The sequence below is a fragment of the Desulfotomaculum defluvii genome (assembly GCF_054657375.1).
In genome coordinates this window covers 1,499,462-1,557,132 of record NZ_BAAHYV010000007.1, presented here as the reverse complement: position 1 = coordinate 1,557,132, position 57,671 = coordinate 1,499,462, and the positions used below count along the sequence as shown (strand labels likewise).

46 protein-coding genes and 1 pseudogene (1 of these 47 cut by a window edge) are annotated in these 57,671 nt (G+C 39.9%); 29 read left to right on the top strand and 18 right to left on the bottom strand.

The features are described 5' to 3' along the window. The first annotated feature begins 65 nt into the window (after positions 1–65). The 8 genes from ACYQ03_RS14630 to ACYQ03_RS14595 all read left to right on the top strand — a co-directional run bounded on the left by ACYQ03_RS14630 (position 66) and on the right by ACYQ03_RS14595 (position 7,305). Positions 66–317, top strand: a complete 252-nt coding sequence (locus ACYQ03_RS14630) for a hypothetical protein (RefSeq protein WP_459910659.1) — start codon at positions 66–68, stop codon at positions 315–317. 83 nt (positions 318–400) lie between these two features. After that, positions 401–688 carry a hypothetical protein gene (locus tag ACYQ03_RS14625; RefSeq protein WP_459910658.1) on the top strand — a complete coding sequence of 96 codons (288 nt, stop codon included), beginning with the start codon at positions 401–403 and terminating at the stop codon, positions 686–688. A 227-nt stretch (positions 689–915) separates the two neighbouring features. After that, positions 916–1,476 carry a hypothetical protein gene (locus ACYQ03_RS14620; protein WP_459910657.1) on the top strand — a complete coding sequence of 187 codons (561 nt, stop codon included), beginning with the start codon at positions 916–918 and terminating at the stop codon, positions 1,474–1,476. 15 nt (positions 1,477–1,491) lie between these two features. After that, the gene (locus ACYQ03_RS14615) at positions 1,492–2,310 is read left to right on the top strand and encodes a class I SAM-dependent methyltransferase (RefSeq protein ID WP_459910656.1); all 819 of its coding nucleotides are present in this window, start codon (positions 1,492–1,494) and stop codon (positions 2,308–2,310) included. Positions 2,311–2,408: 98 nt separating this feature from the next. Beyond that, a complete protein-coding gene (gene gmd, locus ACYQ03_RS14610) occupies positions 2,409–3,497 on the top strand; it encodes a GDP-mannose 4,6-dehydratase (RefSeq protein ID WP_459910655.1) in 1,089 nt (362 codons plus the stop codon). Next, the gene (fcl, locus tag ACYQ03_RS14605) at positions 3,490–4,422 is read left to right on the top strand and encodes a GDP-L-fucose synthase (RefSeq protein WP_459910654.1); all 933 of its coding nucleotides are present in this window, start codon (positions 3,490–3,492) and stop codon (positions 4,420–4,422) included. The genes gmd and fcl overlap by 8 nt, the downstream gene beginning before the upstream one ends. A 105-nt stretch (positions 4,423–4,527) precedes the next feature. Beyond that, the gene (locus ACYQ03_RS14600; RefSeq protein ID WP_459910653.1) at positions 4,528–5,916 is read left to right on the top strand and encodes a mannose-1-phosphate guanylyltransferase/mannose-6-phosphate isomerase; all 1,389 of its coding nucleotides are present in this window, start codon (positions 4,528–4,530) and stop codon (positions 5,914–5,916) included. A gap of 12 nt (positions 5,917–5,928) precedes the next feature. After that, on the top strand, positions 5,929–7,305 hold the full coding sequence (locus tag ACYQ03_RS14595) for a phosphomannomutase/phosphoglucomutase (protein ID WP_459910652.1): 1,377 nt from the start codon (positions 5,929–5,931) through the stop codon (positions 7,303–7,305). 152 nt (positions 7,306–7,457) lie between these two features. Here ACYQ03_RS14595 and ACYQ03_RS14590 read toward each other — a convergent pair whose 3' ends face one another. After that, positions 7,458–8,567 (bottom strand): glycosyltransferase, encoded by a 1,110-nt coding sequence (locus ACYQ03_RS14590; protein ID WP_459910651.1) that lies wholly within the window; start codon positions 8,565–8,567, stop codon positions 7,458–7,460. A gap of 219 nt (positions 8,568–8,786) precedes the next feature. Between ACYQ03_RS14590 and galE the strand changes: the two genes are divergently transcribed. The 4 genes from galE to ACYQ03_RS14570 are packed head-to-tail and all read left to right on the top strand — an operon-like array spanning position 8,787 to position 13,654. Continuing rightward, on the top strand, positions 8,787–9,773 hold the full coding sequence (gene galE / locus ACYQ03_RS14585; RefSeq protein ID WP_459910650.1) for a UDP-glucose 4-epimerase GalE: 987 nt from the start codon (positions 8,787–8,789) through the stop codon (positions 9,771–9,773). Positions 9,774–9,805: 32 nt separating this feature from the next. Further along, on the top strand, positions 9,806–11,887 hold the full coding sequence (locus tag ACYQ03_RS14580; RefSeq protein WP_459910649.1) for a glycosyltransferase family 2 protein: 2,082 nt from the start codon (positions 9,806–9,808) through the stop codon (positions 11,885–11,887). Positions 11,888–11,902: 15 nt separating this feature from the next. Next, the gene (locus ACYQ03_RS14575; RefSeq protein WP_459910648.1) at positions 11,903–12,766 is read left to right on the top strand and encodes a hypothetical protein; all 864 of its coding nucleotides are present in this window, start codon (positions 11,903–11,905) and stop codon (positions 12,764–12,766) included. A 24-nt stretch (positions 12,767–12,790) separates the two neighbouring features. Further along, complete coding sequence (locus ACYQ03_RS14570; RefSeq protein WP_459910647.1) at positions 12,791–13,654, top strand: exostosin domain-containing protein; 864 nt, start codon at positions 12,791–12,793, stop codon at positions 13,652–13,654. 49 nt (positions 13,655–13,703) lie between these two features. On the opposite strand, the gene ACYQ03_RS14565 is transcribed toward ACYQ03_RS14570, so the two are convergent. Both ACYQ03_RS14565 and ACYQ03_RS14560 read right to left on the bottom strand, forming a co-directional pair. Then, complete coding sequence (locus tag ACYQ03_RS14565) at positions 13,704–14,642, bottom strand: UDP-glucuronic acid decarboxylase family protein (protein ID WP_459910646.1); 939 nt, start codon at positions 14,640–14,642, stop codon at positions 13,704–13,706. Further along, complete coding sequence (locus ACYQ03_RS14560) at positions 14,632–15,972, bottom strand: UDP-glucose dehydrogenase family protein (RefSeq protein WP_459910645.1); 1,341 nt, start codon at positions 15,970–15,972, stop codon at positions 14,632–14,634. Before ACYQ03_RS14560 ends, ACYQ03_RS14565 begins: the two co-directional genes overlap by 11 nt. Before the next feature lie 143 nt (positions 15,973–16,115). Between ACYQ03_RS14560 and ACYQ03_RS14555 the strand changes: the two genes are divergently transcribed. Then, positions 16,116–16,580, top strand: coding sequence for a glycosyltransferase family protein (locus ACYQ03_RS14555; protein WP_459910644.1), 465 nt, complete (start codon positions 16,116–16,118; stop codon positions 16,578–16,580). A 119-nt stretch (positions 16,581–16,699) separates the two neighbouring features. Here the strand turns inward: ACYQ03_RS14555 and ACYQ03_RS14550 are convergent, their stop codons facing one another. Then, complete coding sequence (locus ACYQ03_RS14550; RefSeq protein WP_459910643.1) at positions 16,700–18,409, bottom strand: glycosyltransferase; 1,710 nt, start codon at positions 18,407–18,409, stop codon at positions 16,700–16,702. A gap of 469 nt (positions 18,410–18,878) precedes the next feature. Between ACYQ03_RS14550 and ACYQ03_RS14545 the strand changes: the two genes are divergently transcribed. Next, positions 18,879–19,946, top strand: a complete 1,068-nt coding sequence (locus ACYQ03_RS14545) for a glucose-1-phosphate thymidylyltransferase (RefSeq protein WP_459910642.1) — start codon at positions 18,879–18,881, stop codon at positions 19,944–19,946. Between the two features lie 178 nt (positions 19,947–20,124). Here the strand turns inward: ACYQ03_RS14545 and ACYQ03_RS14540 are convergent, their stop codons facing one another. The 8 genes from ACYQ03_RS14540 to ACYQ03_RS14505 form a co-directional block, all read right to left on the bottom strand. Then, positions 20,125–21,267 (bottom strand): glycosyltransferase family 2 protein, encoded by a 1,143-nt coding sequence (locus ACYQ03_RS14540; protein ID WP_459910641.1) that lies wholly within the window; start codon positions 21,265–21,267, stop codon positions 20,125–20,127. Next, the gene (locus ACYQ03_RS14535; protein ID WP_459910640.1) at positions 21,268–23,235 is read right to left on the bottom strand and encodes a glycosyltransferase; all 1,968 of its coding nucleotides are present in this window, start codon (positions 23,233–23,235) and stop codon (positions 21,268–21,270) included. It abuts the gene before it with no gap. Between the two features lie 100 nt (positions 23,236–23,335). Further along, positions 23,336–24,637: a hypothetical protein gene (locus ACYQ03_RS14530; protein WP_459910639.1), complete on the bottom strand. Its 1,302-nt coding sequence runs from the start codon at positions 24,635–24,637 to the stop codon at positions 23,336–23,338. Positions 24,638–24,772: 135 nt separating this feature from the next. Next, the gene (locus ACYQ03_RS14525; RefSeq protein WP_459910638.1) at positions 24,773–28,549 is read right to left on the bottom strand and encodes a hypothetical protein; all 3,777 of its coding nucleotides are present in this window, start codon (positions 28,547–28,549) and stop codon (positions 24,773–24,775) included. 113 nt (positions 28,550–28,662) lie between these two features. Further along, positions 28,663–29,433 carry a CsxC family protein gene (locus ACYQ03_RS14520; protein WP_459910637.1) on the bottom strand — a complete coding sequence of 257 codons (771 nt, stop codon included), beginning with the start codon at positions 29,431–29,433 and terminating at the stop codon, positions 28,663–28,665. Between the two features lie 450 nt (positions 29,434–29,883). After that, entirely contained in the window at positions 29,884–30,666 is a 783-nt protein-coding gene (locus ACYQ03_RS14515) for a CsxC family protein (protein ID WP_459910636.1), read from the bottom strand. A gap of 139 nt (positions 30,667–30,805) precedes the next feature. Continuing rightward, positions 30,806–32,344: a CsxC family protein gene (locus tag ACYQ03_RS14510; protein WP_459910635.1), complete on the bottom strand. Its 1,539-nt coding sequence runs from the start codon at positions 32,342–32,344 to the stop codon at positions 30,806–30,808. Positions 32,345–32,534: 190 nt separating this feature from the next. Beyond that, positions 32,535–33,488, bottom strand: coding sequence for a LysM peptidoglycan-binding domain-containing protein (locus ACYQ03_RS14505; protein WP_459910634.1), 954 nt, complete (start codon positions 33,486–33,488; stop codon positions 32,535–32,537). A gap of 435 nt (positions 33,489–33,923) precedes the next feature. On the opposite strand from ACYQ03_RS14505, the gene ACYQ03_RS14500 reads away from it, so the two are divergent. The 6 genes from ACYQ03_RS14500 (at position 33,924) to ACYQ03_RS14475 (ending at position 43,189) form a co-directional block, all read left to right on the top strand. After that, positions 33,924–34,271 carry a hypothetical protein gene (locus ACYQ03_RS14500; protein ID WP_459910633.1) on the top strand — a complete coding sequence of 116 codons (348 nt, stop codon included), beginning with the start codon at positions 33,924–33,926 and terminating at the stop codon, positions 34,269–34,271. Between the two features lie 143 nt (positions 34,272–34,414). Further along, positions 34,415–37,882, top strand: coding sequence for a helicase-exonuclease AddAB subunit AddB (gene addB / locus ACYQ03_RS14495; protein WP_459910632.1), 3,468 nt, complete (start codon positions 34,415–34,417; stop codon positions 37,880–37,882). Beyond that, positions 37,875–41,600, top strand: coding sequence for a helicase-exonuclease AddAB subunit AddA (gene addA / locus ACYQ03_RS14490; protein WP_459910631.1), 3,726 nt, complete (start codon positions 37,875–37,877; stop codon positions 41,598–41,600). Before addB ends, addA begins: the two co-directional genes overlap by 8 nt. 208 nt (positions 41,601–41,808) lie before the next feature. Next, complete coding sequence (locus ACYQ03_RS14485; protein ID WP_459910630.1) at positions 41,809–41,934, top strand: hypothetical protein; 126 nt, start codon at positions 41,809–41,811, stop codon at positions 41,932–41,934. 221 nt (positions 41,935–42,155) lie between these two features. Further along, positions 42,156–42,998 carry an SPFH domain-containing protein gene (locus ACYQ03_RS14480; RefSeq protein WP_459910629.1) on the top strand — a complete coding sequence of 281 codons (843 nt, stop codon included), beginning with the start codon at positions 42,156–42,158 and terminating at the stop codon, positions 42,996–42,998. An 11-nt stretch (positions 42,999–43,009) separates the two neighbouring features. Continuing rightward, positions 43,010–43,189 (top strand): type II toxin-antitoxin system antitoxin, encoded by a 180-nt coding sequence (locus ACYQ03_RS14475; protein WP_459910628.1) that lies wholly within the window; start codon positions 43,010–43,012, stop codon positions 43,187–43,189. A gap of 129 nt (positions 43,190–43,318) precedes the next feature. Here ACYQ03_RS14475 and ACYQ03_RS14470 read toward each other — a convergent pair whose 3' ends face one another. The 4 genes from ACYQ03_RS14470 to ACYQ03_RS14455 all read right to left on the bottom strand — a co-directional run bounded on the left by ACYQ03_RS14470 (position 43,319) and on the right by ACYQ03_RS14455 (position 45,569). Beyond that, complete coding sequence (locus tag ACYQ03_RS14470) at positions 43,319–43,606, bottom strand: hypothetical protein (RefSeq protein WP_459910627.1); 288 nt, start codon at positions 43,604–43,606, stop codon at positions 43,319–43,321. Between the two features lie 66 nt (positions 43,607–43,672). Beyond that, the gene (locus ACYQ03_RS14465) at positions 43,673–44,332 is read right to left on the bottom strand and encodes an ABC-2 transporter permease (RefSeq protein WP_459910626.1); all 660 of its coding nucleotides are present in this window, start codon (positions 44,330–44,332) and stop codon (positions 43,673–43,675) included. Further along, positions 44,325–45,191 (bottom strand): ABC transporter ATP-binding protein, encoded by an 867-nt coding sequence (locus ACYQ03_RS14460; protein WP_459910625.1) that lies wholly within the window; start codon positions 45,189–45,191, stop codon positions 44,325–44,327. The genes ACYQ03_RS14465 and ACYQ03_RS14460 overlap by 8 nt, the downstream gene beginning before the upstream one ends. Beyond that, entirely contained in the window at positions 45,192–45,569 is a 378-nt protein-coding gene (locus ACYQ03_RS14455; protein ID WP_459910624.1) for a GntR family transcriptional regulator, read from the bottom strand. A gap of 135 nt (positions 45,570–45,704) precedes the next feature. On the opposite strand from ACYQ03_RS14455, the gene ACYQ03_RS14450 reads away from it, so the two are divergent. Beyond that, positions 45,705–46,583: a YitT family protein gene (locus ACYQ03_RS14450; protein ID WP_459910623.1), complete on the top strand. Its 879-nt coding sequence runs from the start codon at positions 45,705–45,707 to the stop codon at positions 46,581–46,583. Positions 46,584–46,676: 93 nt separating this feature from the next. Here the strand turns inward: ACYQ03_RS14450 and ACYQ03_RS14445 are convergent, their stop codons facing one another. Together ACYQ03_RS14445 and ACYQ03_RS14440 are read right to left on the bottom strand one after the other, a co-directional pair. Beyond that, positions 46,677–47,123, bottom strand: coding sequence for a hypothetical protein (locus tag ACYQ03_RS14445; protein ID WP_459910622.1), 447 nt, complete (start codon positions 47,121–47,123; stop codon positions 46,677–46,679). Positions 47,124–47,180: 57 nt separating this feature from the next. Beyond that, positions 47,181–47,456, bottom strand: coding sequence for a hypothetical protein (locus tag ACYQ03_RS14440; RefSeq protein WP_459910621.1), 276 nt, complete (start codon positions 47,454–47,456; stop codon positions 47,181–47,183). Positions 47,457–47,609: 153 nt separating this feature from the next. Between ACYQ03_RS14440 and ACYQ03_RS14435 the strand changes: the two genes are divergently transcribed. From ACYQ03_RS14435 to ACYQ03_RS14400, 8 genes and pseudogenes are all read left to right on the top strand, one after another. Further along, on the top strand, positions 47,610–48,446 hold the full coding sequence (locus tag ACYQ03_RS14435; RefSeq protein ID WP_459910620.1) for an AAA family ATPase: 837 nt from the start codon (positions 47,610–47,612) through the stop codon (positions 48,444–48,446). Positions 48,447–48,481: 35 nt separating this feature from the next. Beyond that, entirely contained in the window at positions 48,482–50,281 is a 1,800-nt protein-coding gene (locus ACYQ03_RS14430) for a vWA domain-containing protein (protein WP_459910619.1), read from the top strand. 386 nt (positions 50,282–50,667) lie between these two features. Continuing rightward, positions 50,668–52,035 carry a hypothetical protein gene (locus tag ACYQ03_RS14425; protein ID WP_459910618.1) on the top strand — a complete coding sequence of 456 codons (1,368 nt, stop codon included), beginning with the start codon at positions 50,668–50,670 and terminating at the stop codon, positions 52,033–52,035. A gap of 146 nt (positions 52,036–52,181) precedes the next feature. Next, complete coding sequence (locus ACYQ03_RS14420; RefSeq protein ID WP_459910617.1) at positions 52,182–53,462, top strand: sulfite exporter TauE/SafE family protein; 1,281 nt, start codon at positions 52,182–52,184, stop codon at positions 53,460–53,462. Then, complete coding sequence (locus tag ACYQ03_RS14415; protein WP_459910616.1) at positions 53,462–54,178, top strand: hypothetical protein; 717 nt, start codon at positions 53,462–53,464, stop codon at positions 54,176–54,178. Before ACYQ03_RS14420 ends, ACYQ03_RS14415 begins: the two co-directional genes overlap by 1 nt. Before the next feature lie 442 nt (positions 54,179–54,620). Beyond that, positions 54,621–54,743: pseudogene (locus ACYQ03_RS18405) on the top strand (hypothetical protein); the annotation flags it as partial. A 1,397-nt stretch (positions 54,744–56,140) separates the two neighbouring features. Continuing rightward, positions 56,141–57,436 (top strand): sulfite exporter TauE/SafE family protein, encoded by a 1,296-nt coding sequence (locus ACYQ03_RS14405; RefSeq protein WP_459910615.1) that lies wholly within the window; start codon positions 56,141–56,143, stop codon positions 57,434–57,436. Between the two features lies 1 nt (position 57,437). Further along, on the top strand, positions 57,438–57,671 hold the 5' portion of the coding sequence (locus ACYQ03_RS14400) for a hypothetical protein (protein WP_459910614.1). The gene runs 480 nt beyond the window's last position; only the first 234 of its 714 coding nucleotides appear in the window; the start codon lies at positions 57,438–57,440; its stop codon lies off the right edge, out of view.

Genomic DNA, 57,671 nt, shown 5'->3' with positions numbered 1-57,671 from the left:
TTTTCACATTTTTTATATACATTTAGGGAAAATAACAATAGCAATTTCTGAAAGAGGGTGTTTCAATGGTAGCTCAAAGAAATCAAGAAAAGAAAATTACCAAAGCCTATCGAGATGAGGCTGGCACTATATATGGTTTTGAGATTAATGGGAACACAAGAATAAAGTATAAATATGCTGTAGAAAAAGGGAGGAAAGGGGAACTGGTAGGCATAAACCTATATCCCGAATTGGTTAATGATATTACGAGAGAACATAAAATAACGGGATTTTGGAACAAATTATTGTGGTATGTACGAAAAAGAATTAAAAAATAATTTCTAATCCGATCCATTCTTCTTGTATAATACGTCTATAGTTATAATATTTGTCCATTCAGAATGAGAAGGGAAGATAAAAGTTGATTAGTTTTTTAAAAGCACTCATTGAAAAGATAAAGGCTAAACTACAGAGGCGTTATGAAAAGAGAATGATCAAAGAAATTTCCGAAAATATGACCCCCGTCAGTGGGACTATTGTTTTCATTGAACCCTTTAAGAAGGGTAAGTTTAAGTATAAGATTCTGGTGAAGGCCGGAGCCAATCAGACTGTTATGCTTAAAGTAAAGAACAAGATCAGACTTAAACAGGGTGATCGAGTACACGGATACTACGATAAAGATCGAATTGCACTCATTGAAGTTGCATAGTTATTAATTAATAGCAAAGTGGAGCTATTGCACAAAAACCTAATGGTTCTAGTGCAATAGCTCCATTTTTTTATTCTCTGGGTCTGATAGTGGTGGTACAAAATACCAAGATCCAGGCTCATGCTTGATGGGTCAAATATTGGAAATGTCCTAGCAGTCACCTATTTTCTATCTTTCAATAGAATATAACAGGAGTTCTATTATGCTTTCCCTGGGAGGTGATTATTTTGAGAGGAACAATTGACGATATCTGGGACGCCATTGAAGAGGTTGTGGATGAAAATATTGATATACTCTTGGAAAATGTTAACGATGAAGAACAAGCTGAACCAGTGGAGGAGTTAATGCCCGAGGAAGAAATACAACAGGATGATTTAAATTCAGATGAAATGGATTCAACTAAAGAAAACTTAAGTCGAGAAAACCCTGAACAATTAGACTACTGGATGCAGGAGTTTGAAAACATGTTAAAGGGCTATAGTCCCAGCCCAAAAACAATGGAGAAATTCAGCAAATCCAGCAAAATCGCTATATCTAGTAAGTCTAACAAGGGTATTTCACCCCTGTTACTTGGCTGTGGGGGAATCTTTTTACTGGGTTTGCTAACAAGCGCTGCAGTTTTAGTCAAAATAAAACGTAGCAATCGGAGACTATCTACAATGCCTGTACCTCAGGCTATTGAGGTAGAGAAAATACCCATAGAGGAACCACCACCGGAAGTGAAAAACATTCCTAAAGCAGAAAAGTGGCCATTTATACGATTACCAGGTCTTTTCCCTCAATACTAAACCGGAGGTTTCTTTATGATTAATGGACAAATCATTGCCTTGGACTATCCAGTCAATCCTGTGCCCCGGTATGGATTTGGTAAGGCACCTCATCCGGAATTGACAAAGATTCTTGAGCAAAATAGTGCCCTCTATGAGGAGAATTTATTAAAATTTTTGCAGTTCAGGGAAGATTATATAGAAATTCCCGTAGGTCAAAATACAGAGCATTTGGCTCAACCAGCGTGGTATAACGGGTGGTTGCCGGGTTTGGACTCTGTTGCTCTTTATGGATTTCTGGCCATAAACCAGCCAAAACGTTATTTCGAAATTGGTTCTGGTAACTCTACAAAATTTGCCCGTAGAGCCATAATTGATCACAATCTAATTACTCAAATTACTTCCTTTGACCCTCAGCCTAGGGCAGAAATCGATACTATCTGTGACAGGGTAATTCGACAACCAGTGGAGGAAGTAGAGCTGACAATTTTTCAAGAACTGGAAGCAGGGGATATTCTTTTTGTTGATCATTCACACCGCTCTTTTATGAACTCTGATGCAACAGTTGTTTTTCTTGAGATCCTACCGAGGCTAAAGCCGGGTGTTTTGGTGGAATTTCACGATATTTTACTTCCCTTCGATTATCCACCGGAGTGGGGTAACAGATTTTATAATGAGCAGTATTTACTTGCCTGTTACCTACTGGCTGAAGGTAAAAAATTTGAGATTATCCTGCCCAATTTCTTTATCAGCCGACACTACCATTTAAGTAAGGTGCTTTCTCCGCTATGGAATGCACCGGAAATGAAGGGTGTAGAAACCCACGGTGGGTCTTTTTGGATAAGAATGCAGTAGGGCTGTTGGCCATTAGCTTTTAGTTTTGACCTTAATGGGCTAACAACTAATAGCTAATGGCTAATGGCTATAAATTTGGTTAAAAGAGGAGCTAGAGAATGAACAAGACAGCCTTGATAACTGGCATAACCGGTCAAGATGGAGCGTATCTGGCTGAATTTTTACTAAAAAAGGGTTATGTAGTACACGGGATAAAGAGAAGGTCTTCGCTTTTTAACACCACCAGGGTGGATCACCTTTATAAGGACCCCTACGAGGAAAATGTTAAGTTCTTTATGCACTATGGAGATCTCACGGACTCAACCAATTTAATTAGGATTATTAAAGAAGTGCAACCGGATGAAATATACAACCTAGCTGCCCAGAGCCATGTTAAGGTATCCTTTGAAACTCCGGAATACACCGCAAACGCCGATGCCTTGGGAACACTGCGGTTGCTAGAAGCCCTTCGTATTTTTCAACTTAGCGATAAAACTAGGTTTTATCAAGCATCCACCAGTGAGTTATATGGCAAGGTGCAGGAAATCCCCCAAAGTGAAACCACTCCCTTTTACCCCCGCAGTCCCTATGCAGCTGCCAAATTGTATTCCTACTGGATTACAGTAAATTATCGGGAGGCCTATGGGCTTTTTGCCTGCAATGGCATTTTATTTAATCATGAGTCTCCTATTCGTGGGGAAACCTTTGTTACCAGAAAGATTACCCGGGCCGTGGCCAGAATTAAACTAGGACTACAGGAAAAAATCCATTTAGGAAACTTGAATGCCAAAAGGGATTGGGGACATGCTAGAGACTATGTCAAAGCCATGTGGCTGATACTGCAGCAAGATCAACCAGATGACTATGTTATCGCCACGGGTGAAACCCACTCTGTACGGGAATTTGTAGAGCTGGCCTTCCAGGAAGTAGGGATAAATATCCAGTGGCAGGGTGAGGGCTTATTAGAAAAGGGATTTGACAAAGCCACAGGTAAGATTTTGGTAGAAGTGGAACCTCGCTACTTCCGGCCAACTGAAGTGGATATATTGCTAGGAAATCCGGCTAAGGCAAAAAGTAAACTAGGTTGGCAGCCTTCTGTTAATTTTAACCAGTTAGTGAGAGAGATGGTGGCCTACGATTTAAAAGAAACTGAACGCGACTTATTTTGCCAAAAAGAAGGTTTTAAGGTGAATCAGTATTATGAATAAAGATGCTAAAATCTACATTGCAGGACATAGAGGTTTAGTGGGCTCCGCCATAAAAAGAAAACTAGAACAAAATGGCTACCAAAGGCTTGTATACCGCACCAGCAAGGAATTAGACCTACGTAACCAACAGGCAGTGGAGGATTTCTTTCAGACAGAAAACCCTGAGTATGTTTTTCTGGCTGCGGCCAAAGTAGGAGGTATCCATGCTAATAATAGCTACCCGGCCAATTTTATTTATGACAACCTCATTATGCAAACTAACGTCATTCATGCTGCCTTCCGCCATGGCGTAAAAAAGTTGCTTTTTCTAGGTAGTTCCTGTATTTACCCGAAGTTTGCGCCTCAACCCATGAAGGAAGATGACCTCCTTACAGGGATTTTAGAACCCACCAACGAATCCTATGCCATTGCTAAAATTGCAGGAATAAAAATGTGTCAAGCCTATAATCGGCAGTATGGCACAAATTTTATCTGTGCTATGCCTACAAATTTGTATGGACCCTATGACAATTTTGACTTAGAAAACTCCCATGTAGTACCAGCACTATTACGCAAATTTCACGAAGCTAAGGTGCAGATCAAGGCCACTGTTACAGTTTGGGGGACCGGTAAGCCCAAGAGAGAATTTCTTCACGTTAATGATCTAGCAGATGCTTGTCATTTTCTTATGCAGCACTATCAAGATAATGAAATTATCAATATAGGCACCGGTAAGGAACTTAGTATTAGAGAATTGGCCCAAATGGTTAAAGAAGTTGTGAACTATCAAGGGGAAATTGTTTTTGATACCTCGATGCCGGATGGTACGCCAAGAAAACTGCTGGAAGTTTTCAAGATTAACCGCTTGGGCTGGCAGTCAAAGATATCCCTAAAAGAAGGAATAAAGCAAACCTATCAATGGTACATTTCCCAAATGAATTTCTAAAGCTGTGCGGATTATTCGTACAGCTTTTATTCTTTTCACCCATTGCCATCCCTTTACATAGTTTAAAGAATAGGAATTTAAGCTATTGATATGGAGGCAGGAAATGTGAAGACCATTATTCTAGCCGGTGGAACCGGTACCCGGTTGTGGCCCTTAAGTCGCACCCATTACCCAAAACAATTTCTCAAGCTAAAGGGAATGGGTAAATCTATTTTTCAAATGACCTTTGAAAGATGCCTAAAACTTTCAGCCCCACACCACATTTTCATTGTCACCAATGATGATTATAAATTTTTAGTTTCGGGGCAAATCGAAGAATTGGGTTACCAGGTCAAGGAAGGACAAATACTTATAGAACCAGTGGGAAAGAATACCTTGCCAGCCATCTATTTTGGGGTTAAGGAGATTCAAAAACAGGATGAAGATATTGTTGTTGTGTTACCTTCTGATCATCTGATTGAAGATGAAGAGAGTTTTATCAGGACCATAAAGAAAGGTATGAAGTTAGCTGAGGAATTCATTATTACCTTCGGTGTTTACCCCTCAAAGCCCTATACAGGCTATGGCTATATTAAACCAAAACAACCACTGAGCATTGGCTATCAAGTGGACCAATTTAAGGAAAAACCTGACATAGAAACGGCAAAAAACTATATTGAGATGGGGTACTTTTGGAACAGTGGCATTTTTATGTTTGAAACCAAACTATTTTGCCAGGAAGTATCCCAACACTATCTGGAGATCCATCAAGCCTTTAATAATAAAGACATTGAGGAAATTTACGAGCAAGTTCCAGCCATATCAATTGATCATGGCTTAATGGAAAAATCCCAAAAAGTAGCGGTGATTCCCATGGATGTTCAGTGGAATGATCTAGGTAGCTTTGATAGTTTTTATGATCACTTTCCAACGGATAAGAGGGGTAACCTCTATTTTGAAGATGAAATATTAGTGGATGCCCAAAACAACTTGATTTATACCGATGGAGATAAAGCAGTGGCACTAATAGGGGTAAAAGATTTAATTATTGTTGATCAAAGGGATGCTATGCTGATCTGTCAAAGGGATCAGTCGCAAAGGGTGAAGGAAATTGTAGATATTTTAAAAAGAGAAAATAACCCCACTGCGGATTTTCACCTAACAACTTACAGACCTTGGGGCTCCTACACAATTTTAGAAGAAGGTTTATTTTATAAAATAAAACGCATAACTGTTCTTCCTGGTAAAAAACTTAGCTATCAAATGCATCATCACCGCAGCGAGCACTGGGTAGTGGTAAAGGGTACTGCAAAAGTAACTATAGAAGGTGTAGAAAATATTATTCGCAGCGGTGAAAGTACCTTCGTTCAAACTGGTTACAAACATAGATTAGAAAACCCCGGAAAAGTACTCCTGGAAGTAATCGAGGTGCAGTTGGGGGAATATTTAGCGGAAGATGATATTGTAAGATTAAGAGATGATTTTGGTCGTTTAAATGAGAAATCGGATCAATAGAGGTGTTTTGTAGTGACAAAAATAAAAGTTAATCCCTTTATTTTCCGTGAATATGATATCCGGGGCAAAGCCAATAGTGATTTCCCCGATAAAACAGTAGAATTATTGGGATTAAGCCTAGGAACATATTTCCAACAAAGGGCTGAGAGAGATGTGGTAGTTTGTCATGATAACCGTGCCAGTTCTCCTAGGCTAAATTTAGCTTTAAATAAGGGATTATTAGCATCTGGTTGTAATGTTATTGATATTGGCGAGAACCCTACGCCAGTTAGTTATTTTGCCCTCAAAAACCTAGGGAAGACAGCGGGCGTGATGATTACCGGAAGCCATAATCCACCGGAAGATAACGGCTTTAAGATTTCTTCCGGTGGCAATACCATCTATGGTGAAGAAATTCAAAAGATCAAAGGAATTATGGAGGCAGGCCCGTATACCAAGGGTCTTAGCCAGTTGGTTAGTCAGCGGATAAAGGAATCCTATGTCAGGTATATTGCAGACCAGATCAAGCTAAAGCGTCCCCTTAAGCTAGTAGTGGACGCCGGTAACGGCACCACTGGATCCCTGGCCCTGGATCTTTATCGAAGATTAGGCTGCCAAGTGATTGGCTTGTACTGTGAATCGGACAACACCTTTCCTGTCCATCATCCGGACCCAACTGTGCCTGAGAATTTACGTGATTTACAACAGTTAGTTTTACAAGAAAGATACGATCTGGGTCTGGCCTTTGATGGAGATGGAGACCGGCTGGGTGTGGTGGATGAAAGGGGTAACATTATCTGGGGAGATATTCTACAAATTCTTTTTTGGCGGGAGATTTTGCCTCAAAATCCTGGTACTCCGGTAATTGTAGAGGTCAAATGCAGTCAAGCTTTGGTGGAAGAGGCGAAGCGTTTAGGTGGCAAGCCTTTCTTTTATAAAACCGGACACTCATTAATAAAAGCCAAAATGAAAGAAGTGGGGGCATTATTTACGGGTGAGATGAGTGGTCATTTATTCTTTGCAGATGAATACTTTGGCTATGATGATGCTCTTTATGCGGGGGCAAGACTGCTAAGACTGATCAGTCAGTCGAAACAATCCCTCAGCCAACTACTCAGTGATATTCCTAACTATGTATCAACTCCAGAAATTCGCATGGTATGTCCAGACAATGTAAAAAAGGAATTAATACAACAGGTAAAATTGAAAATGGTTAATGAAGGTTATAAGGTAATTGATGTAGATGGAGTTAGGGTACTCCTGCCAGATGGTTGGGGACTTCTAAGATGTTCCAATACCCAACCGGTGGTGGTAATGCGTGCAGAAGCAAGGGATGAACAATCCCTGGACCACATTGTAAAGTTACTCAAGTCAGCCTTTCATGAAACCCTAGCTAAATTCGTTTGCTAATAAGCCCTCTCAAATTAAACAGTCTAAAGGCTGATGTCGTATATTAAAAGTAGGGAACGACACGGGGGGCGTTCCCTACAACCTATAAGAGAAACTAAGGTTTGCACCAAAGTCTCTTGTGCCCTTTAGGGTAGGTCGCAAGCCAAGTTTTTCTAAGAAAACTTAGTCCAGGAACCATTAATATAGCTTAGTCCTTTGACCCAACCAATGGCCTTTAAGTTATCCAATGGTTCCTCGTACTTTGGGTTCATCTGTAATGCCCTGAGAAAGTTTTCATAGGCCTTATTTAGATTCCCTTGCAAGGCATAGCTTTCTCCCAGGTAATTTATTGTCACTGCATCTTGTACAGGGTAAGACTCTAAATTAGAAATGGCCTCCCCATAGTTTCCGGCAAGCATATGACCGATGGCATAAACAAATTTTTCATTGGTAGAGTTTATTAATTGACCAGCTTCGTAATACCACCTTTGACAATCATGAACCATTCCCCGGCGCAATAAAAAAAGGGCAATAATGGCTTTGGCTCTAGCCTGGTTGTTGGTATTATCACCTTTCTCCCAATTTAATTCTGGAATAAGTTTCTCAAGACTATGACTGTCTAAATACTTTTGTACATGTAAAAATAAAGTGGCATAATCTTTGGTATGTGACAAACTATCTGCATGGCGACGGTAAAGTAACAAAGGTTGAGGGACATGAACAGTGGCCCAACTTGTAGTGGTACGGAAAACCATATCTGTATCGTTGCCCAAGCGCAATGTCGTATCGTATTGGAAGCCTTGTAATACTTCACGCCTTACCATCATGCTGGGATTGTTAAAAGGGGTTCCGTGCTTAAGGAAAAAACGGGGTAAACGTACAGGTTCAATATTTTCAGATGACCAGTAACCTAAGGGCTCATTAAACTCATTTATCAATAGAAAATCTGAATGAACAAACCCAATAGAAGAGATTGTAAAATGACGTTTTAAAACCTCCAAACGCATAGGCAGAGAAATATCATCTGCATCCTGAAAGGTGACATAATCTCCACTAATATGTTTCAGTGCAGTATTTCTTGCCACAGCTTCTCCACCATTGTCTTGTTTTAGATAGATAATTCGAGGGTCTTTGATGGATAAAATAATATTCTCGCTTTTATCGGTGGAACCATCATTTACAATAACTAATTCCAGATCCTTTTCCGTCTGGTTCAATATGCTTTCTATGGATTTTTTTATATACTTCTCTGCATTATAGACTGGCATCATCACACTGATCATTCTTGATTAATCCCCCTTATTAAACATCTTTGTTAAATCCTATGAAAACATGGAAAAAAAATAACCTTTATGTGGTTTTATAACGATAACCGTCAACTAATCACTGAATATCACATATGTTATCTATGAAAAATAATCTTTGCCATCAACTTTAGGAGTCTTGGACGTGCGCTTGTCGCTAGGGGGCTAAGGGCTAATGGCAATTTTAGGGGGGGTAGAATGAACATACTGGTGTGCGGTGGGGCGGGTTACATAGGAAGCCATACTGTTCGGAAACTACAAAGGTCCGGCTATGAAGTGTTAGTACTGGATAATCTTAGTCGAGGTCATAGGCTTTCCATTGGGCAAAGTCCTTTAATTGTGGCCGATATTAATGAACCATTGACTTTGCAGCAAATATTTAATGAGAAAAAGATTGATGCGGTTATGCATTTTGCTGCCCATAGCCAGGTGGGAGAATCAGTTGAACACCCGGATATTTACTATCGGAATAATGTAGCCGGAACACTCAATGTTTTGGATGCAATGCTTCGGGCTGGGGTGGAGACTTTTATTTTTTCTTCTACAGCAGCAGTTTATGGGGAACCTCATTCCATACCCGTTACTGAGGACCACCCTACGATTCCCATAAACCCCTATGGTAACAGCAAATTGGTTGTGGAGGATATGCTGCACTGGTTTAATCGCGCCTTTGGTTTAAAATATGTTTCCCTGCGTTACTTCAATGCTGCCGGTGCTGATTCAATCGGTGATATTGGTGAAGATCATAGCCCGGAAACACACTTAATACCTCTGGTACTGCAGACGGCCCTGGGCCAGTTGCCCATGATGCAAGTGTTTGGCTCGGACTATCCCACACCTGACGGAACTTGTATTCGCGATTATATTCATGTTAACGATTTAGCAAATGCCCACCTATTGGCACTAGAATACCTCATGGACGGCGGTGCTAGCACTGTGTTTAATCTAGGAAACAGCAAAGGGTTTTCTATTTTGGAAGTAATCAAAATGGCGGAGACTGTTACTAACAGTAACATTAAGTACAAGATGGTTCCCCGGCGTCCTGGGGATCCAGCAGTGTTGGTGGCCTCTTCAGAAAAAATTCAAAGAGTACTAGGCTGGCAACCACAACTTAATCAACTGGAGGATATTTTAAAAACAGCATGGTTGTGGCACAAATCCAATCCAAGGGGATATAAACAGTGAACTGACAGTACATGGAAAGGAAGAGTAAGGTTATGAATAAAAGTGTAGAAAATCAGGCAGCAGTAAAACTCTACCTTGATCAGGTTTTGCAAGAAATAAGGGCCTTTGAGGATTCAATGCCAGCGGGAAGTAATCAAGTAGAACTTAATACCCTCTTGTCCATCATGCAAAGTTTAACCAGATTTACTGTAACACTAAGGGAATTAAAGAAAGAGGGACTATTTTCACAATTAACTCGCCAAGAACTTTTTAATCCGGTAGCAGATATAATGGAAAGCCTTAATCAGGGGGATTTCAACCAAGCATCACAAATAGTATTGACCAGAGTAAAGCCTTTACTAATAGCATGGCAGCCAATGTTTATACAAAACAAGATTGTTGGTGTGATTTTTAGCAAAGATAGGGCGATGCAGTTGGATGCCACCCTACGTTCCTTCTATTTGCATTGTCAGGATCTACAAAGGGTGGAACTTAACGTTATCTATCTGACATCAAATGACCAGTACCAAGAACAATATCAAACATTAATACAAGAATACCCAGAGGTTGTATTCATACAGGAGACACACTTTAAAGAACAACTACTAAAATTAGTAAAACCCCAAGATTATATCCTGTTCCTGGTGGATGATAATCTCTTTGTGAGAAATTTTTCTCTTCAGCAATTTATTGATTGTTTAGAAGACTATCCCGATGCTTTAGGTTACTCTCTCCGCTTAGGTTGGAATTCAGTATATTGCTATACCTATAATTGCCCCCAAAGAGTGCCTAATTTTCAGGAAATTCAAGACAAAGTTCTTCTTTATGACTGGATCGCGGCTGACCATGATTTTGCCTATTCCCTGGAGATTTCCAGTTCTCTTTATCGTACTTCAGATTTATTTCCTCTGTTGCAGATGCTCCCCTTTAACAATCCCAATACCTTGGAAGCACTACTGGTTACCCAAAGACAGAAGTTTAGAAATAAAAACAAATTACTATGCTCCCAATATAGTTTGACTTTTTGTAATCCCATCAATAAGGTACAGCAAGTATTTGAAAATAGAGTAGGTAATTTATTTTCCTATTCAGTTGAGGAGTTAAGCAAATTATTTGATGATGGTTACCGTGTGGATGTTGAAAAGTACAAGGGCTATTTGCCTATGGCCTGCCATGAAGAAGTTAAATTATTTTTCACCAGGAATGAAGGGGCTGAGACTACGGAACAGACTTCTGCCACAGTGTCCTCGGTCAAGATAGGCGTAGTAAAGGTAGAAGAAACAACTGCTAAACAAGCTGCCCAAGCAATTAGCTTTTTCATACCAGCCTTCAATTGTGAAAGAACCCTGGAAGAAGCTGTTCAATCCATATTAAACGATAATATATCTTATGGCGATGAGATTATCATTGTCAACGACGGTTCCAGTGATGGCACCGAGGAACTAATAGATCGTTTGGCAGCTCGTTATTCTTATATTCGTAAGATTAATCACCCACGTAATAAAGGTGGTGCAGCAGCCAGAAATACTGCAGTGGAACATGCCAGAAATAATCTTCTTTTTTGCTTGGATGCCGATAATATCTTAGTACCAGACACTATTCCTAAATTAAAGAACTTTATGTTAGAGAACCATGCAGATGTGGCTGTACTTGGGGAAGTTCATTATTTTCAAACTGCGCCGGATCAGGTAACCCATAAATGGATCTTTACCCCTAAAACAACCTTGGCAGATTGTCTAAGCAGCAATATTGTACCTGGATCCAGTGGTAACTATCTATTTACCCGTGAGAGCTGGCTTAAGGCGGGGGGGTATCCAGAGTATGCTGATGCTAATGATACTTGGGGCTTTGCCTTCCGTCAGCTTGCAGCTGGAGCCAACATGCTTTCTATGTCGGATAGCCATTACTATCATCGTTATGGTCATAACTCCTATTGGATTCGGGAATCAAGAAAAGGGAAAATGGCTTTGGTGGTCCTTCAGATTCTGTTGCCTTATCTAGATTTAATAGAAGATGAAGATGTTGATTATATCATGGGCAGGGAAGGGCGTTTGGTTTGGTATTATCATTTGAGCACACGTCCCCTCCGACTGAAATCCGGTGTAGTAGGGAGTGGAGGAAAGGTTATTTATTAAGAAAGGAAGAGTATTTTGGCTGAAAAAAAGGCTATTGTTACCTTAGCACTGGGAGAAAAATACGTTCATATTTGGGATCAATTGTGTAAAGAAAACTGGCAGATTTATGCGGAGAAATATGGATATGATCTAATTTGTCTGAAGCAGCCCCTAGACCAATCACCTAGGGCACAAAAAAGGTCACCTGCCTGGCAAAAGTGTCTAGTATTAAACCAACCCTGGGCCGAAAGCTATGATAGGATTGTTTGGGTAGATGCGGACATATTAATTAACGTGAATGCACCGGATATTACCCAAGGGGTTCCGCTGGAAAAGGTGGGCGTGGTGGATGAGTGGGCTTGGCCTACCCCGGAAATATACAGAAGTACTACCCATAGAAGGGCTTTTCAATATTGGACAGAGATTGGAGCCAACCCCATTATAAACCATACCCCGGAAGAGTGGTATGCCAATTACGGTTTGCCACCGAAATACAGCCAGGTTGTGCAGACTGGTGTAATGGTGATGAGCCCCAAATACCACAATGAAGTTCTTAAAATGGTTTACGACCAATATGAGGATAAACCTTATTTACTATATGAGATGAGACCCCTTTCCTTTGAGTTACTGGAAAATAACTTGGTACATTGGCTAGATATTCGCTTTAATGTGCTCTGGTTCTTTTACAAAACAGTTTACTACCCCTTCTTTTTAGCTAACCCGTTGGTACCATCAATTTTTAATCACCAAGGGCTTAAAGCATTTATGTCTAAAATATGTTTAGAAGCTGCTTATATAAATAGTTATTTTATTCACTTTGCTGGAGACAGACAGGAAATGTCTCTGCTGAATTGGCGAAATTTAGACTTTGATACCTTAAGAGGACGTTTGTATCAATAGGTTTTAATGAAAAGGGGTAAAGTTTTGAAAATTTATCTTTTGCCTGTAAATAACAAATTGCAACCGACATCCCAGCCCTTTATGTATCCACACCATAATGAAGATTACGGCGTGGAACAGGATTTTCATAGGTACTTAGCCCTGCATTCAGATATGATTGTGGAGAATCCGGATTTGGCAGATTGGCACTATCTACCCGTATACTGGACTCGCTGGCACCTTAATCATCATCATGGACGAGTAGGCTTACAGGAATTGAAGGAAGAAGTAAGCAAAGTAATGTTAAATGATGCAAAGACTTTTACCATTTGTCAGTATGATGATGGGCCTATGGTCAATTTAGGCCGTACTACGGTTTTCCTGGCCTCTCGACCGAGTAACCTAGGAGTAGATATTCCTCTGCTATGTTCCTCACATCCAATACCTGCAGAAATGCCTCCAAAACGTTACTTGGCCTCCTTTGTGGGCCTCATGTCTAACCACGTCATTAGAAAACATATGGCTCAAGTATTAAAGGGGAGAAACGATATTTACTTACATGACGGTGATCTAGGTACCCAGTTCTTCATTCATAATTTATTGGAGTCCTATATTTCCCTTTGTCCAAGGGGCTATGGTGGAAGCTCCTTCCGTTTTTTCGAGGCCATGCAACTGGGGGTTGTTCCTTTTCTCATTGGAGATCAGGACACGCGACCTTTTAAAAGATTTATCAAGTGGGAGCAGATCAGTTTATTTACCAATTCCATATCGGATATTGATGTCCTACTCAATGCCTTTGAACCTACTACTTTATTGACAATGGGGGAAAGAGCCAAAGAGGTTTGGCAAAATGATTTAACTTTTCAAAAGTGGTGTCCTTATGTGATTGAAGAACTAAAGTATCGTTAAATTTATAAATATGAAAGAGAAAACCCTGGTGCTCGCCAGGGTTTTTGTCTTAGATCATAGTCTTAAAATATTCAATTGTTTTCTTTAAACCTTCCTCCAGTTGAACTGACGGGTTCCAGTTAAGTTTTTCCGTAGCTATAGAAATATCCGGACGGCGTTGCACTGGGTCATCCTGGGGCAGTGGCCTAAAGGTAATCTTAGACTTGGAACTGGTCATCTCTATAACTTTGTTGGCTAATTCAAGTATGGTAAATTCTCCAGGGTTTCCTAAATTTACTGGTCCAGTAAAATCAGCAGATTGATCCATCATCTGCACCAATCCCATTACCAGGTCATCAACATAACAGAAAGAGCGGGTCTGTAGGCCATTGCCATAGACGGTAATATCTTGCCCGGTCAAGGCCTGCATAATAAAATTACTTACTACACGGCCATCCTGGGGATGCATTCTGGGACCATAGGTATTAAAGATGCGAACCACTTTTATATTTAAAGCATGCTGCCGATGATAATCAAAAAACAAGGTTTCGGCACAACGCTTTCCTTCATCATAACAGGATCGCAACCCGTTGGGGTTAACATTACCCCAATAATCCTCTCGCTGAGGATGGATCAAGGGGTCACCGTAAACTTCACTGGTAGAAGCTTGAAGAATCGTAGCCTTAACCCGTTTAGCCAGTCCCAACATGTTCAGGGCCCCTAAGATACTGGTTTTAGCAGTCTTGATGGAATTATATTGGTAGTGGACAGGGGAGGCGGGGCAGGCCAAATTATAGATTTGATCCACTTCCAAAAGGATTGGTTCCACCACATCATGACGAATCAACTCAAATTTGGGGTGTTTCATTAAATGCTTTACATTGTCTTTACTGCCAGTGAAGAAGTTGTCAAGACAAAGTATTTCCTCACCTTGCTTGAGCAGATACTCACACAGGTGAGAACCAATAAAGCCAGCACCGCCAGTTACCAAAATACGTTTATTTGCCATACCGATTTCTCCCCACACAGAAATATTCAAAGCCTAGTTGCTGTAGTTGCTCAGGATTATATTGATTACGTCCGTCAAAGATGATGGGTTGCCGCATTACTTGCTTCAAATCGGTAAAATTAGGCTGGCGGAATTGATGCCACTCTGTCAGTAACATCAACGAATCAACACCCTGTACGGCATCTAGCATATTACTGGAAAACTGAATCTTATCACCATGACAATAAAAAATTTTTTTAGCTTCTTCAAATGCCTCGGGGTCGAAGGCTTTGATAGTTGCTCCTCGGTTAACTAATTCATTAATAATAATAATCGAAGGTGCTTCGCGCATATCGTCAGTTTGTGGCTTAAAGGCCAAGCCCCAGATGCCAAAGACCTTATCCGAAAGATCTTCCCCCCAACGCTTGTCAATCAGTCCTAGGAGATAGCGTTTTTGACGTTCATTTACATGGTGAGCCATTTCCACCAAATTCATTGGGACTCCATGACGATGTCCACAGGTTACCAATTCCCGGACATCCTTAGGAAAACAGGAACCGCCATACCCGATGCCAGCATAAAGAAAGGGCATACCAATACGGCTGTCGGTACCAATCCCAAGGCGTACCTTTGCTACATCTCCACCCACTGCATCACAGAGGCCTGCTATTTCATTAATAAAACTAATCCGCAGAGCAAGCATAGCATTGGCAGCATATTTGGTGATTTCTGCCGACCGAATATCCATTCCTATAATTGGATTTTGATTACGTACAAAGGGTTCGTAGAGTCGTTTCATCAATTCCAGGGTTCGAACATTATCTGAACCGATGACCACCCTGTCCGGGCGAAGGAAATCTTCAATGGCAGCCCCTTCCTTAAGAAACTCAGGGTTAGAAACCACATCAACCTCCAATGATTCCATGCCCCGTGCTTTTAACTCTTGTCTAATAATACTTTTCACCAGATCCGCAGTGCCGACTGGTACAGTTGATTTATTAACAACAATAAGGTATTGATCTACGATTTTTCCAATGGCCTGGGCTACGGCCTGCACTGCTGAAAGGTCTGCGGCGCCATCCTCTTGGGGGGGAGTACCCACTGCAATAAAACAAAACAATGCATCTGACAGTCCCTCTTTTAGACTGGAGGTAAAGAAAAGGCGACCTTCTTGACTATTGCGTATAACCATTTCCTTAAGACCAGGTTCGTAAATGGGCATTACACCGGCCTTAAGTCCAGCGATTTTTTCCGTGTCTAAATCAACGCACCATACATGATTTCCCATCTCGGCAAAACAAGCTCCGGTTACCAGACCAACGTAACCGGTCCCAACAATACAAATATTCATCCTACACCTCACCCAACTTATAAATCTAGACCACTCTTTTTCATAGTATTGGGCAGGGGTTAATTTGGTTACATGTTTGCTAGTATGCTGGCATTAATGAACGCTTCTGGCAACCAAAGCATCATGCTCCCAAGGGGAAACGTGTGTTAGTGTATTGGAAAACAGAGCCGGAAGAATTTATCTGTGAGATTGAAGACAAATTGAAACAACACGGTTGGCAGCCTATTCGACTGCTTTATGGCCAATACAAGACAGAGGATTATAAAAAACTTCTGACCAGAAGTGCCTTTGGTGTTTTCATCAGTATCAGTGAAAGTCAAGGGCTGGCCCTGGCTGAGGCCTGGTCCATGGATGTACCCACAGTGGTATGGAACCCCCAGAGGCTAAAGAAGCACTATCAGGATGTGGACTATTATTCAACTGTTTCCTCTTGCCCCTACCTAAATCCCTTGGTAGGGGTTGAATGGAAAGAGCTGGAGCAGTTTGAGGCCTTTCTTACACGTGCTCCGGAAATTTTACCTAGCTTTCAACCTAGAAAGTGGATATTAGAAAATATGACTGATAACATTGCTGCCCAAAGGATGGTTAAATTGTTTCTTAGCTATTAGTCGTTGGTCATTAGCCATTAGCAAATAAAATGACATCCCTTACGCAATGTAATGGATGTCATTTTATTGTTGCCTTTTGATAATAGCTAACAGCTAAAGCTAATGAGCAAAGGCTAGTTCTAAAGGAGAGTATAAACATCTTTAATGTACTCAGGAAAACCTACTGCATCTCCAAGGAGTGTTAAGTTATGTCTGATTATTGTTAACTCTTGGTCATTGCCAGATAATTTTACAAGGAGGCCGTATAGATAATATAGATCAGCAAATCCTGGGTGGTTTTTAAATCCTTTATTTAACAGAGATTGCGCTTCGGAATAAAGTTTTGCTTTGATGAGACACCAAATCAACCATCTTAATAAAACAGCTACCTCCTGAGGGTTGTTATTTGTATCTAGATGTTTTTTAAAATATTGAAAGGCTTCTGTGTAATTTTCTGCAACAAAGACAGAGATAGCCTCGTAATAAGGGTGATCCTCCAGGGGGAGCACCTGAAATGACAGGTAAAGATGATCCACCTGACCACTGAGGGCTAATTTTCTTTGAAATATTGGGTGCCAGCGGGTTAGTTTGCAGTGCTCATTTAGCTCATAAACAAAGGGTAGATAGATTAAGTCGGCGGCTGTATGCCCCAAAAACTGAGCAATGGTCCTTTGATCCTCCGGGCTAAATGATATAGGCATTAGCTTTACCCAATCAGTTTCTTGATGGATGGGAATTGCTTGATGTTGAGCTGCTTCTTCGTAAAAAGTTTTAAGTTGGGAAATAATTTCTTGCCATTGAAACCGTGAGGCAGTTTTATAGCCGTTTTGTTGTAAGTGATTGTATAGCCCTTGATCCTCCAAAAGAGTTATGATTTTATTTGCCAGTTGGTCTGTATCACCACATGTAAAATATAAACAGTTTTCTCTATCTACGGCATAGGCTAGCGCACCGTCATTGGCTGTTGTAATGACTGGCGTACCGCAAGCCATTGCTTCCAGGGGAGGCAATGGAAAGGTCTCGTATTCCGAAGCACAAATATAAATTTGGGCCTGGCGGTAGATGTCGCCCAAAATAGGTTGAGGTGGGTTGACAACTACTGTTCCTAGAGGTTTAGTGGGGTTGCTCTGGGTTACCCATTTAAAATGTATGTCATACCCTTTACTCTGGACAATTTGGCAGGCCTGCCAAATGTCAGGGATACGCTTAAATTTCGTGTGCTCACTACCCACACCTAAAATCCATTTTTCCTTAGACAGCTCTTTTTTAGGAAAGAACACCTCGTTATTAAGGGCGTTATGAAAAACCAGCGCATCCCGCTGAAAGACTTCCTTAATTTTTTTTGCTCCGGTATGGGAGCAGGTAATGATATAGGAGGGCAGTTGATAGAGATGATAAATAAGTTTTTGTTTATCTTCACTTACTCTTTCCCAATCCCATAAATGAAAGTCTCCCTGTTCAAAATACACTACGGGGGCCGCACAGGCTTCCACACAGGCGGCTAACTGGTCCCAATATGTGGCAACCACCAAATCACAATCAGCTGGAATGCCCCGGGCAAGTTCAAGGCCAAAGGGAATCTGAATATAATCAGCTTTTATGTCAAACCAATCTGGCCTAGGAAAATGAGACAAAAGACTTACCTGTGCCCCAACCTTAAACAGTTCATTGGCATGCTCCAGAATAACTTTCACACCACCACATACACTTACATGGCCCAATAGATATACCACATGAAGAATATTATTGAATTTATGAGGCTGTTTTTGCAATTGCTGTCTTGTTATATATTTTTGGCGAACTACTCGCAGTTGAAATTCCCGAGCTCTAAAGAAGTTAACTAAAGTCAAAACGTAATACCTCCCTGAATTTATACTGATTATCTATACTGATAATCTATACACGTAAAAATTATGGTTCGGCAAACAGATTAGCCTTCAGCCATCAGCCGTCAGTTTTTTATATAGGGATTTTTAATGGAGTCTATTTGGTCGTGTGCCACGAGCCCTGAGCTTTTTTCCTTGTCTTTGCACATAGCTATCTTTATTCACTATATGTTTATTTAGGAAGAAAAGTGTTTTAGTTAGTTGGACAGTTGGTAAGTTGGTAAGGTTATACAGTCATGAACCTGAATTAACGAAGTGAGATATGAAAAAAGCTTAGGGCCGTGGTCCCAAGCTGATAACTGAAAGCTGAGGACTGAAGGCTAAAAATATTAGCACCTATCTTTCCTATTACATATAATGTACAGATGGAAAAATAGGCCTGTTACAGTTATCTATGAGTGCTAATCAGGCTGAAATAAGTGAGGTCATGTATGTGAAAGCGTTAATACCCTGTGGTGGAAAGGGAACCCGCTTACGCCCTTTGACTCATACCATAGCGAAACCACTGGTTCCTGTGGCTAATAAACCAATATTGCACTATATTTTGGAGCAAATTGTAGAAGCGGGTATTTTTGATATTGGAATTGTTGTTAGCCCAGAAAACATGCATTATTTTAGTGAGGCACTGGAAGACGGAGCCAGGTTTGGTTGCCAGATATCCTACATCTTGCAGAGAGAGCAGAGAGGTCTAGCAGATACGGTTATACAGGCTAGGGACTTTTTGGGGGAAGCTTCTTTTTTAATGTTTTTAGGGGATAATCTCATTCAAAAGGGTATAAAGGAGATTGTAACTGAATTTAAAAATTCCCAAGCAGAGGCTATTATTCAGTTAAAGCAAGTAAGGGATCCCAGTAGATTCGGGGTAGCTGTCATAGATGAAAATAATCTAATTGTTAATTTGGTGGAGAAACCCCAGATACCACCCAGTGACCTAGCTGTTGTAGGAGTTTACCTATTTAAATCTGTCATTCATCAAGCAGTTAACTGTATTAGTCCATCGAAACGTGGGGAACTAGAAATAACTGATGCTATACAAAAACTGATAGATCTGAACTACCGGGTGGAAGCCCGAGTCATGGACGGTTGGTGGCTGGATACAGGCAGAAAAGAGGAGCTATTAGAAGCTAATCGCATTATTCTGGAAGAACAAACGGAGTTAAACATTGAGGGAGAAGTTGATAAAGAGAGTATGCTTAAGGGTCAGGTGGAGTTAGGTAAGGGTTCAAAGGTTAGACAAAGCATAATCTGTGGGCCGGTTAGAATTGGAGAAAATGTTATTATCAATAACTCTTATATCGGTCCCCATACAGCTATCGGTTCTGGTACTAACATTGATCATGTAAGCTTACAGTACTCTGTGGTGATGGAAGACTGCCAGCTGGCCAATATTGATCAACTAAGGGCTAGCATAATTGGTTATAATTGCAAAATTCACCGTTCAAAAAATGTGGCAGAAGCTTTAAACCTGCTAATTGGTGATAACTGTGAAGTTGTTTTATAACTATTTAGGTCTTATTTTTGAAGAGGAAAGTGGGTCGCAACAACGGATTAGCTACCCACTTTCCTCTTTTTTACCTACTTGACATCTATAAACAAAGTCCCAAAATCAGCCAACAGCTAACAGCTAACACAAGAAGAAGGAGCAATCCTGGGGAAACTGCTCCTTCTTCTTGTTTGGTTTATTGGGCACCTGTAAACTTATTTATCATTATTTGTATCATTTTATTATAAGTGTCTTCAAATGGTGTCTCTTTTAACTGAGTAAATACACTATTTAGCACTGTAAATGCTTGGCTGGGTTTCCTCTGATTTACTAGTTCCTGAGCTTCTTGAAGCAGCTTATCCATAAGTTCAGAGATTATCTCTTTAGGTTTTTCATCAGCTATACCCTGTACCGAAAAGAGTTGTATGGGAGGGGCTCCCATAGCTAGACACTGATTCATACAAGTTAGACATTCATATGTTTTGCCAAGATTATAGTAGAGTATCCCTTTTAGGAAAACTAAATCAGTATAATTAGGGTAAATCTTTAAGTATTTATCGGCAAAAACTAGGCCTCCCTGATATTGTCCCAGATTTAAGTAACAGTTTACCATGCTTCGAATCATTGCTGGAGCGTAGGACTCTTTTAAATCGGTTCTTTTTAGAGATATCTCATAATATTCTAGGGCTTTTTGAAAATTGCCTAGCTTTTGCTGCTCAACAGCAATATAAAAAGGAATAAAGCCTGTATTGCCGTAGTCTTTCATGGCCTTTTGCAGGATACGGAGGTTTCGTTCAATTTTGTTTCGATGGGCGGTCTCGTCATTTTCGTAACCATAATGGTAAATTGTTATATTAGACTTTCCTATTTTTTCTGGGGAAGAGTTACGGATGACCGAGGGTAGTACCTGCTCATGGATAGGGCATTCAAAACGATGTAGAGGATTGTTACGAAACAATCGAAAACCCTGAAAAAGTGTGCTTGGCTTGTTATTGAACAGATTTACCATATCCACCCAGTAACCATCATAATTATCACTTTTCACCACTTCTCTCAGAAGAGGTGCGGTCTTTGGATCTAACTCTTCATCGCAGTCTAAAAATAAAATCCACTCTCCGGTGGCTTTTTCCAAGGATTTATTACGGGCTAGGGCAAAGTCATCCTGCCAGAGGTGATGATAAACCTCTGCTCCCATTTCCTCAGCGATTTCTACGGTGAAATCTGTGGAACCAGTATCCACTACCACAATTTGATCCACAAAGGGCTTAGCACTTTTAAGGCAGCGCCCGATGGTGTGTTCTTCATTTTTGGCGATGAGACATAGGCTTATGGTAGGCACTTAATGCACCCCCTTGAGCCGTGTAGTGTGGTTTGCCTGTATTTGAAGTTTAATTAATTGGCCTAAAAATTCTGCATTATCAGGATAATGCTTTAGAGCCTCCTGTACCATGTTAAGGGATTGTTTTATATGAATATCCTGTAATAGATTCTCATAGGCCCCTTGATTAGAAAGCAGAGCCCTAGCTTTGTGGACCATAGCTTGGGCGGACTCATATTCCTGGTGATTATAAAAATATCTACCCAAGGCATAGTACTTTTCTGGACTACGTTGGTTAATTTTTAATTCCTGTATTGCTAGGCGTGCAGCCATCTCAAATCGCCCTTCATAGGGAGGATCTGCAATAAGAAAGTTAATTATATCGGTGGTATCAAAACCACATAAACTCAATATACTTAAAACTACGGTATATGCTTTATGTTCTAATAATTGATTGATAATCTCGTTGAAGTAATAGTTATGGGGATTAAGTTTCATTTCCGGTGTTCGTTTAAATAACAAATCATTGATAGCTTTAAGATATTGAAACAACTCATCCTCCAGGGAGGGATGATTTTCTAAATAGTGTATTAGGTCCATTGGGGGAGACGCGGCCCAAAGTCCTGAAACCAACTCCAGGAATATCTTCTGTCTCTGGCTAGAGTCTTTTATTTCAGGTAATAATGAAAGGGCTTGCTGATAGCGGCCAATCTTTATCAGAGACCTACTCATATAGTAAGTAACTTCAGATTTTATTTCGGGTAATTGCTCAAGGAGCCCGATTGCCAGTTCATATTCTTCAATTTCGTAAAGCATCCGGGACAGCATTAATTTCTCTGTGTTTTTATCTGCATGCTTTACATTTTCATTTAAAATCTTATTAACTTGCTTACCATCCTTAAGAGCGACTTTTAATAGTTTTGCCAGATTAACGAATTGCTGTATATCATTGTTTTTAATTCTTAGACCCTGTAATTGATAATGGAGGGCCCTTTGATAATTCTCCATTTTTTTATATATTTCGGCCAGCTTAAAATGGGCTAAAAAACTGCCTACGCCTGTTCTGGAGGTGTACCTCCCCTGGCACTGTTCACCTAGCTCCAAGCATTTTTCAAAGGAATTGATAGCCCTCTTGATATGACCTAACTGATAAAAAAGCTCCCCGTCTATATAGTGAATATCAACATAGTCTGGATAATTAGCTTTGCATTTTTCAATATACCCTACTGCTTCATCAATTTTACCCAGCTTCAGCAGGCAGGAGATCAAAGAAACAAAGATACTTGAGGCATACATTGCCCTGAGGTTAACATGCTGTAAGGCTTTACGATAATTAGCCACAGCTTCTTCCAAGTTGTTTAGGTTAACACAAGAACCACCCAGACTAAAAAGGTAAAAGGGATTGTTAGGGTCCTGTTCCACCAGTTTCATATTGATTCGGTGGTTGCGTTGGGCTTTGTTTTTAGCAATGAATTCAGAGGCCAGGTAACCATAGTGAAGAATATTAATCCCTGAGTTAATCACAGGGCTACCGTTGGATTGGGAAGAGATGGCGCTGATAATTTGTTCATGCAGTTTACCCTCAAAACGGTATGCAGGTTTATTTCTAAACATACGAACGTTAACATGTTTTAATGGGTCATTGTTGTCGGTTAGATTAATAATTTGAAAGATATAGGCTTCTATATCAGAGCGTTCTGTAAGGGACTTAAGCCGCTCAGAACAATTAGGCTCCAATTCCTCATCGGCGTCTAGATAAAGAATCCAATCACCCTTGGCTTGGTCGAGACTAAAATTACGGGCAGCGGCAAAATCTTCATTCCATTGATAATGGAAGATTTTTGCGCCAAACTGTTGTGCAATGGATACAGTAGTATCCTCGGAACCAGTATCTACAATGATCATCTCATCCACACAATCCTTGGCACTTTTTAAGCATCGGGCTAAATTTTGCTCCTCATTTTTAACGATCATACAAAGTGAAATCATGAGAATCCTCCTAAGACGGTTATATGCCATTATATGTAGGAGGAACAAAGAGGTGAAAATTAAGGACCAGCAACTGAAGTTTGCCGGTCCTTAAGGTGGTTTAAAATACAGGGTCACACACAGTCAGACAGAAGGTGGGAACAGGAACAAAGTCTGAGTGTTTAAAATTAGTTACCTTTCTGCCGGAACAAGTGGTGGTTGCTGCATAAATAAGAACTCCCATATTAGAACGAATGGCCCTAATTTCAACATTTAGTGGTACTTCTGTAAGATCCAGAACCTCTTCTGCAGAGGAGCATGGTTCAAGGTCAAAGGTTACGGTGGCAAAGGGTGGGCAGAGAGGTGGAGCAAAGCCAAGGGGACGTACGACAAAGGTAACAGTTTGTGGTTCAGTGGTATTGTTTAGGGCTTTAACAACGATGTTTTCCTCTTCACACTCTCTCAGGTAAGGACCGCTGGTTAGGAAGAGGGAGGGGCTTTCCATCTGATTAGCGAGAATTTGGCTAACTTCTGATTTGATTTCCAGTAAACCGAAGGTAGCATTAAATACAGCACTTTCAATGGCCGATACTTCTGCTTTTATTTCAGCTAAACCGAAGGTGGGATTAAAAATAGCAGACTCGATGGCAGAAATCTCTGATTTAATATCATTAAGCAGGGTAATAGGGATTTCAATATCCACATTGAGGTTACTTACGATGGAGAGAATTTCGGAAACTTCGGATTTGATTTCTGCTAAGCCAAAGGTTTCACTAAGCACAGCATTTTCGATGGTAGATACTTCTGCTTTTATTTCACTGATACCAAAGACAGGGTTTAATACGATATCAGTAACAATGGCCAGGATTTCAGAAACTTCTGATTTGATTTCAACAAGGCCAAAGGTACCGTTATCAAGCATATCCTGAATGCCGCCCACTATGGTTTCAACCGCGGATACCTCAGATTTAATTTCTAGCAGACCAAAGGTGGGGTTAAATACAGCAGACTCAATATTTGAGACTTCAGCTTTAATATCATTTAACAGAGTAATTGGGAATTCAATATCCAGATCATTAACAATGTCTAAAATTTCAGAGACCTCTGCTTTTATCTCAGGCAAACCAAAAGTAGGACTAAAGACTCCCCGTTCGATATTTCTTACCTCTCGCTTAATTTCCTTTAAACCAAATCTGGGATCACAAAGTATTTTTTCACATTTGTCAATTTCTCTTTTTAAAATACAAATTGCTTTGATGATTTTGTGTAACAGCTCAGGATCGGGCCCACAATCGAAATCGTTGCAGTAATGATCCTGTTCATACTCGTCATCATCAAAGGGATCATGATGGCATTGATCCTTATCATGATGCTGTTTTTTGCCCCATTTGCTCCAGGGATTGCTTTCATCCCAATTCCACATAGAAAGTTCCTCCTTTATATTGGTTCTTTTACATAATATGACAAGGAATGATAAATGTTACTTGACTGGGATTTTGAGAAAGGATTTACATAAAAAAACTAGCCGGTAACCAAGGTTACCGGCATGTTGAATATTCTATACACAGAATGTTCCTAAGGGGAGGAAGTCAGCAGAGAAGAACTCTGTGAACTTGGTACCATCTGATCTCGTTACAGCATATGGGAAAAGACCAAAGGTGGCACTTAATTCTAGATTAACTATAATGTTTCTATCGGTGCCAGCTATATTAAGTTGTGAACTAGCTGCACAACAAGGTGTAATGTTAAAGAAGGCAACAGTATTAATTAATGATACTGGACATAGGTCTACGTTTAGGACATCAAAGGTTGCGCTCTGGAACGTACCCGATGCGTTATAAAGTTTTACTTCAAGTTGGTTTTCTCCGCTGGTTTGTAGGAAAGGACCAGAGGTAAGGTTTTGTGCTGGGCCACGAGATTCCAAGAATCCTTCGAATTCAAATAACAGTGTTGATACTTCAGATTTAATTTCGATCAGACCAAAGGTCTCGTTGAAGACAGCAGATTCAATATTAGAAACTTCCGCTTTAATTTCACTGAGGCCGAAGGTTTCGCTGAAGACCGCAGACTCAATGGCTGAGATTTCAGACTTGATATCGGACAGTAAAGTGGTCGGGAATTCGATATCCAGGTTGCTGACGATGGCAAGGATCTCTGATACTTCAGATTTAATTTCGATCAGACCAAAGGTCTCGTTGAAGACAGCAGACTCAATATTAGAGACTTCTGCTTTAATCTCACTGAGGCCGAAGGTTTCGCTGAAGACTGCAGACTCAATGGCTGAGATTTCAGACTTGATATCGGACAGTAAAGTGGTCGGGAATTCGATATCCAGGTTGCTGACGATGGCAAGGATCTCTGATACTTCAGATTTAATTTCGATCAGACCAAAGGTCTCGTTGAAGACAGCAGATTCAATATTAGAAACTTCCGCTTTAATTTCACTGAGGCCAAAGGTTTCACTGAAGACCGCAGACTCAATGGCTGAGATTTCAGACTTGATATCAGACAGCAGAGTGGTGGGGAATTCGATATCAAGGTTGCTGATGATAGATAGGATTTCAGATACTTCGGACTTAATTTCGATCAGACCAAAGGTCTCGTTGAAGACAGCAGATTCAATATTAGAAACTTCCGCTTTAATTTCACTGAGGCCAAAGGTTTCACTGAAGACCGCAGACTCAATGGCTGAGATTTCAGACTTGATATCAGACAGCAGGGTGGTGGGGAATTCGATATCAAGGTTGCTGATGATAGATAGGATTTCAGATACTTCGGACTTAATTTCAATCAAACCAAAGGTCTCGTTGAAGACAGCAGATTCAATATTAGAAACTTCCGCTTTAATTTCACTGAGGCCAAAGGTTTCACTGAAGACCGCAGACTCAATGGCTGAGATTTCAGACTTGATATCGGACAGTAAAGTGGTCGGGAATTCGATATCCAGGTTGCTGACGATGGCCAGGATTTCGGAAACCTCAGACTTGATTTCGATTAGACCAAAGGTCTCGTTGAAGACAGCAGACTCAATATTAGAGACTTCTGCTTTAATCTCACTGAGGCCGAAGGTTTCGCTGAAGACAGCAGACTCAATGGCTGAGATTTCAGACTTGATATCGGACAGTAAAGTGGTCGGGAATTCGATATCCAGGTTGCTGACGATGGCAAGGATCTCTGATACTTCAGATTTAATTTCGATCAGACCAAAGGTCTCATTGAAGACAGCAGATTCAATATTAGAAACTTCCGCTTTAATTTCACTGAGGCCGAAGGTTTCGCTGAAGACCGCAGACTCAATGGCTGAGATTTCAGACTTGATATCGGACAGTAAAGTGGTCGGGAATTCGATATCCAGGTTGCTGACGATGGCAAGGATCTCTGATACTTCAGACTTGATTTCGATTAGACCAAAGGTCTCGTTGAAGACAGCAGATTCAATATTAGAAACTTCCGCTTTAATTTCACTGAGGCCGAAGGTTTCGCTGAAGACTGCAGACTCAATGGCTGAGATTTCAGACTTGATATCTGAGAGTAAAGTGGTCGGGAATTCGATATCCAGGTTGCTGACGATTGACAGAATTTCAGATACCTCGGACTTAATTTCGATCAAACCAAAGGTCTCGTTGAAGACAGCAGATTCAATATTGGAAACTTCTGCTTTGATCTCACTGAGTCCAAAGGTTTCACTAAATACCGCAGATTGAATGGCCGATACTTCGGACTTAATCTCTGGTAGACCAAAGGTAGGATTATTAATCTCTGTCATGATACCACCGACAATGGTTTCAATCATGGAGATTTCAGATTTAATTTCAATTAGACCGAAGGTTTCATTGAAGACAGCGGATTCGATATTGGAGATTTCAGCTTTGATCTCACTGAGGCCGAAGGTTTCGCTAAATACTGCAGACTCAATGGCTGAGATTTCGGACTTGATATCGGACAGCAAAGTGGTTGGGAATTCGATGTCCAGGTTGCTGATGATGGAAAGGATTTCCGATACTTCAGATTTAATTTCAATCAAACCGAAGGTCTCGTTGAAGACAGCAGATTCAATATTAGAAACTTCAGCTTTGATCTCACTGAGACCGAAGGTTTCACTGAATACAGCAGATTCTATGGCCGATACTTCGGACTTAATTTCTGGTAGACCAAAGGTAGAATTATTAATCTCTGTCATGATACCACCAACAATGGTTTCAATCATGGAGATTTCAGATTTAATTTCAATCAAACCAAAGGTCTCATTGAAGACAGCAGATTCAATATTGGAGACTTCCGATTTAATTTCACTGAGACCAAAGATGGGATTTAGTACAATATCTACTACGATGGCAAGAATTTCGGAAACTTCAGATTTTATTTCTTGAAGACCGAAAGTTTCACTGAATACCGCAGATTGAATAGCCGATACTTCGGACTTAATCTCTGGTAGACCAAAGGTAGGATTATTAATTTCTGTCATAATGCCGCCGACAATGGTTTCAATCATTGAAATTTCTGACTTAATTTCTTGAAGACCGAAGGTCGGGTTGAAGACAGCAGACTCAATGGAAGAAACTTCTGATTTTATATCGATTAGCAATGTAGCAGGGATATCAATGTCCAGATTACTAATAATACTCAAGATTTCTGATACTTCAGATTTTATTTCTGGTAAACCAAAGGTGGGGTTGAAGACACTATTCTCTATGTTTCTTACCTCACGCTTAATTTCTGGTAAACCAAAGGTCGGACTAAATACGCCTCTTTCGATGTTCCGTACTTCTCGTTTTATTTCCTTTAAGCCAAAGGTAGGACTGAAGATAGCCTTTTCAATCAGGGCAATTTCCCTTTTGATTTCTTTCAAACCAAATTTCCTATGCTTCAGCAAGCAGAAAATAAGTTTAAGCTTAATACAAGTAAAAATGAAGCATTTTAATAATTTGTCATCATGACAGTGTGTATTGTGTTGTGGTTTAAATGGCTTATGAGGCTTACAGAGATCGTGTGGGGTACAGGAATCGTTCCAGGAACCATCATTACAGCCGCAGTGTTTGTCAAAATCATCAAAGTCATTAAAATCATCAGATTCAGCCCAATCCAGCACATTTTCCCAGTCATTGGCTTTACCCCAGCTATTCCCAAAGCCTAATGAATTTTCTAAATCACTCAGATTACCCGATAAATCCTCAATGATTTGGTCAGCAATATCATCAGGTAAACCATCCGGGTATGCCTCAAGCAAATCATCAGGAATATCAGATGTTAGATCTGGTTCATAGTAGTTTGGTACTTTATCAAGCATGGATTTAACCATGTTTTTGACGTATTGCTTGAACTCATTTTGGTTCATCTAAAAAGTACCTCCTTTATTTATTTCATGTTAATTTATTCCACTGACCATAAATCCGTTACACAAAAGGGAAAAAAACACCCTGAGTCTGGGTGTTTTTTAAGCATTATTATTTAGCCGCCTAGAAAAGGTGCAATTGGAACCTGTTGATTCTGTAAAATCTTTAATACTATTGTGACCGTCATTTTTTCTTCCACTTCTTTAAAGAACTTCTCCTCGAAGGGGAGATCTATGACGTGGGGACGTTGGCGATTAAGATATTCAGTATAATCTAGAACCCTTGCACTAATCAGTTCGCAAAAAGGAAGTTCATTAAAGAATTCCTGGCTAACTTGGTTATATTCAGAAAGATCGCCGGAAAGTAAATGATCCTTTTCAGCAAAGCCTGGGCCAAATAACTTTTGTTTGCGGAAAAATTCAAATTCTTCTACCGTATTGGTTAGTAAGGTAGCTGGAGGGGTGGTGAAGGATACTGGTGTCATACAACTGAAGGGTACATCCACGGTGCAGTGGCGAATGTCACCACAAACACCTTCACTATTAGAACAAAGACGGGTAGAATAATCAATGTTTTTGCGTACAAATCCTTTAATGGAAAGCATGGTGGTGCCATTGGTCCCGCCATTATCATTAGGATCTTGTAGCAGCAAACATTGGGTAACTTTAACCTTGTGTTTGATAAATTTTACTTCCAGTGCCCTTTCTGGTAATTTTATGAATGAGTTTACTGGAATATTAATTTGTAGTTGGGATAGAACCACAGGGATTTTAACGGTGGCACCTGTTGTAATGCCTGTGATGGGAAGTGTTGTACTGTTACATTCACACTGTACTCCGCCAGAAACAATTTTATTTGGTTTAAAGGGTGGGCAGCATCCTGACATATTATCAATCCTCCTTTATATGTTACTGCATGCTATTCAATTTTGATAATATTTGATACATAAAAATGGAAAATAAGCCAAAAAAACTATCTAAAGGAAGATGATCTCTTTAGTGCCAATATCTATTACGTTAATATCAATTTGCCTTTAGCCTTCAGTCGTCAGCTTTAAAACTTTGGAAAAGCCCATGGGCCTTGGGCTTATTAGGGAACAAACCTTAACAATAGCACCCCCCACTGATGCACTATACGATACATAGGTTCCATGAATCGCTGTATTTTCAGTAGTGGTTTGTGAGGGTTATAGGAGGTTAGTATAAAATAAATTTATAACATTTTTGGTAACATATTCCTTTGTGACTGTATATGATATGGTAACAAATAGAAAAGAAGCAACCAGAGGGATTTCTGATTGCTTCACAAAAAGTATTGATTTAAACTTTTGTATTAGTTAGCCAGCACCGTTGATGGGTACTTGTTGGTTCTGCAGAACTTTAAGGGTAATAAAGAGAACCATCTTTTCTTCTACTTGGGTAAATTCTTTTTCTTCAAAGGGAATAGTGGTATTAGGTCTGGTGCGGTTGAGATATTCATCATACTCAACTATTCTTGCACTAATAAGCTCACAATAGGGTAATTCCGTAAAGAATTCTTCACTTACTTGGTTAAATTCTGAGAAATCACCGGAAAGTAGGCTATCTTTTTCGGCAAAGCCTGCGCCACGGGGTAGTTTTTGTCTACGGAAAAATTCAAATTCTTCCCGCGTGTTTACAATGGGAGCTTGGGGTGGTGTAGCAAAAGGAATTGTTGTTGTGCAACTATAGGGAACATCAACTGTACAATGACGTATATCGCCACAAACTCCTTCAGTATTGGAGCAAGCCCGTGTTGCATAATCAATATTCTTGCGTACAAAACCCTTTAGGAACAAGGTTCCTGTCATGCCATTACTAACCACGTCACCATTTGTGGGTTCCTGAAGGAGCAGGCATTGGGTAACCTTTACCCGTTTTTTGATATTTTTAATTTCCAGTGCAGGTTCCGGTAAAGTAATAATTGAATCCAGATTTACCTGTACAGTTATCTCCGATAGAACCACAGGAATTTTTACGGTAACAGGTAATGTTGCAACTGGTGTAGTTACAGCCGGAAATGTGCTGGAGCAAGTTGGCTGAGAACCTCCACCAGTAACTTTAACACATGCTTGCTTACAAAAAGCATCATTGTTGGACATATCTCTAATCCTCCTTGAATGTTTTATAGTGCATGGTATTCAAATCAACCCAGCGGTGTTACATAATGGGAAAAAAACAAGAAAAATTTGTTCTAATATCTACTTTCTGTTAAGAACCTGTCACATTATAATTATTGATTTAAGAAGATTCAACGTCATCTTTATCTAAAAAATTTTCCATTGATTGCTGTAATTTCGCAATATTAATTAATTCAATATTAATGTCCTCTTCAATGTCCCCCACTTGAACCGAGGTTTCTTCAACTATAGAGATTTTCTCTTTTACAGCCACTTGAGATTCTACTATAACTTTTTCATCTAAAGTTTGGTCAGGTGCTGACTTTGAAAATACCTCAGGAATTTGTGGGGCAGGAGTTATCAAAACCTGCTGATTTTGCAGTAGTTTAAGGGTAAGGTGAAGAACTACTTTTTCCTCAATTTTTCTAAACTTCTTCTCACCAACGGGGAGTTCCTCACTATTTAGATGGCTTCTATCAATAAACTCATCGTATTCCAAAATCTTGGCATTAACCATTTCACAATAGGGTAACTCGTTAAAATATTCCATACTTACTTGATTGAACTCAGTCATATCTCCCGATAACAGTTGATCCTTTTCAGCAAAACCTGGGCCACTCAATCTTTCTTTGCGGCTGAATTGGAATTGGGTAACACTATTTTCCATTATCGGCAAGGGTAAGGTTTGGTAGGTAACGGTAGTTACACAACTGAAAGGGACATCCACGGTACAGTGACGGATATCACCACAAATACCTTCGGAGTTGGTACATTGAGGGGTTGCATAATCAATATTTTTTCGGAGGAAACCTTTAATGAATAGGTTTCCTGGATTGGTAACGGCACCTGGTTCCTGTAAAAGTAAACATTGGGCCAGCTTAACATTTTTCTTGATTTCTTTAATTTCCAAGGCTGGCTCAGGAAGGTTGATGGTAGAATTTAAAAACAATTGTACTTGAAATTCTGCTAGAACCACAGGGATTTTAGCTACAACTGGCTCAACAATTATGGGTAAGAGGTTGGTTGCCTCCTCACTTAGACAACTTTCTAAAACTTTGCTTTTTATTTCAGCACAATTTTTAGAAATAAAGGATCCCTTTTTATGTGAAATAATATCTGTTTTAGTAACCTTAGATTCACCCTGGGGAAGAAAACCTTCCTCATCGCTTATTTCAATGGCGTCCACTTCTTGGATTATTTCTGGAAGTTCTTCCTTATGTTCTTTAAAAGAGTCATCATCTTTAGGCAGAATCTCTTTGATTTTGTCAAAGGCCTCTGTCTTTATCCATTTTGCCTTTACAATATCAGATTCATCAGGTGTATCTTCCAGAATATTGTCAAGGATCTCTTGATCAATTATTTGATAAATATCATCTTCAGGAATAAAGGATTGAGAAACCTGTATATCATGATTTGTATCTTCTGCGATTTCTTCCTCTTCAGTTTCTTCTGCAATGTTTTCTAGGTATTGAGGGTTTTGCTTATTGTGGAATGCTATTTCTTCTTGAACAGTTTCACTTTCCTTTGTGGCAATAGTTAGAGAGGAATTATTTTGTATATTTGGATTTATTTTGGTTAAAAATTTCTCAAATTCCTTTAGTATCTCTTTGTTTGTATATACACCTCTGCCCGGTGGGAAGAAGTTTTTATGTTTAGACATGTCTTTCCTCCTCCTATAATTTTTTTATTACATGCTATTCAAAACACTTTGAACAGGTTATCGAAATCTTTAAAAATTAAGAACATATTCTATTATCTTCTGCATGCTCCTGAATTTATGGTAATTTAAGGCTTCTGAGGTAAAAAATTAAAAAACCTTTAGGGAAAATAAAAAAGCGGCAGGTGCCGCTTTATTTTTCTGTTGCTTTCTCCAGTGCATCATAATGTTGTTGTACATAACTTTGGGATACTCCACTGCCGTGGGGCTTGCTGTTGTGCAAATACATATCAAAATGCCCGGTAACTTCATTATCTTTTATGTTTTCTATGGTTGTATGGGGCATGCCCGAGAGGGAAGCTGCAATATCTTTGCCATCTATATGAATGCAAACTGGCCTTGGGGTCCAAGTCCAAGAGTTAAAAAGGCTTAACATTGTATCAGTGTCCTCTTTAGTCAGGGGCTCCACATCACAGTGGTTGCTCCCTCCTAGCACTTGCAACCTTAATGTTTTACCTGATGCAGTATCGGTGACAGTAAAGCTACGATTGGGTTTTAGTATATTGATTCCTTCATCAAACCAATCAACTGATTGGCCATAACGGGTTGAGGAGTTGTCTAATAAGGAATCGGAACGGTTAACATCCCCACCCCGGGAAACGCTATCTCTTAACATTATCGTTTGCCCTGCATAGATAAGATCTCCCTCCAGGTTATTCAACTGACGCAGGTTTTCAATGCTAAGACCATGTATTTGTGCGATAGTGCCTAAGGTATCACCTGGCTGTACCTTATATATGGTGTTATTAGGCCGATATGCTGTAGTAGAGGGAAGTTTTTCCTGGCTAACCACCGTAGATGCTGTAGATTCTGTAGGAAGCCAGCTAATAGTTTGGGTTGTTTTTAGATTCTGGGTGGGTTGTTGCTGAATGTTTGAAGTTTCACCGATACTAAGGACTTGTCCCACTGAAAGGAGGTCATTGTTTAAATTGTTTATAGATTTTATTTTCTCTACACTTATATTATATTTCTTAGATATTTGCCAAAGGGAATCCCCTTCTTTTACGGTATAATCAGATGCAAAGGCAGGGCCGGCACTTAACAATAGGGAAATTAATAATCCTGGCAATAGATGTTTTCTTGACATTTTTGCGATCTCCTTAAGCTAATAATTCTACATAAACAATCCAATTTTATCAATTACTACCATTTTACCTGTAATAACTTGTTAGTTCAATAAGAAAAAAGTATGATTCTGCATTATTATTAGTAAAAGGATATATTGCTCTTAACAGGATTTTCTTTGCCGGGGTTAGAAATATTATTGATAAGCAAAAAGGGGCTAAAGCTCTGCCATCAGCTTTGGGAGCCTGACAGAGGGTCATAGTATAGGTTTTTAGTGCAAGTTTTGCTTAGGGGTTTATAACTTACCTAGGCCTTGATCTTTTTTGAAAAACTAAACCCACCGAATTAGCACCCTTCGCTGATGCAATATCCCCTACACACACCTTGTGTTTCATCACTGGTTTGTGACGTAGGTTATGCGTTTAATACAAAAAATTAATAAGACAGGTGATTAACAATGAGTAAAAATAAAATTCGTAAAAACCTCACGGATGAGGAGATGTTTGCTGGTTACAAGGAAGAAGTTACTTTTGAAAATACCTGGGAGGATACGGTTGTTCATAGGCCCAAAATCAAATCAGTTAAGAAAGAATCCGAAAATGAAGGCTTTTGTTCATTTTTTACGCCTGAACTTCAGGAACAGATAGGCAAAGCCCTGTTGGAACTTAAGGTTGAACTTTATAAACAGGGAATAATTGATTACCGCTTAGAAGTAAGTCGGGAAGGCAACTCGGTGATACTTACGGCGGTAAATGCAGTGGGGAAAAAGAAAAAAACCGATAAGGGTAATACAAAGGGAAAATAAGAATGGCTGCTGGCTTAGGCTGGCAGTTATTTTTCTTCTGCTAAGACACTTTTTAACAGCAAGGCCAATCTACAAAGGAAAAGGGATTTATTCAAACAGGCACGAATTTGAAAAGAGAGAGTTTTACGAAGGAGGAACCTGTTGTGAGCCTTCGCTTTATCATTGGCAGAGCAGGCAGTGGCAAGAGTCACAGTTGTTTGACAGAGGTGCGGCAGAAGTTAAGAGAAAACCAAGGGGAAAGTCCCATTATTCTGTTGGTACCAGAGCAAGCCACTTTTCAATATGAGTATATGTTAGCAACGACCCCGGAACTGAAGGGGATGATACGGGCTCAGGTATTGAGTTTTCGCCGCTTGGCTTATCGGGTAATGCAGGAAATGGGTGGTGCTGCTAGGGCCCATATTGGTGAGTTAGGCAAAAAAATGGCACTTCGACGGATTCTCGAGCAGCGTAAATCGGAGTTGAAAATATTTCATCGGTCAGCTAAACAGCCTGGCTTTGCAGATAGTTTAGCCAGTACTTTATCTGAGTTAAAGCTCTATCGTATTGAACCACGGGACTTGAAAAAGGGAATACAACAGATGGAGTCGGATAAAGGCAATGCTATTTTAGATAAACTCCAGGATCTTAATCTGTTATATAACGATCTAGAAGAATTTTTAATGGGACGTTTTATAGATCCAGATGATTATTTGAACCTGCTGGCCCAACGACTTCAGGGTTCCCCTACGGTTCATGGGGCAGAAGTATACATAGACGGTTTTACTGGTTTTACACCTCAGGAATACAGAGTTATTGAGCAAATGTTAGGTACTGCAGCTAGAGTACATGTGGCACTTTGCTTTGATCCGATCTATCTGCAAGAAACCTGTGATGAATTAGAGTTATTTTATCCCACTGTGGAAACCTATCACATCCTTGGGGATATGGCCGCAGCTTTAAAAGTACCCATTGAAGCACCGGTCCTATGCAAAGGGGATACGCCAGTTCGTTTTGCTCAGAAACTAGCCATTGCCCATTTGGAAAAAAATTATTTTCGTCACCCACTGCAAGCAGGAGAAATATCTCAGGGAGTAAAACTGGTGGCCTGTGCCAACCGCCGGGCTGAGGTGGAGGCTGCGGCCAGGGAGATATTGCGACTGTGCCAGGAAGAGGGAATGAATTGGCGAGATATTGTGGTTATTCTTAGGGACTTAACCAATTACGGTGATCTCATAAATACAATTTTTAATGATCATGGCATACCGGTTTTCATTGATCAAAAGAGACAGGTACTTCATCATCCACTGGTAGAACTGATACGCAGCGCCCTAGAAGTAATTTATCAACAGTGGACCTATGATCCCATATTTCGATATTTAAAAACAGATCTGGTCCCAGTAAAAAGAAATGAATTGGACAGGCTGGAGAACTACGTTTTGTCCCACGGTATCCGGGGAAATCGTTGGATTGATAAACGAGATTGGACTTACCGCAAATACTATACCTTGGGTGAGGACCAGGATTTAAATGACCGTGAGGCAGAGGAACTGGCCCAGATTAATAGGATTCGTTATACAGCCATTGACCAGCTAAACTCTTTTCATCATAAAGTTACAAAATGCCGGAATGTAAGGGATATAACCACTGCCCTTTTTGAACTATTGGAATCACTGGCTGTGGCCGATCGCATGGAACGCTGGGCGGTAGAAGCAGAAAAAGAAGGTCGACTGATTGAAGCCAGAGAACATGCCCAGATTTGGAACAACGTGTCCCTGTTGTTGGATGAGGTTGTGGAGGCCATGGGGGATGAGGAACTCAGTCTAGAAGAATACTCTCAGGTATTGGAGGCAGGACTGGAGAGTTTAAAACTGGGGCTGATTCCACCTGGGCTAGATCAGGTTGTTGTAGGGACTTTGGAGCGTTCCAGGAACCCTAATGTAAAGGCTGCTCTGGTTCTGGGTATCAATGATGGTGTGTTACCGGCTAGGCCAGGGGAAGAGGGTCTATTTAATGATTATGAACGGGAAGCATTAAGGGAAATCGGCTTAAAATTAGCTCCCGGAGCTAAAAGAAAACTTTTTGATGAGCAATACTTGATCTATGTGGCCCTGACCCGGGCCAGTGATCAATTGTGGTTGAGTTATCCCCACGCCGATGACGAAGGGAAGGCCCTAAGGCCGTCCCAGGTCATCCAGCGAGTTAAAGAATTGTTGCCCCTATTACAGGAACATATTGTACCAGTGGAACCACCAGCCACAGGGGGGGATATGATTTTTATAGCCAGTCCTGGTAGGACCCTGTCTTATTTAGTGGCAATGTTAAGAGAAACTGTGGCAGGGCGTCAAGTGGATCCTGTGTGGCTGGATGTATATTCATGGTTTGTCCAACAACCCAAGTACAAGGATTTTTGTGGTAGGAGCTTGGCTGGTCTTTATCATGTAAATCAAGAAACTTCTCTGGCAGCGGGGCTTGGACGGAGATTGTATGGGAGTCGTTTAAGGGCCAGTGTCTCCCGTTTGGAACGGTTTACAACTTGTCCCTTTTCTCATTTTCTTTCCCATGGTTTAAAACTTGAGGAACGTGGACAGTTTAAGTTGGCTGCACCAGACTTAGGGCAGTTTTTCCATGCAGCCCTTAAACTATTTGCAGATCGGATAAAAGCATTGAATTTGGATTGGGGCCAATTATCTCGTAACCAGATTGTCACAATCACTGGTGAAATTGTTAATGAACTGGCACCTCAATTGCAAAATGAAATTCTTCTTAGTACCGCTCGGCATCGTTATTTAATTAAGAAGTTGAGAAGAACCCTGGAAAGGGCTGTGTATACCCTGACGGAACATGCCAGGAGAGGTATATTTAGGCCAATTGCAGTGGAAATTGGATTTGGCGAGAACGGTGAATTACCGGCAGTGCAATTGGAATTGGCCGACAATTGTAAAATGGAAATGGCAGGGCGCATTGACCGAATTGATAGCGCTTATGAAGGCGGACAGCACTATTTTTCCATTATTGATTACAAATCTGGTCAAACAGATATCAAACTGACGGATATTGTACATGGCTTAAAGCTACAGCTTCTTACCTATCTGGATGTGGCCCTTAGGCATGCCAAGCAACTGACTGAACATGATGCTTTGCCTGCTGGAATGCTTTACTTTAGTGTCCGAGATCCCTTTGTGATCACCTCTGGGCCCCTAACCGAAGAGGAAGCCGAAAAAAATCTTTTAAAACAACTTAAAATGAAAGGTTTGCTTTTGGCTGACCCGTTGGTGATTACCCAAATGGACCAAAGTATCAGTGGACAGTCGGATCTATTACCTGTGGGTTTGAAGAAAAATGGGGACTTTTATGCCAATTCTAAGGTTCTTACGACAGAGCAATTCAGTCTATTAAGAAATTACTTGGAGTATAAACTAAAGTCCATTGGTCTACAGATGGTTAACGGAGATATTAGCATAAGCCCCTACCAGAGGGGGAAAGAAAAGGCTTGCCGCTACTGTATCTTTAAAGCAGTATGTCAGTTTGATCCATTGCTGAAAGATAACCTGTTTCGACTGTTGGCGGATCACGAAGAGCAGGTTCTCTGGTCGCTGATAAAAGAAAGTCTGGGTGATAAGCATGAGTGATAAGAGATGGACCGATGAACAATTGGCGGCCATTACTACCCGTGATACTAACTTACTGGTGGCTGCAGCCGCTGGGGCTGGAAAAACGGCGGTTCTGGTGGAAAGAATTATACAGCTAATTACCGACACGCAAAGGCCAGTGGATGTGGACCAGCTTTTGATTGTTACCTTTACCAATGCTGCAGCGGCTGAAATGCGTGAACGAATTGGTCATGCTTTAAGCAAGGCACTAGAAGAAAATCCCTTTTCCAAACGATTGGCTAGGCAGTTAACCATGCTAAATCATGCGTCCATTACCACCCTGCACTCCTTCTGTCTAGATTTGTTACGTCGCTACTTCTACAAACTGGATTTAGACCCGGGTTTTCGGGTAGCCGATGAGGTGGAGGCAGAACTCCTACGATTGGATGTGTTGGAGGAACTATTGGAGGCCCGTTATAATCAAGAAGAGGCTGAAGCATTTGGGCTTCTGGTTGATAGTTACGGTGGACAGAGGGATGATGCTAGACTACAGGACTTAATCCTAGAATTGTATCGTTTTTCCAGCAGTCACCCCATGCCAGTACAATGGTTGAAGGGGCTGGCAGAAAACTATAGCATTGCCGAAGATAAGACCCTAGATGATTTACCTTGGGTAAATCATATCAAAAAATCAATTATTCAGGAGCTTAGGGGAGTATTAGGTCTGCTTAAGCAGGCTGACTGGTTGGCCAGACAGCCCGGAGGACCAGAACCCTATAGTAAAACCTTGGCGGCGGACATTATTAATATCGAACCTTTGGCCAATAGCTCTGCGTCTGTAAGTTGGGATAAGTTATATTGTTCTTTTATGAGTATTAAGTGGAGTAAGTTGAGTCCATGTCGGGGAGAAATTGATGATAACCTTAAAAACAAGTCCCAGGGTCTAAGAAATAAAGCCAAGGATAAATTTAACGACCTGTTAAATACTTATTTCTGTGCGGAGCCCTTAGTGATTTTAAAGGATTTACGTTCATTACAACCTCTCATTACGGAGTTAGCCAACCTAACCATTGAGTTCATGGAGCTTTACCGACAGAAAAAGCTGGCCAAGGGATTAGTTGATTTTGGAGATTTAGAGCATTACTGTCTGTCCATTCTACTTGACCCAAATAGCCCTGGGGGAGAACTTATACCCTCAGCGGTGGCCAGGGAACTACAACAACAATATGCCGAGGTGCTTGTGGATGAGTACCAAGATATTAACGCTGTTCAAGAGACTATTCTAAAACTGGTGTCCCAAATAGATAACCGGTTTATGGTGGGGGACGTTAAACAAAGTATCTACCGTTTTCGACTGGCAGAACCGAATTTGTTCCTCAGTAAGTCTGAGTTGTACGCCCACAGGGAGAGTACTGAGGGAACCAGAATAGGACTCAGTAAAAACTTTCGTAGTCGACTAGAGATTGTTCAGGCAGTAAACTTTATTTTCCGGCAAATTATGACCAAGGCTGCTGGTGAAATAGTTTATGATGAATTAGAGGAACTTCGTTGTGGTGCTGATTACCCACAGCAGGAGGGGTTAAATACAGCGGGTGGACCAGTGGAGGTTTATGTAATTGACCGTAAGCAAACACAAGAGGAAATGATTAGTACTGAATCACCTGAGGAAACAGAAGACGAGCAGGAGGATCTGGATAGCGATCAGGCTGAGGCAAGACTGATTGGTATGAGAATTTTAGATATGGTCAAGGGAAAGGATTTGGTGGGTCCAGAGTTTATGATCTGGGATAACGGGTTGGGTCAATATCGTCCGGTAAGCTATCGTGATATCGTAATTTTGCTTAGGGCCACAACAGGTCGTGCCAATACCTTTCTAGAGGAACTTAGGGTCATGGGTATTCCTACCTATGCCGAGTTGGGTACAGGTTATTTTGAAGCCGTGGAAATAGAAACCTTTCTGTCCTTGTTAAAAATCATTGACAACCCCAGGCAGGATGTTCCTTTGGCTGGAGTACTAAGATCTCCTATGGTGGGTCTTAGGGCAAGCGATCTGGCAGAAATACGCCTTTGCAGCAAGGAAGGAGATTTTTATGATGCTGTGCTGGCAGCAGCCAAGGGGGAGTTTGGTAATATATCAGTTACTTTAAGGAGATTCCTTGACCAACTGGAAGAGTGGCGCTCCCGGGCCAGACGGGGGTCACTGGCTGATTTAATTTGGCTGTTGTATCGGGAAACCGGCTACTATGATTATGTGGGAGGTATGATTGGAGGTACCCAACGTCAAGCAAATTTACGGGTGCTCTACCACCGAGCGCAGCAGTATGAAACTACCTCCTTCCGGGGACTGTTCCGTTTTCTACGTTTTGTGGAACGGCTTAAAGATGCAGGAAATGATTTAGGCTCTGCCAGATCATTGGGAGAGAATGAAGACGTAGTACGCATCATGAGTATACACAAAAGTAAAGGTCTAGAGTTTCCAGTTGTATTTATAGCAGGCCTGGGCAAACAATTTAACTTGATGGATTTAAATAAAGATATGCTCATGCATAAAGAACTTGGCCTAGGACCTCAGATTGTTCAACTGAGCCAGCGGGTTTCCTATCCTAGTTTACCAAAACTTCTGCTCAAACAGCAGATTCGTAAGGAGTCTGTGGCTGAGGAAATGAGGGTGCTGTATGTTGCTTTAACCAGGGCGAGGGAAAAATTAATTCTCGTGGGATCTGTGAGAGATTTGGACAAATCCTTAGAAAAATGGTGTGCTTCAGTAACTCAAGTTGGCTGGCCCTTACCAGATACCGAACTAATGGCTGCTAAAAGTTATTTAGATTGGCTTTGTCCGTCCATTGCCCGACACAGAAATGGGGATGGAATGAGGCAGTTAGTGCAGGTAGAAACACAGCCTCACCCTGAAGTAGCTGCAGATCCATCGGCTTGGAATTTAACCTTCCACTTAATGAAAGATATGCAAAAAAAACCCCAAGAAAATAGCGGGCCTGCCAATGAGTTTTTAGAAAGTATAAAAAATCTAAGGCCCTTTGAGAATAGGGGGTTTTCAGCAGAAATTGAGAGAAGGTTAAACTGGACTTATCCAAGGGCTTTGATCACCACTCGGCCAGCTAAAGCAGCTGTAACTGAGGTGAAACACAAGTTTGATGAATTGGCCAGGCAGGAAGAAGGAATTATGCCTTATAGACCCAAGATTACTGGGCGTCCCCGGTTTTTACAACAAGATAAAGGTCTAACGCCTGCCGAAAGGGGCTCAGCTATTCACTTGGTTATGCAACATGTTCCGTTAAATCAAGTACCAGATGAAAAGACCATTCAAGTACTGATACAAAACCTTATACAAAGAGAAATCCTTCTACCGGAGCAGGCTGCAGTAATTAACCCCTCTCATATTACCAGTTTTTTTGCCAGCACCGTTGGTCAAAGGGTATTGCAAGCCCCCAGGGTAGAACGAGAACTGCCCTTCAGTCTTGCTTTGCCAGCCACAGAGGTCTATCAAGAATTACCTACGGAGTATGCCCAAGAAATGGTGTTGGTACAGGGGGTAATTGATTGCCTGGTGGATGAAGGAGATGGTTTTTTACTGATTGATTATAAGTCCGATGCGGTATATCCAGGCCAAGATTCTCCGGTGAAGCGATACCAGGGACAAATCAACCTTTATACCCGGGCAGTGCAAGATATTTTGAAAAAACCAGTGAAGGATCGGGTAATCTATCTTTTTGACAATGGGGAAATTGTTTATTTATAGAGAGGGCCATCAGCCATGAGCCATGGGCCTTGAGCTTTATTTGCATGTTGTGCTTTAAGGGATTTTATCTCATGGCCCATGGCGCACGGCCCATGGCTCTTTTTACGTTATTGTCAAAAGGCCCTGGAAAAAAAGAATTTCCAGCATGAATCTCTTCTCGATGAGCATTACTAAATAAGGAGCATTACTAAATTGGGAGGTGATTCAGTTGCAAGACTTTGAAGATCTTGTTATACCAAAGTCCGACACTCTAGCCGGTCCCGGGTTGGTTCGTTTAAAGGATGTGCTGGATGATCAAACAAATCCGTTAGCAACTTTTAACGAAGAAGATTAAAATTTGTCAATTTTACGACAGGATTTATTCTATTTATAGCGAATATTCTTTATTGAACTTTTCCGGTTTAGCCAGTTATCACCTTTAATGAGGGAGACTGGCATTTTTTTGTTTTTCAAAACCATAAAATGCCAAGAAGATATCGGGGTTTTACACCTGTTTTTTTTGATACAAAAGTGATATCATATTAGTATCAAAACAATATATTTGGAGGCGATTAAATGACCGAAAAGAATGCTTTAAAAGTAAATGGATTTCTGGCTATTATAACTTTACTTGTTTTATTAGCAGGCGCCGTGTATTTCTTCCTAAATTTTCACTTTGTTATAGGAGCCTTTGTAATTTTTGCTTTCGTAATTTTAGCCAGTGGTATCCTTATCGTACAACCCAATCAGGCTAGGGCAGTCACCTTTTTTGGGCGCTATATGGGTAGTATTCGAGAGAATGGTATCTGGTTGACCATCCCCTTTTCCATTAATAAAAAGGTTTCCTTAAGGGTTAGAAACTTTAACAGTACAAAATTAAAGGTAAACGATGTAGAAGGTAACCCTATTGAAATTGCGGCTGTGGTGGTTTTTAAGGTAGTGGACTCAGCCAAAGCTTTGTTTGATGTTGAAAACTACGAACAATTTGTGGAGATACAAAGCGAAACTGCTTTGCGCCATGTGGCAACTAAATATCCCTATGACAATTTTGAAAATCAAGGCTATTCACTGCGTGGCAATACAGAAGAGATTGCTGCCGAATTAAGCAAAGAGTTACAAACGCGTCTGGACGTAGCAGGGGTTGAAGTCATGGAAGCCCGTTTGACACATCTGGCCTACGCTACTGAAATCGCCAGTGCAATGTTGCAGCGTCAGCAGGCCTCTGCCATAATCGCGGCCCGTCAAAAGATTGTAGAAGGGGCAGTGGGAATGGCACAAATGGCCATTGATAAGCTGCTTCAGGAAGGCACCGTAGAACTTGATGATGAACGTAAAGTTACCATGATAAACAATTTAATGGTGGCCATTGTTTCAGAAAAGTCAGCACAACCGGTTATTAATGCAGGAAGCCTATACTAGAAGGTGATAATGTGCCACCAAGAAAAAGTTTTCCCCTAAGAATTGATCCAAGACTACATGAGGCACTGGAAAAATGGGCTGCCGATGAACTGCGTAGTGTCAATGCACATATCGAATATCTGCTTAGAGAAGCAGTTAAGAAAGCTGGCAGACTACCAAAGAAAGAACCTAGAGCTAAAGATGAATCATAAAGAAGTGTCGCAAACTACTTTTCAGTAGTTTGCGACACTTCTTTTTATCAATGTAGGGAACGACCCGGGGGGGCGTTCCCTACATTATATCTACACAAGAACAGAATAATTATGCAACAGCCCCTTTTTCTATAACATTCCACCATGTTTCTCGATGATTTTTACGGCCAGCTCCAATTGATCTTGGTTTTTGGGCAAAATAAAAGGAACCGAATAATTATATTCCAAATCAGATAAGGTACCACCACTAAGATCAGGATGGATGGATTGGTCTAATAGCGCTGTGGGAAAGTTAGCATTTAATTCATTGATATAAGGAAGTTCAAATCCAGCTTGTTGTAGCTCCTGAGTTGCCTGTTCAGCGTTATTGATGGAAGCAAAGTAGCTCATAAGGTATCTTTCTGAAGTTCTAGCCATTTGCCTAACCTCCTGCTTAAATTTACTATATTATCTTCTTTTCAACCAGAGAATATGACAGGAATCCTAAATATCCCGATTATGATAAAACTTTAAGGATAGGGCAAGGGATACAGTTTGCATTAGCAAGATGAAACCCATGATTAGAGCAAAGATCTGGGGGTCTGATTTAGTTTGAAAAAAGTCTGCTATAACTTGGAACCAAGGAAGTTCTTGATGCTTATAAAGGAAATTAATAATGTTAGATATACCAAAGAAGATAGAAAAGAACAAGATTAGGTTAAGTAAGCGGGACTTAATATAGCCAAACTTAAAGTAAACCGGAAAGTAAATACTACTTAACAACCCGATAGCAAATAATCCGCCGGCTAAACCTTCTAAGGAAATTGGGTAAATTTTCATAGGTATACCTGTGAATGAAATAATAGGGGTAGTTAAACAATAGGCCACTGTTCCGATGGTGATATAAACAAGGATGGAGCAATATTTTGCCAGTACAATAGTTGATCTTTTAAGGGGTAGGCTGTTTAACATAACATCAGCTTTATTTTTTTCATCGTAGGCACAGGAGGTTAAAATGAACATATAGGTTAGGGCAGTTAGGGCTGTGGGAAACACAACCACTTCCGCTCCTTGCATAATTAGGGAAAAGAAGATAATGTAGATAAAACCTAAAAGGATAATTTTCTTCTGGATCAGTAGATCCTTTAAGATTAAGTTAATCATTTTCTAGCCCCCTTGTATAGTAGAGTAAAATATCTTCTAAGGTAGGTTTCTCCATGAGAACATAATCTCCAAAAAGTTTTATTGCTTGCTGGCGATCCCTAACTAAACCTTCAAATCCGAATTGGTTTTCTTTTATGCCAATAAAAAGCTTCCGCGTGTCATTATCCAATAATTCCTGGCCACCTTTGATAAGTCCATGGCTATCAAGGAGATTGTCTTTAGAAGTACTTAAAATAATTTGTCCATGATGGATAAGTGTAATATAATCAGCTATTTTGTCTAAATCGGAAGTTATGTGGGTAGAAAGAAAAACACCCTTATTTTCATCCTGAATAATATCTGTTAAGATTTCCAGAAGTTCATTGCGAACCACAGGATCCAAACCAGAGGTGGGTTCATCCATGATCAGAAGGTCGGCCTGATGGGATAAGGCAACTGCCAAGGAAAACTTCATTTTCATTCCTTTGGATAAATCTTTAATCTTTTGTTTTGGTGGTAAATTAAAATCAACTAGATATTTAGCAAAGGTACGGTCATCCCATTTTTTATATAAAGGGGCAATGATCTTTTTCATTTCTTGGATAGTCAGTTCCTCATAAAAATAATTTTCGTCAAATACAAAGCCAATTCTGTTTTTGATTTCTAGCTCATGCTGGATATTATCTAATCCAAATACTTTGATTTGGCCACTGTCTTTTCTAAGTAAATTCAAAATTAATTTAATAGTTGTACTTTTGCCAGCACCGTTAGGGCCAATGAAGCCCATGATATAACCTTTCTGCATAGAAAAATTGATGTTTTCTAAACGAAAACCTTGGAAGCTTTTGCTAAGATCTTTTACTTCTAAAATGGACTCCATCTACACTTCCCCCTCATAAAACAAACTAAGCATTTCCTGTAATTGATCAAGTGACAAAGGGATTGATTTTGCTGCAAGCACTGCTTCAATTAATTTTTCTTCGACAATCCTTAGCCGTTTTTCTTGTAGCAGTTCCTTATTCTCTGCAGCCACATAGGAACCTTTGCCCGGGACCGTTACAATATAACCTTCTTTTTCTAGCTCATCATAAGCTCGCTTGGTGGTAATGACACTAATCTGTAGCTCTTTGGCTAGGTTTCTGATGGAGGGCAAAGGTTCTGCCTCCACAAGTTTTCCTTTTATAATTAATTCTTTGATTTGTAAAACAATCTGTTCATAAATGGGTTGGTTAGAAGAATTCGATATAATAATCTTCATTTTGGACATCCCTTCAATGACTAATTGCACTGTATATATACACTATATACGGTATGCACAAAACTGTCAATAGAAGCAAAGGGAGGTTCTGCTGAAGTTTTGGGTTAAACTATACCTTAGACAAGAGGTGGTATTATGGGAAAAAATATAGATAAAGCAAAATTAAAACATGGAGCAATAATAATTACTAAAAAACTTTTAGGAGTAACCACAGGTGCTGTTATCATGGCAATAGCCTTTAATGCCTTGCTTATTCCTTACGGGTTGTTATCAGGGGGAGTAGGTGGGCTCGCTTTGATGGGGGAATATTTAATTAATTTACCTGTTTCCCTGGGCATATTTGTATTAAATATTCCTATTTTCCTTTGGGGATTAAGGGAGTTAAACAAAAAATTAATTATTTATAGCTTAGTAGGGACCTTTATTATGATTTTAGCCCTTCCCTTAACTAGACCATATATTAAAGCTCCACAAATAGATTTGTTTCTGGCAGCTATTTATGCAGGTGTGGTTGGTGGCCTAGGTGCAGGACTGGTCTTTCGGTTTGGTGCATCTACTGGTGGTGCTGATATTATCTCAATGGTCATGAAAAAAAAGAAAAATATTGGTGTAGGAACCTTTCTGTTCTATACCAATATTTCTGTATTAGCCTTTTTTATTTTTTTCTTTAGTCTAAAAATAGTAATGTATACCGCTATTTCTATGTGGGTAAGCGGTAAGATTACTGATTTTGTAATTGAAGGGATTAACCGTAATAAGTCGGTAACTATCATCTCTGATAAAAATGAAGATATCGCTAAGCGGATTATCGTAGAATTAAATCGGGGTGTTACCTTGTTAGATGGTCATGGTGGCTTTTCGGGAAGTTCTAAAAAGGTCATTACCTGTGTAGTTAACAATTTTGAGATTGGTAGGCTAAAGGAGATAGTAATCAATATTGATGAACTTGCCTTTATGTTCGTTACCGAAACAGCCGAAGTGACTGGCAAAGGATTTAGCGGCTTTAAGGGGTAATCATGCGACAGCGGGGACGGTTCTCGCTGTCGCAAAATATCTATTGATAAAAAAATGCGACAGCGAGAACCGTCCCCGCTGTCGCGTAAAGAGTTACTCTGGCCAGGATGCTTGAGGTGATTTGCTGAATTTTGCATCCCATATGACATGGAACTTTAGAGTATCATCTTCGCCAATTTCACCAGTAAATTTTTTGTTAGAAATCATGATGTCAAAGGAGTTATTTACATATTCATCAAAGAGTAGCTTACCTGCATCTTCCTTCCGAAAGGCAATGGGTAGACGTACACCGTTTTGCCATTTTACCAGCAGCAGGTACATATCAGATTCTGGATCGTAGGCCCAGCTCGGCGGGGAGTATTCACCGCCAGCTGCCTCCAGGGGATCTGTCCAAGCGGGGTGAACTAAGACCATAGTGGTACGGGCATACTCTTTACCATCATCTTCATAATTAAGATCTGCCCAAGCTCCGAAATCTGGACTGTAAGCTGCTCCGCCATATTCTTTAATAACATCAAACTTTTGTTCTTCCTGTGTCATAATTGACTCCTCCCAACTATCTTATACAAATATAGTCCTTTGGACATTATTCCCACCTTAAAATAATTCAATCTGTTCTGGCTTAGTTTTTGTTTTTTCCTCAAGTATTTCTTTGAGGTTAGGTCTTCCTTCCCTTAACCATAGATTATAGCCTTGGGATCGTAAAATTGTTTCCGGTTGTTTACCAGTTGTCATGCAGATAAACGTACCATCCAAGTGCCAGATATATAAAAATATCTTGTCAGCTGCTGCATTGACCTGAACTTTGGCCACGCACCACTGGCTTTTATATTTCCAATAGATGTATTGCTGGTCAATGCTTGCTATATCCACCCAGGTACCTCCAAAAAAGCAGTTCATAAACTCTTTCGCCAAAAACATAAAAAATCCTGTTTTTAGATAAACCTTGCATTTTTCTTACACTGAAGGGTATGTCTATAATATGTCGAAGCTAAATTAAACAAATAATTAGCTGGAGGGTTGGTAATGACAGCAGAACAGACATCTAAAGAACAATGGGGTATCAATATACAATTTTTACCTGATTTTTGGGTTGATACGGAGAAATTATCGGTTATTCAAGATCTGATGTTTTCGGGAATAAATGTTATGCTTACTGGGGATCCAGGTACTGGTAAAACCGAGCTTACTAAACGTTTGGCCCAGGCTCATAACCTGCCATTTCACCGGGTCAATGTAGGGGCCATTAGGACTCCCAGGGATTGGTTTGGTCATTGGGAGTTTATCGGTGGTCAAACGGTCTTTATTCAATCCGAATTTGTCAATGCCATTCAAAGACCTGGTGTGATTGCGCTAGATGAATTTAACCGAGTTACCCCAGATATTCATAATTCGATCTATACAATACTTGACCACAACCGGGAAGTTTATATTGAAGAAACCAAACAATACGTTGCTGTACATCCTATGTGTATTTTTGTGGCAACTGAAAACCGTGGCCGCAGCCATACAGGTACTTTTATGGAAGATACTGCGGTGGAAGATCGCTTTGAAACCATCAAATTAGAATTACCACCGATAGAGATTATGGCCGAATTACTGGTGAAGGTTTACGGAGTTAATGAAGAACAGGCTCTCTTGTTGGCTAGAATAACTCATAAACTAAACAGTCTTTACCATGAGGAAAGCCTTAGCCGTCCCACTGGATTTCGGCCGTCCATTGCAGCCGCTGCACTAATAAAAAGAGGCCAACCCCTTAATACTGCTCTCAAATATACCTTTGTCAATCGGTTCTCACCAGAGGGCGGTGTGGACAGTGAGCAAACTACGGTCTTACAAGTTATTCAAGCTTACCTGGGATAAAAAAACCAGCATAACCTCAAACTGGAGGTGATTAGGTGCAATATGAACATAATGTAGAACTCTGGCGTAACAAAAGTCTTTCAGATTTTTGGTTAACCGGCAGGGGATTAGATAATGACAAAAAGGGTAAGGGACAGACCTATGCCATGTTTAGCCATAAGCTGCTGGGATCAGAAGACATGGATGCACAAGCCATGGCTATGACCGCCATCCTAGGGGCAGTTTCCCGGGTAATTGATATTGTTCATGGTAAAAATAAATTTACCGTGAACTTTAGCTCCAAGGAATCTAGAACAGATTTTGCAGCAAAGAAAATTGCTTTAAGTGGGGAACCTCTATTTAATCCACCTCCAGGCTACATGATGCCGGATATCGTGGATGTTCTTACAGGCATGGCCCTTCATGAAGCGGCCCACGCCCAATTTAGTAAAACTGAGTACTATACAGAGATGCCTGGCAATTCCTTTATGGCAGTGATTCGCAATGTAGTTGAGGATGTTTATATCGAACAACTTACTTCCCTTTATTATCCAGGGTATGCAGGATACTTTTGGAAATACCGTCGTTATGAATTTGATCTGGATCGAACCAAATGGGAACACCAACCCCGTAAAAATTTAATGGAAAATGAATTAAACCTTCGGACAACTGAATTTTTGCTGGTTATGCGTTCCACTGGTAATTACGTCTCTAAGATAGCAAGAGTAAACCAAGTAGCAGATCTTCTAAAAAAATATATTTATATTGATAATCCTGCCAGATTAGAGAAATTAAATACCCGAACGGTAGCTAAAAGAATTTATGAAGAATTATTTGGTAACCTGATACAACATGATATTGCTTACTCTTTACCCAGTTCACTGTTGGATTACAACAATAAAGGAAAGCATCAGGCTGAACCAGGAAATAGCAATAATAGTAATAAAACAAATATACCCAGTGATTTACAAAATTTAATACAAAACATGCGTCAGGAGCAGTTACAGGTTGCCAACATGAGCGAACTCATGGAAGCTGGCTTGGATCCTGACTATCCGCCACCCCCTCCGCCAATGGTTGTTTTTAGAAGGCCTTTGTTAGATGAGGGAGCTGTTGAGAGATATGAACAAGCTAGGAGTGTTGTTAAACCTTTTGTAATCAGGTTAAGAAACCGTTTAAGCTGGGCCAACACGCGTCAGATTATCAACCAATATCAATTGCCCAGTGGAGAACTGGATGAAGATAGCCTTTATCAAGCTAGTTTTTCTAATCGAATATTTCGTCGTACAGAGGTTATTGACACCAGAACAAGGGATCTTGATATATGTCTTCTGGTGGATACCAGTGCTTCAATGGTCTATCCAGCCGGAGAAGGAATCTCAAGGGTTCAGTTGGCTCGGAATTTAGCAGCTCTTTTTTTAGAAGCTTTGGAACCTGTAAAGTCTGTTAAAACATGGGTTTTTGGATTTAATTTAAAAGGGGCTGTAAATCTTTATGAGCTATACTCTCCTAGCCTATCAAACAAAGTCAGATTAGGTGTTACCGGTGCTGAAGGTACCACGCCTGAGGGAACTGCGGTAAAATACGCTGCTCTAAGGATGATGTCTGAGGGACGACCCTTTGTGCAAAAGGTTTTAATCGTTATTGCCGACGGCAATCCAAATCCCGGTCCGGAAACTAGGTTGGTCAAAGAACAAGTTAAGAGGTTAAAGGCCTTAGGATGCAAAACTATCAGCATATTATTGGGGGACCGACCACCGGAGTATGGATATGAAAATATTATTCCCTGGACCGATTATTTTTCAGTTACCACTGAATTCGGTCGATTACTTAAAAAACTTGTGGAAGAAAATTAAAAACAGGCCTGTAGGAAATTACATTCCTGCAGGTCTGTTTTTGCTTCCTAAAAAAATGGTTTGTCAAACTTATTAAATAAAAGTTATCTTTCTAAACATTTATATCTCGATGATAATTTTGTTAATCTATCGGCTATTTTTACTTTACTTTACGTAATGACAAAAGAAAAATGTCATAGTACATTTAATCTAGGATTAAACGTTTTTTGCCGTGAAAAATCCACAAAACCAAAAAATTAATTCAAATTATTTATTAAAAAACACTTGAAATAAAAAAAACCTTTTGATAGCATAACCGCAAATAGAGTATGACAAGAGTAGCACACTTTACAAACTAAACTTTTACAAAACTAAAAAAAAGACCTGTAACACAGGGGGTGAAGTTTATGTTTTTTCGTAAAATTACCACCAGAAAAAATGGCAGGGAGTACGTATATGTAAAACTCATTGAAAATTACCGTCAAGAAGGTAAAGTAAAGCAGAGGGTTATTGCAAATTTTGGTAGTATGGAAAACCTATCTTCTGAACGGATTAATTATTTAATCGCTAGCCTTAGAAAACTACACAACGAAGTAAAGCAACCAGCCAATGTAGAGGTGCCTGTAAGACTTTCATCCAAAGTTAATGAGATTAAGGGGGTAATCGATCGATATAACATCAGGGAGCTAATGGTGCCTCTACTAGGTAGCAAAATGTATCAAATAGCTGAGTCAATACTAATAAAGACAATTATGGCTGGTGAAGCGAGGAAGCCTGTTCATGAGGTATGCAAAGGTTTAGGACTCGTAGATTCCACTAGCCTACAATTTTACAACACCATAAAAAGAATAGGGCATGATGATCTTAAAGATGCTTTTCTAAAACATAGGCTATTTATTACCAACGAAAATGAAAGTATTCACAATCCCATTGCCATTCATGTTTTTAAGAGTCAATTTGAAGGCCATTCCTTCGACGTTGACACTACCAATAACGTCTACCTTCCAGAGAACTATTGTAAAAATATTTACCTCTTGATGGCCATAGATTTCAGAGGGAATTTATTAGATTTTGAGTATGCTGAAGATAAAAAGGAATTATCTGAGTTGATATGTTCTTTAATTCACAGATTCAGAAAGAATATGTATGAGCAGATTATAGTTTTAGATGAGGAAGATTGTATAAATAGCTCTGCGGATTATATATTAGCGAAAAGAATTATGGAGAGTCCTGAACAATTGCCTGACAACAACAATGGGGTTAATATTATCAGATATAGCCAAATAAGTAACAGTAAAATTAAAGAAATAAAGGCAAAATTAGCTAAGGTAGCTGCAGGCCTAGAAAATATAAAGGCAGATGTCCTATTAGGAAAATTGTTAAAGGAGTCTGGAGTAAGGAAAAAAGCTGAGCAGATTATTAAAAGTAATCAAAGTGAAGAGTTAGTGTCCTATACCTTTAATGAAAGTACTCAGACATTTAACTATGAAATCAATGAGGAATTACTTATGCAGAAAAAAATATCAAAACAAAATGAACTTTGGGCCATTACCAATTTAGATTCTGTAATGACTCGTAGTTTTAATGAAATCCACCTTAAAACTAACCAGTTATATCAAATAACTGATCAGTTAAACATTCCACCCATTAACTTATACGTAGATTACCATTACTCACCAGAAATCATCTCAGGCCATATCCAGCTTGAGATAATAAAATCCCAAGTACAAAGCGCACTAGACGAAACTGTTCAGGGAGGTGATGATGTAAATTAATTTTGTCAATAAAAATCTACTTTATCAAGCTAATCTTATCATCTTTCGGAACAACAATCAATACTTAACGTAAAAAAATTGTCACTACGGTTTTGTTTTTTAAACACAAAATTTTTACAAAAACAATAACAAGGGGGTTACCAATTATGCGGGGTTTGTATGAAGCGTTAATGTCCGCATCCAGAGCCCATGCAAAATGGGAACTGGAAATGTCCAATAATATTATAAGGAACCGAAGACATTTACTAGTTTTAGCACTCATGATGCTTCCACTAATTATTCCTGCCATTGGTTTTGCTGCAGATTTACCCAGTTTTATCGGAGGCAAGAGTGCCTATGGGCCGTCCCACTATAACCCGATGATGTTCTACGGATCTATGGCAGTTGGTGTTTGCGCAGGCTTAATTACTGGCTGCATTGGTGCCGGCGGCGGATTTGTAATTACACCAGCCCTAATGAGTCTTGGTGTAAAGGGAATTCTGGCAGTTGGAACTGACCAGTTTCACATTTTTGCCAAGGCCATTATGGGTACTGTTATTCACAAAAAACTGGGTAACGTAAACGTACCCTTAGCCATTGCCTTTCTGGTGGGCTCCGGCCTAGGTGTTACCGCAGGGGGTACATTAAACCGCGCATTGTTTAATGCCAACCCTGTATTGAGTGATTTTATTATTAGTTTAATTTACGTAATCATGCTGGGCTTCCTAGGATTCTACTCAATGTATGATTTTATTAAAAATAAAGATACCAGTGGAGATGTACATGGTGGCCCAACTGGTACTACAAAATTAGCACAAAAGCTACAAAGTGTTAATCTTGCACCTATGGTTAAGTTTGACGAAGATCTTTGCCCAGGTGGTCGGAAAATTTCCGGTTGGTTTGTAGCTTTCTGTGGTGCCGTGGTTGGTTTTGCAGCTGCCATTATGGGTGTCGGCGGTGGTTTCCTGACCTTTCCTATGTTTGTATACGGCTTAGGTGTTTCTTCCTTTACCGCAGTGGGTACTGATATTCTACAAATTATCTTTACCGCTGGATATAGTTCCATCGCCCAGTACGCCATATACGGCTATATCTTCTATACCCTGGCAATGGGTATGCTGGTAGGTTCCTTATTGGGTATTCAGATTGGTGCAGCTACCACAAAGGTTGTTTCAGGTGTTTACATCCGTGCTTTCTATGCCATTGCCATCTTAGCTGGCTTTGTAAACAGAGCCTTTGCACTTCCTGAAAAAATGACTCAGATGGGGTATATCTCCATGAGTGCTGAAACCGGTAAGTTACTTTCTAATATCGGTGCTTGGATATTCTTTGGGCTAGTTCTGATCTTTGCCGGATGGATTATCTTAAACTTTATCCGTGGTCTCCCCACACTGAGGGCTGAAACTGCTAAAGCATCTTATGCTGATGGGAAAGGAGTGAGTCATTAATGATTAGAGATACAAAAGCATTTCTTATCGGGATTATTATGCTAGTATCTTTCATGGGGATATATGCCTACATGATGAGTCCGTCCTTTGGCAACGGCAGAAACGGTTTGGAATTTGCCGATGATATGTTTAATTCAATATCCAAAGGATCAGTTTATGATGTAATTCAGAGTGAAATTAGTAAAGATAAGCAGTGGAATGGTAACGTGATTGATGTAACATTAACATGTGCCGATGAGGCCCAGGCTGACAGTTGGTCCTCAGCCCTACAGATGGTAGTTGGAGCCGAAGTTAATAGAGACAAGGAAAAGATCACCTTTAAGGGAGACTTCGGGGCATTGCTGGCCAATATTTCAGAAGACTGTACCAACATGTTCAATAATAACGGCGATGTGGTAAAACAAAAGTATAAAGCAGATCCAAGGGAAGTTACTAACCAATGGTATAACATTACCAAAGCAATGGTTAAAAACTTGGAAAAACAAGAAAGATTTAAAGAATCCATTGCCATACAACAATACCAGAAAAAAGTTATTGAGCCAGCCTATAATTATTACGGAGTAGATGCCAAACAAGTGGCCGATAACAAGGGTATTATGACCTTTATGATGTTATTCTATCTGGTATACACGATTTGGTATGGCTTCTCCATCTACTTTCTCTGCCAGGGCTTTGGCATTACCATGAGTAAATCTGCTAATAAGCAAGAAGGATAGTATTAAGCAAAAACCACACTCTGATGAAGGGTGTGGTTTTTGCTGTGCATATTTTTTAAAATAACTTTGGCATTAAAAAAGCTCAATTATATAGAGTGTTAAACAGTTTTTTGTCAATACTTTTTTGCGTTTTTACATAAAACAATGTTAATTTACCCTGTGAAAGATTTATAAAAGAAGATCAAATAAAAATTACCCCCGGTTTATCCTTATTTAGAAATGACAAAAAAATTTTGTCGTCTCACTGTAATCAATATTACAAGTAAATTTTGTAGGGATAAACCTAAAATATTCTTTATTTTGTGCAAAAAAGATCTTGCGTTTAAAAAACCTATTTGTTACTATTTGCACAAGTTAAAAGACAAAAATTAGTTAGTTAGAAAAATGCTTTTAAACTTATAAAAGGCTTTTGGATAAGTAACATCAAGTGGGAGGTGAGAGTGTGTTTTTTCGAAAAATTACTACCAAGAAAAACGGTAAGGAATATGTGTATATAAAGCTAATAGAAAACTACCGTAGCAACGGGAAAATTAAACAACGAGTTGTGGCCAATTTTGGTAGTGTAGATAACCTTACACCCGACAGAATAAATGATTTAATTATAAGTTTAAAAAAGCTTCATAAAGATGTAGAGCCCCAGGATCAAAATAAAAGGTTGTTTAACGAAGTAAATAAAAAAATCCCTGCAGCTTTAGAACAGATTACAAACTCTCAATTGATGAAAACCCTAGGCAAAAGCCTAAACCCTAAGCAATATCAACTGGTAGAAGCCATGGTTACGAAAATAATGGTGGCATCGGAAATCAATATTTCTATTCAGGATTTTTGTAAGGAAATGGGGTTAATTAAAGCAAATGGCATTGAATTTTATAATGCACTAAAAATCCTTAGCCAAGATAGTACCAAGGAAACAATATTCTTAATGACTTCCCCTAAAAATAAAGCAATTTTTATTCATCTAGTACAGAGTGTTTTTAATGGAACATCCTTTGAAATGGATATAGAAGGTAGCATGTTATTACGCCAAAACTATAAAAAGCCATTTATTCTACTGCTTGTATGTGACGAAGATAGCAAGCCTCTAAGCTTTGAAGTTGTCGAAGATGTGACAAAGTTAACAGAACACTTATCAATATTAGTTAAACATTTGAAGAATGTTACGGAGAGGGATATTGTTGTTCTAGATTTAGAGAGGCAACTTTCTGATGAAGGAACTGATTATGTAGTAGCAAGACCAATCCAGGATACAAACAGTAATACAGCTAGTAGTGACAAGATTTACTTTGAAACAACCAGGTCCGAACCCCAAAATGAAGAGAGAGTTAAGGAGATTAGAGCCAATTTGGCTAAAGTTACTGCAGGATTAGAGAATATAAAAGCAGATATTTTATTAGGTAAACTTAGTAGAGAATCGGCTGTAAGAAAAAGAGTAGATTCTGTTATAAAAACAAATGGATTTTACGACATGGTAAATTACCAATATCATGAGGCAACTCATTCATTTGAATACCAGATTAAGCATGCTGTATTGAAGGAAAAAACAATTTCCATTATCACGAACAACTGGGCAGCAGACAAGAATAAGTTTAACAAGGGTTTGGGAGTCAAAAAGATAAACATTAAAACAGAACCGTTTCAGACCTTTAATGATCAATTAGTTATGCCACCCATTAATATGTATGTAGAGTACCATTACTCAACGGAAATAATCTCCAGCCATGTGGCACTGGAGATTATAAAGAATCATATAAGCATGCTTTAAAAAAGCAAATTAGTTGGGGGGTGATACCAAAAAACAAAAAAGTTTTATTAGCACATTTTCATTTCAAATTGAATTTTAGCACATTATTTTGAACTGATCAATACTTCGTAGGCAGAATCTGCTGAAAATTTGTCATCACAAATTAGTGTACTGAAGCACCTTTTCACTCTAAAAAATTATGTTTGAAGGGAGTTGTCTACATGAGGGGATTATACGAGGCTCTAATGAGTGCCTCCAGGGCCCATGCAAGATGGGAAATCGAAATGTCTAATAACATAATTCGAAGCAGAAAACATTTATTAATTTTACTTTTAATGACTTTGCCTATAATTATTCCAGCCATTGGTCATGCAGCAGATTTACCTTCCTTTTTAGGTGGAAAAAGCTCCTATGGACCATCTTATTTTACTCCGACAATGTTTTATGGTTCTATGGCGGTGGGAGTTTGTGCTGGTCTGATTACTGGTTGTATCGGTGCTGGTGGTGGCTTTGTTATCACGCCTGCCCTAATGAGTTTAGGTGTAAAGGGTATTCTGGCTGTAGGTACCGACCAGTTCCACATATTTGCCAAGGCGATTATGGGTACGGTTATTCATAATAAATTAGGCAATGTTAACGTAAAGCTGGCCATTGCTTTCTTAGTTGGTTCTGGTATCGGTGTTACCGGAGGAGGTACTCTCAACCGTGCATTATTTAATGCGAACCCGGTAATGAGCGATTTTATTATCAGTACCATTTATGCGATTATCTTAGGCTTCTTGGGCTGCTACTCCATGTATGATTTTCTTAAATCCAGAGGCCAAGCAAATCAAGCAAAGAACGATGATGTACACGGTGGTCCGACAGGATTAACAGCTTTAGCAAAAAAATTGCAGAGTATAAATCTTGCCCCAATGATTAAATTTGATGAAGACATTACTCCGGGAGGTCGAAGGATTTCTGGTTGGTTTGTAGGACTGTGTGGCCTCGTCACTGGTTTTCTAGCATCTATTATGGGTGTAGGCGGCGGATTTGTTACCTTCCCAATGTTTGTATATGGTCTCGGTGTTTCCTCCTTTACCACAGTAGGAACAGACATTTTACAGATTATTTTTACTGCTGGTTATAGTTCCATTACTCAATATGCTATCTATGGTTATATCTTCTATACCTTGGCGATGGGTATGCTGGTTGGTTCCTTACTAGGCATTCAAATCGGGGCGGTTACCACTAAAGTAGTTCCCGGTATGCACATCAGAGCCTTCTACGCCATCGCAATTATGGCTGGTTTTGTCAACAGAGCCTTTGCCATGCCAGAGAAAATGGGCCAAATGGGTTATATCGGCATCTCCAAGGAAACAGGTGCATTAATTAATAACATTGGAAGTTGGATCTTTTTCGGATTGCTTATACTCTTTGCTGGCTGGATTATCATAAGCTTTATTAAAGGACTTCCTACTTTACGTGCTGAGACTGCTAAAGCCTCTTTATCCGATGGGAAAGGAGTGAGCCAATAATATGATAAGAGATAGCAAATCATTTATAATTGGGATTATCATGTTACTATCCTTCATGGGTGTTTATGCCTATATGATGAGTCCCTCCTTTGGTAACGGTAGAAATGGTTTGGAATTTGCCGATGACTTGTTTAACTCCATTTCTAAAGGATCTGCCCAAGAAGTTGTCCAGGGTGAAGTGAAAAAAGCCGAAAAATGGAATGGTACAAATATTGAGATAAACCTTACCTGTAAG

Coding starts and splice junctions, on each gene's coding strand:
- ACYQ03_RS14500 (WP_459910633.1), top strand. CDS start 33,924: ATGAGTAAAAATAAAATTCGTAAAAACCTCACGGATGAGGAGATGTTT.
- ACYQ03_RS14465 (WP_459910626.1), bottom strand. CDS start 44,332: ATGATTAACTTAATCTTAAAGGATCTACTGATCCAGAAGAAAATTATC.
- ACYQ03_RS14470 (WP_459910627.1), bottom strand. CDS start 43,606: ATGGCTAGAACTTCAGAAAGATACCTTATGAGCTACTTTGCTTCCATC.
- ACYQ03_RS14435 (WP_459910620.1), top strand. CDS start 47,610: ATGACAGCAGAACAGACATCTAAAGAACAATGGGGTATCAATATACAA.
- ACYQ03_RS14520 (WP_459910637.1), bottom strand. CDS start 29,433: ATGTCAGGATGCTGCCCACCCTTTAAACCAAATAAAATTGTTTCTGGC.
- ACYQ03_RS14450 (WP_459910623.1), top strand. CDS start 45,705: ATGGGAAAAAATATAGATAAAGCAAAATTAAAACATGGAGCAATAATA.
- ACYQ03_RS14420 (WP_459910617.1), top strand. CDS start 52,182: ATGCGGGGTTTGTATGAAGCGTTAATGTCCGCATCCAGAGCCCATGCA.
- ACYQ03_RS14510 (WP_459910635.1), bottom strand. CDS start 32,344: ATGTCTAAACATAAAAACTTCTTCCCACCGGGCAGAGGTGTATATACA.
- ACYQ03_RS14630 (WP_459910659.1), top strand. CDS start 66: ATGGTAGCTCAAAGAAATCAAGAAAAGAAAATTACCAAAGCCTATCGA.
- ACYQ03_RS14505 (WP_459910634.1), bottom strand. CDS start 33,488: ATGTCAAGAAAACATCTATTGCCAGGATTATTAATTTCCCTATTGTTA.
- gmd (WP_459910655.1), top strand. CDS start 2,409: ATGAACAAGACAGCCTTGATAACTGGCATAACCGGTCAAGATGGAGCG.
- addA (WP_459910631.1), top strand. CDS start 37,875: ATGAGTGATAAGAGATGGACCGATGAACAATTGGCGGCCATTACTACC.
- ACYQ03_RS14580 (WP_459910649.1), top strand. CDS start 9,806: ATGAATAAAAGTGTAGAAAATCAGGCAGCAGTAAAACTCTACCTTGAT.
- ACYQ03_RS14445 (WP_459910622.1), bottom strand. CDS start 47,123: ATGACACAGGAAGAACAAAAGTTTGATGTTATTAAAGAATATGGCGGA.
- fcl (WP_459910654.1), top strand. CDS start 3,490: ATGAATAAAGATGCTAAAATCTACATTGCAGGACATAGAGGTTTAGTG.
- ACYQ03_RS14565 (WP_459910646.1), bottom strand. CDS start 14,642: ATGGCAAATAAACGTATTTTGGTAACTGGCGGTGCTGGCTTTATTGGT.
- ACYQ03_RS14525 (WP_459910638.1), bottom strand. CDS start 28,549: ATGAACCAAAATGAGTTCAAGCAATACGTCAAAAACATGGTTAAATCC.
- ACYQ03_RS14455 (WP_459910624.1), bottom strand. CDS start 45,569: ATGAAGATTATTATATCGAATTCTTCTAACCAACCCATTTATGAACAG.
- ACYQ03_RS14535 (WP_459910640.1), bottom strand. CDS start 23,235: ATGATTTCACTTTGTATGATCGTTAAAAATGAGGAGCAAAATTTAGCC.
- galE (WP_459910650.1), top strand. CDS start 8,787: ATGAACATACTGGTGTGCGGTGGGGCGGGTTACATAGGAAGCCATACT.
- ACYQ03_RS14480 (WP_459910629.1), top strand. CDS start 42,156: ATGACCGAAAAGAATGCTTTAAAAGTAAATGGATTTCTGGCTATTATA.
- ACYQ03_RS14405 (WP_459910615.1), top strand. CDS start 56,141: ATGAGGGGATTATACGAGGCTCTAATGAGTGCCTCCAGGGCCCATGCA.
- ACYQ03_RS14560 (WP_459910645.1), bottom strand. CDS start 15,972: ATGAATATTTGTATTGTTGGGACCGGTTACGTTGGTCTGGTAACCGGA.
- ACYQ03_RS14615 (WP_459910656.1), top strand. CDS start 1,492: ATGATTAATGGACAAATCATTGCCTTGGACTATCCAGTCAATCCTGTG.
- ACYQ03_RS14515 (WP_459910636.1), bottom strand. CDS start 30,666: ATGTCCAACAATGATGCTTTTTGTAAGCAAGCATGTGTTAAAGTTACT.
- ACYQ03_RS14590 (WP_459910651.1), bottom strand. CDS start 8,567: ATGATCAGTGTGATGATGCCAGTCTATAATGCAGAGAAGTATATAAAA.
- ACYQ03_RS14460 (WP_459910625.1), bottom strand. CDS start 45,191: ATGGAGTCCATTTTAGAAGTAAAAGATCTTAGCAAAAGCTTCCAAGGT.
- ACYQ03_RS14425 (WP_459910618.1), top strand. CDS start 50,668: ATGTTTTTTCGTAAAATTACCACCAGAAAAAATGGCAGGGAGTACGTA.
- ACYQ03_RS14415 (WP_459910616.1), top strand. CDS start 53,462: ATGATTAGAGATACAAAAGCATTTCTTATCGGGATTATTATGCTAGTA.
- ACYQ03_RS14530 (WP_459910639.1), bottom strand. CDS start 24,637: ATGTGGAATTGGGATGAAAGCAATCCCTGGAGCAAATGGGGCAAAAAA.